Annotated in this window: 60 protein-coding genes (1 of these 60 cut by a window edge); 38 read left to right on the top strand and 22 right to left on the bottom strand. The window is 59.7% G+C overall.

Going from position 1 to position 56,878, the window contains the following annotated elements; translation table 11 throughout:
- From VMA09_08095 to VMA09_08075, 5 genes are all read left to right on the top strand, one after another.
- On the top strand, positions 1-325 hold the 3' portion of the coding sequence (locus VMA09_08095) for a hypothetical protein (protein ID HUA33552.1). It extends 65 nt beyond the left edge of the window; 325 of the gene's 390 nt are visible here — the last part of the coding sequence; its start codon lies off the left edge, out of view; it ends in the stop codon at positions 323-325.
- Positions 326-607: 282 nt separating this feature from the next.
- A complete protein-coding gene (locus VMA09_08090) occupies positions 608-1,120 on the top strand; it encodes an Hsp20/alpha crystallin family protein (protein HUA33551.1) in 513 nt (170 codons plus the stop codon).
- A 67-nt stretch (positions 1,121-1,187) separates the two neighbouring features.
- Positions 1,188-1,571, top strand: a complete 384-nt coding sequence (locus VMA09_08085) for an HPF/RaiA family ribosome-associated protein (GenBank protein HUA33550.1) — start codon at positions 1,188-1,190, stop codon at positions 1,569-1,571.
- A 44-nt stretch (positions 1,572-1,615) separates the two neighbouring features.
- Positions 1,616-1,984 (top strand): c-type cytochrome, encoded by a 369-nt coding sequence (locus tag VMA09_08080; protein ID HUA33549.1) that lies wholly within the window; start codon positions 1,616-1,618, stop codon positions 1,982-1,984.
- 56 nt (positions 1,985-2,040) lie between these two features.
- On the top strand, positions 2,041-2,547 hold the full coding sequence (locus VMA09_08075) for a CBS domain-containing protein (GenBank protein HUA33548.1): 507 nt from the start codon (positions 2,041-2,043) through the stop codon (positions 2,545-2,547).
- A gap of 305 nt (positions 2,548-2,852) precedes the next feature.
- Here VMA09_08075 and VMA09_08070 read toward each other — a convergent pair whose 3' ends face one another.
- From VMA09_08070 to VMA09_08045, 6 genes are read right to left on the bottom strand one after another with little or no spacing between them, the layout of a single operon-like run.
- Positions 2,853-3,098 (bottom strand): acyl carrier protein, encoded by a 246-nt coding sequence (locus tag VMA09_08070; protein HUA33547.1) that lies wholly within the window; start codon positions 3,096-3,098, stop codon positions 2,853-2,855.
- The gene (locus tag VMA09_08065) at positions 3,095-4,357 is read right to left on the bottom strand and encodes a dihydrolipoamide acetyltransferase family protein (protein ID HUA33546.1); all 1,263 of its coding nucleotides are present in this window, start codon (positions 4,355-4,357) and stop codon (positions 3,095-3,097) included. Before VMA09_08065 ends, VMA09_08070 begins: the two co-directional genes overlap by 4 nt.
- Positions 4,350-5,351, bottom strand: coding sequence for an alpha-ketoacid dehydrogenase subunit beta (locus VMA09_08060; protein HUA33545.1), 1,002 nt, complete (start codon positions 5,349-5,351; stop codon positions 4,350-4,352). The genes VMA09_08065 and VMA09_08060 overlap by 8 nt, the downstream gene beginning before the upstream one ends.
- On the bottom strand, positions 5,348-6,349 hold the full coding sequence (pdhA, locus tag VMA09_08055; protein HUA33544.1) for a pyruvate dehydrogenase (acetyl-transferring) E1 component subunit alpha: 1,002 nt from the start codon (positions 6,347-6,349) through the stop codon (positions 5,348-5,350). Before pdhA ends, VMA09_08060 begins: the two co-directional genes overlap by 4 nt.
- Before the next feature lie 39 nt (positions 6,350-6,388).
- Positions 6,389-8,149, bottom strand: a complete 1,761-nt coding sequence (gene acsA / locus VMA09_08050) for an acetate--CoA ligase (GenBank protein ID HUA33543.1) — start codon at positions 8,147-8,149, stop codon at positions 6,389-6,391.
- Positions 8,150-8,153: 4 nt separating this feature from the next.
- Positions 8,154-8,666 carry a hypothetical protein gene (locus VMA09_08045; protein ID HUA33542.1) on the bottom strand — a complete coding sequence of 171 codons (513 nt, stop codon included), beginning with the start codon at positions 8,664-8,666 and terminating at the stop codon, positions 8,154-8,156.
- On the opposite strand from VMA09_08045, the gene VMA09_08040 reads away from it, so the two are divergent.
- The 3 genes from VMA09_08040 (at position 8,665) to VMA09_08030 (ending at position 11,472) form a co-directional block, all read left to right on the top strand.
- Positions 8,665-8,973 carry a hypothetical protein gene (locus VMA09_08040; GenBank protein HUA33541.1) on the top strand — a complete coding sequence of 103 codons (309 nt, stop codon included), beginning with the start codon at positions 8,665-8,667 and terminating at the stop codon, positions 8,971-8,973. The genes VMA09_08045 and VMA09_08040 overlap by 2 nt on opposite strands.
- A gap of 28 nt (positions 8,974-9,001) precedes the next feature.
- Positions 9,002-10,324, top strand: a complete 1,323-nt coding sequence (locus VMA09_08035; protein HUA33540.1) for an MFS transporter — start codon at positions 9,002-9,004, stop codon at positions 10,322-10,324.
- Positions 10,325-10,995: 671 nt separating this feature from the next.
- Positions 10,996-11,472: a nitroreductase family deazaflavin-dependent oxidoreductase gene (locus VMA09_08030; GenBank protein HUA33539.1), complete on the top strand. Its 477-nt coding sequence runs from the start codon at positions 10,996-10,998 to the stop codon at positions 11,470-11,472.
- Positions 11,473-11,577: 105 nt separating this feature from the next.
- On the opposite strand, the gene VMA09_08025 is transcribed toward VMA09_08030, so the two are convergent.
- From VMA09_08025 to VMA09_08015, 3 genes are all read right to left on the bottom strand, one after another.
- Positions 11,578-11,772 (bottom strand): hypothetical protein, encoded by a 195-nt coding sequence (locus VMA09_08025; protein ID HUA33538.1) that lies wholly within the window; start codon positions 11,770-11,772, stop codon positions 11,578-11,580.
- Positions 11,773-12,423: 651 nt separating this feature from the next.
- Positions 12,424-14,412, bottom strand: coding sequence for a mechanosensitive ion channel domain-containing protein (locus VMA09_08020; protein ID HUA33537.1), 1,989 nt, complete (start codon positions 14,410-14,412; stop codon positions 12,424-12,426).
- Between the two features lie 414 nt (positions 14,413-14,826).
- The gene (locus tag VMA09_08015) at positions 14,827-15,534 is read right to left on the bottom strand and encodes a hypothetical protein (protein HUA33536.1); all 708 of its coding nucleotides are present in this window, start codon (positions 15,532-15,534) and stop codon (positions 14,827-14,829) included.
- A gap of 36 nt (positions 15,535-15,570) precedes the next feature.
- Here VMA09_08015 and VMA09_08010 point away from each other — a divergent pair, with 36 nt between their 5' ends.
- Together VMA09_08010 and VMA09_08005 are read left to right on the top strand one after the other, a co-directional pair.
- Positions 15,571-16,434 (top strand): LLM class F420-dependent oxidoreductase, encoded by an 864-nt coding sequence (locus tag VMA09_08010; GenBank protein ID HUA33535.1) that lies wholly within the window; start codon positions 15,571-15,573, stop codon positions 16,432-16,434.
- A 222-nt stretch (positions 16,435-16,656) separates the two neighbouring features.
- Positions 16,657-18,843 carry a glutamine synthetase III gene (locus VMA09_08005; protein HUA33534.1) on the top strand — a complete coding sequence of 729 codons (2,187 nt, stop codon included), beginning with the start codon at positions 16,657-16,659 and terminating at the stop codon, positions 18,841-18,843.
- Positions 18,844-18,957: 114 nt separating this feature from the next.
- Here the strand turns inward: VMA09_08005 and VMA09_08000 are convergent, their stop codons facing one another.
- Complete coding sequence (locus tag VMA09_08000; protein ID HUA33533.1) at positions 18,958-19,803, bottom strand: aldo/keto reductase; 846 nt, start codon at positions 19,801-19,803, stop codon at positions 18,958-18,960.
- A 500-nt stretch (positions 19,804-20,303) separates the two neighbouring features.
- Between VMA09_08000 and VMA09_07995 the strand changes: the two genes are divergently transcribed.
- Positions 20,304-23,576 (top strand): adenylate/guanylate cyclase domain-containing protein, encoded by a 3,273-nt coding sequence (locus tag VMA09_07995; GenBank protein HUA33532.1) that lies wholly within the window; start codon positions 20,304-20,306, stop codon positions 23,574-23,576.
- A gap of 18 nt (positions 23,577-23,594) precedes the next feature.
- Here VMA09_07995 and VMA09_07990 read toward each other — a convergent pair whose 3' ends face one another.
- The 3 genes from VMA09_07990 to VMA09_07980 form a co-directional block, all read right to left on the bottom strand.
- Positions 23,595-24,014, bottom strand: coding sequence for a Zn-ribbon domain-containing OB-fold protein (locus tag VMA09_07990; GenBank protein ID HUA33531.1), 420 nt, complete (start codon positions 24,012-24,014; stop codon positions 23,595-23,597).
- A gap of 5 nt (positions 24,015-24,019) precedes the next feature.
- Complete coding sequence (locus tag VMA09_07985) at positions 24,020-25,195, bottom strand: thiolase family protein (protein ID HUA33530.1); 1,176 nt, start codon at positions 25,193-25,195, stop codon at positions 24,020-24,022.
- A gap of 332 nt (positions 25,196-25,527) precedes the next feature.
- Complete coding sequence (locus VMA09_07980; protein HUA33529.1) at positions 25,528-25,917, bottom strand: hypothetical protein; 390 nt, start codon at positions 25,915-25,917, stop codon at positions 25,528-25,530.
- A 34-nt stretch (positions 25,918-25,951) separates the two neighbouring features.
- On the opposite strand from VMA09_07980, the gene VMA09_07975 reads away from it, so the two are divergent.
- Together VMA09_07975 and VMA09_07970 are read left to right on the top strand one after the other, a co-directional pair.
- On the top strand, positions 25,952-26,296 hold the full coding sequence (locus tag VMA09_07975) for a hypothetical protein (GenBank protein ID HUA33528.1): 345 nt from the start codon (positions 25,952-25,954) through the stop codon (positions 26,294-26,296).
- Positions 26,297-26,369: 73 nt separating this feature from the next.
- A complete protein-coding gene (locus VMA09_07970) occupies positions 26,370-27,452 on the top strand; it encodes a Fic family protein (GenBank protein HUA33527.1) in 1,083 nt (360 codons plus the stop codon).
- Positions 27,453-27,461: 9 nt separating this feature from the next.
- On the opposite strand, the gene VMA09_07965 is transcribed toward VMA09_07970, so the two are convergent.
- Positions 27,462-29,315 carry an ATP-binding protein gene (locus VMA09_07965; GenBank protein HUA33526.1) on the bottom strand — a complete coding sequence of 618 codons (1,854 nt, stop codon included), beginning with the start codon at positions 29,313-29,315 and terminating at the stop codon, positions 27,462-27,464.
- A gap of 184 nt (positions 29,316-29,499) precedes the next feature.
- Positions 29,500-30,117, bottom strand: a complete 618-nt coding sequence (locus VMA09_07960; protein HUA33525.1) for a hypothetical protein — start codon at positions 30,115-30,117, stop codon at positions 29,500-29,502.
- Between the two features lie 159 nt (positions 30,118-30,276).
- Between VMA09_07960 and VMA09_07955 the strand changes: the two genes are divergently transcribed.
- The 10 genes from VMA09_07955 (at position 30,277) to VMA09_07910 (ending at position 38,810) form a co-directional block, all read left to right on the top strand.
- Positions 30,277-30,540, top strand: coding sequence for a hypothetical protein (locus VMA09_07955; GenBank protein ID HUA33524.1), 264 nt, complete (start codon positions 30,277-30,279; stop codon positions 30,538-30,540).
- A gap of 95 nt (positions 30,541-30,635) precedes the next feature.
- Positions 30,636-31,580 carry a transglutaminase family protein gene (locus VMA09_07950; protein HUA33523.1) on the top strand — a complete coding sequence of 315 codons (945 nt, stop codon included), beginning with the start codon at positions 30,636-30,638 and terminating at the stop codon, positions 31,578-31,580.
- Positions 31,581-31,731: 151 nt separating this feature from the next.
- Complete coding sequence (locus tag VMA09_07945; GenBank protein ID HUA33522.1) at positions 31,732-32,130, top strand: nuclear transport factor 2 family protein; 399 nt, start codon at positions 31,732-31,734, stop codon at positions 32,128-32,130.
- A gap of 36 nt (positions 32,131-32,166) precedes the next feature.
- Positions 32,167-33,360: a cytochrome P450 gene (locus tag VMA09_07940; GenBank protein HUA33521.1), complete on the top strand. Its 1,194-nt coding sequence runs from the start codon at positions 32,167-32,169 to the stop codon at positions 33,358-33,360.
- Positions 33,361-33,468: 108 nt separating this feature from the next.
- On the top strand, positions 33,469-34,320 hold the full coding sequence (locus VMA09_07935; GenBank protein HUA33520.1) for an MBL fold metallo-hydrolase: 852 nt from the start codon (positions 33,469-33,471) through the stop codon (positions 34,318-34,320).
- Positions 34,321-34,362: 42 nt separating this feature from the next.
- The gene (locus VMA09_07930) at positions 34,363-36,024 is read left to right on the top strand and encodes an AMP-binding protein (protein ID HUA33519.1); all 1,662 of its coding nucleotides are present in this window, start codon (positions 34,363-34,365) and stop codon (positions 36,022-36,024) included.
- A 49-nt stretch (positions 36,025-36,073) separates the two neighbouring features.
- The gene (locus tag VMA09_07925; GenBank protein HUA33518.1) at positions 36,074-36,613 is read left to right on the top strand and encodes a hypothetical protein; all 540 of its coding nucleotides are present in this window, start codon (positions 36,074-36,076) and stop codon (positions 36,611-36,613) included.
- An 89-nt stretch (positions 36,614-36,702) separates the two neighbouring features.
- Entirely contained in the window at positions 36,703-37,464 is a 762-nt protein-coding gene (locus tag VMA09_07920) for a DUF3313 domain-containing protein (protein HUA33517.1), read from the top strand.
- An 87-nt stretch (positions 37,465-37,551) separates the two neighbouring features.
- On the top strand, positions 37,552-38,310 hold the full coding sequence (locus VMA09_07915; GenBank protein ID HUA33516.1) for an enoyl-CoA hydratase-related protein: 759 nt from the start codon (positions 37,552-37,554) through the stop codon (positions 38,308-38,310).
- A gap of 53 nt (positions 38,311-38,363) precedes the next feature.
- Positions 38,364-38,810 (top strand): universal stress protein, encoded by a 447-nt coding sequence (locus VMA09_07910; GenBank protein HUA33515.1) that lies wholly within the window; start codon positions 38,364-38,366, stop codon positions 38,808-38,810.
- Between the two features lie 12 nt (positions 38,811-38,822).
- On the opposite strand, the gene VMA09_07905 is transcribed toward VMA09_07910, so the two are convergent.
- On the bottom strand, positions 38,823-39,428 hold the full coding sequence (locus tag VMA09_07905; protein ID HUA33514.1) for a 2-hydroxychromene-2-carboxylate isomerase: 606 nt from the start codon (positions 39,426-39,428) through the stop codon (positions 38,823-38,825).
- A 4-nt stretch (positions 39,429-39,432) separates the two neighbouring features.
- On the bottom strand, positions 39,433-40,176 hold the full coding sequence (locus tag VMA09_07900) for an SDR family NAD(P)-dependent oxidoreductase (GenBank protein ID HUA33513.1): 744 nt from the start codon (positions 40,174-40,176) through the stop codon (positions 39,433-39,435).
- Positions 40,177-40,300: 124 nt separating this feature from the next.
- Between VMA09_07900 and VMA09_07895 the strand changes: the two genes are divergently transcribed.
- From VMA09_07895 to VMA09_07875, 5 genes are read left to right on the top strand one after another with little or no spacing between them, the layout of a single operon-like run.
- Positions 40,301-40,945 (top strand): glutathione S-transferase family protein, encoded by a 645-nt coding sequence (locus VMA09_07895; protein HUA33512.1) that lies wholly within the window; start codon positions 40,301-40,303, stop codon positions 40,943-40,945.
- A gap of 21 nt (positions 40,946-40,966) precedes the next feature.
- Positions 40,967-42,163, top strand: coding sequence for a CoA transferase (locus VMA09_07890; protein ID HUA33511.1), 1,197 nt, complete (start codon positions 40,967-40,969; stop codon positions 42,161-42,163).
- Between the two features lie 23 nt (positions 42,164-42,186).
- A complete protein-coding gene (locus VMA09_07885; GenBank protein HUA33510.1) occupies positions 42,187-42,894 on the top strand; it encodes an SDR family NAD(P)-dependent oxidoreductase in 708 nt (235 codons plus the stop codon).
- An 18-nt stretch (positions 42,895-42,912) separates the two neighbouring features.
- Positions 42,913-43,515 carry a DUF1326 domain-containing protein gene (locus VMA09_07880; protein HUA33509.1) on the top strand — a complete coding sequence of 201 codons (603 nt, stop codon included), beginning with the start codon at positions 42,913-42,915 and terminating at the stop codon, positions 43,513-43,515.
- Between the two features lie 18 nt (positions 43,516-43,533).
- Positions 43,534-44,313, top strand: coding sequence for a DUF2182 domain-containing protein (locus VMA09_07875; protein ID HUA33508.1), 780 nt, complete (start codon positions 43,534-43,536; stop codon positions 44,311-44,313).
- Here VMA09_07875 and VMA09_07870 read toward each other — a convergent pair.
- Positions 44,310-45,191, bottom strand: a complete 882-nt coding sequence (locus VMA09_07870; GenBank protein ID HUA33507.1) for a VOC family protein — start codon at positions 45,189-45,191, stop codon at positions 44,310-44,312. The two genes, VMA09_07875 and VMA09_07870, sit on opposite strands and share 4 nt — an antisense overlap.
- 115 nt (positions 45,192-45,306) lie before the next feature.
- On the opposite strand from VMA09_07870, the gene VMA09_07865 reads away from it, so the two are divergent.
- Both VMA09_07865 and VMA09_07860 read left to right on the top strand, forming a co-directional pair.
- Positions 45,307-46,134, top strand: a complete 828-nt coding sequence (locus VMA09_07865; GenBank protein HUA33506.1) for an alpha/beta fold hydrolase — start codon at positions 45,307-45,309, stop codon at positions 46,132-46,134.
- Positions 46,131-47,228, top strand: a complete 1,098-nt coding sequence (locus VMA09_07860) for a hypothetical protein (GenBank protein ID HUA33505.1) — start codon at positions 46,131-46,133, stop codon at positions 47,226-47,228. The genes VMA09_07865 and VMA09_07860 overlap by 4 nt, the downstream gene beginning before the upstream one ends.
- 6 nt (positions 47,229-47,234) lie before the next feature.
- Here the strand turns inward: VMA09_07860 and VMA09_07855 are convergent, their stop codons facing one another.
- From VMA09_07855 to VMA09_07845, 3 genes are all read right to left on the bottom strand, one after another.
- The gene (locus VMA09_07855) at positions 47,235-48,260 is read right to left on the bottom strand and encodes a DUF1646 family protein (GenBank protein ID HUA33504.1); all 1,026 of its coding nucleotides are present in this window, start codon (positions 48,258-48,260) and stop codon (positions 47,235-47,237) included.
- Between the two features lie 106 nt (positions 48,261-48,366).
- The gene (locus VMA09_07850; protein ID HUA33503.1) at positions 48,367-48,951 is read right to left on the bottom strand and encodes a helix-turn-helix transcriptional regulator; all 585 of its coding nucleotides are present in this window, start codon (positions 48,949-48,951) and stop codon (positions 48,367-48,369) included.
- A gap of 102 nt (positions 48,952-49,053) precedes the next feature.
- On the bottom strand, positions 49,054-49,617 hold the full coding sequence (locus VMA09_07845; GenBank protein ID HUA33502.1) for a hypothetical protein: 564 nt from the start codon (positions 49,615-49,617) through the stop codon (positions 49,054-49,056).
- Between the two features lie 344 nt (positions 49,618-49,961).
- Here VMA09_07845 and VMA09_07840 point away from each other — a divergent pair, with 344 nt between their 5' ends.
- The 8 genes from VMA09_07840 (at position 49,962) to VMA09_07805 (ending at position 55,369) form a co-directional block, all read left to right on the top strand.
- The gene (locus VMA09_07840) at positions 49,962-50,684 is read left to right on the top strand and encodes a lysophospholipid acyltransferase family protein (protein HUA33501.1); all 723 of its coding nucleotides are present in this window, start codon (positions 49,962-49,964) and stop codon (positions 50,682-50,684) included.
- A 117-nt stretch (positions 50,685-50,801) separates the two neighbouring features.
- Complete coding sequence (locus VMA09_07835) at positions 50,802-51,986, top strand: acetyl-CoA C-acyltransferase (protein ID HUA33500.1); 1,185 nt, start codon at positions 50,802-50,804, stop codon at positions 51,984-51,986.
- Positions 51,987-52,006: 20 nt separating this feature from the next.
- A complete protein-coding gene (locus tag VMA09_07830) occupies positions 52,007-53,032 on the top strand; it encodes an LLM class F420-dependent oxidoreductase (protein HUA33499.1) in 1,026 nt (341 codons plus the stop codon).
- Between the two features lie 306 nt (positions 53,033-53,338).
- A complete protein-coding gene (locus VMA09_07825; GenBank protein ID HUA33498.1) occupies positions 53,339-53,548 on the top strand; it encodes a type II toxin-antitoxin system VapB family antitoxin in 210 nt (69 codons plus the stop codon).
- Positions 53,549-53,556: 8 nt separating this feature from the next.
- Entirely contained in the window at positions 53,557-54,135 is a 579-nt protein-coding gene (locus VMA09_07820; protein HUA33497.1) for a GrpB family protein, read from the top strand.
- Between the two features lie 89 nt (positions 54,136-54,224).
- Complete coding sequence (locus VMA09_07815) at positions 54,225-54,536, top strand: hypothetical protein (protein ID HUA33496.1); 312 nt, start codon at positions 54,225-54,227, stop codon at positions 54,534-54,536.
- 314 nt (positions 54,537-54,850) lie between these two features.
- Positions 54,851-54,982: a hypothetical protein gene (locus tag VMA09_07810; GenBank protein ID HUA33495.1), complete on the top strand. Its 132-nt coding sequence runs from the start codon at positions 54,851-54,853 to the stop codon at positions 54,980-54,982.
- Positions 54,983-55,000: 18 nt separating this feature from the next.
- Positions 55,001-55,369, top strand: coding sequence for a hypothetical protein (locus VMA09_07805; GenBank protein HUA33494.1), 369 nt, complete (start codon positions 55,001-55,003; stop codon positions 55,367-55,369).
- 736 nt (positions 55,370-56,105) lie between these two features.
- Here the strand turns inward: VMA09_07805 and VMA09_07800 are convergent.
- Positions 56,106-56,878: sigma 54-interacting transcriptional regulator (locus VMA09_07800; protein HUA33493.1), on the bottom strand; the 773-nt coding region annotated here is incomplete at its 5' end.

Below are 56,878 nucleotides of genomic sequence, written 5' to 3'. Positions count from 1 at the left end.
CGATTTGGTCAGGCGCCTCTCACCGATTGCCGAAGGTGAATATCGGCTGCTGTGGGCCATTCTCGAGGACGCGATCAGAACCTATCTCGCGAATCGCAGTTGTTCGAACGCGGCAGAGCGCAGAAAGTTCGAAGACGTGCGCGATTGGTTTGAGCCTGCTCAGGCTGAAGCACGTGCTCTGTTCGATTTCCAGAACGTATGTGACCTGCTGGGAATCGATTCTCGTCGGCTGCTGAAAGGTCTCAAGGCTCTCGATGCTCGTAAACTCTCGTCGAAACCTTACCGGATTCTCCCAATTGCGGGAGCTCAAAAATTGGCCGCTTAAGGCACAGGCCAGGCAACCGAATCCATAAGGACAAAGACTCGATGAACATGCTCTCCACAGTTTGGATTTTTGCAGGTTCCATTCCGCTGCTGCTGGCGTGGGCTCGATATCAGGTTCAGCAAGTAAGGTCCGTTCGAGCGGCGCGCCATCCGATCTCAAGGACCTATGGCTCGCTGCAGCCGAGGAGAACGAGGCCTAAACGGCGCCGATGTGGGGCTCCGGGAACTGAACACCATCACCAATACGGGCGGATAGATAAACGGCAACAGGAGGTAAGTAACAATGGGATTGATTGAAAAATGGAAACCATCAAGGGAGCTGGATCGATTTCGCAACGAGTTTGACGACTTGCTGCAGCGCTTTGGCCTCGACCGCGATTGGTTCGGCCGCTTCCCGGGCCGCGACCTGCTGCCCGAGTGGCAAAGCAGTACGATGCGCCCCGCGATCGAATCCCGAGTCGAGGACGGCAAGCTAATCGTCCGCACAGACCTGCCGGGAGTTGATCCGAAGAACGTCGACATCAAGGTCGTGGGCGACATGCTCACGATCAAAGGCTCGCGCGAGGAAAAGAGCGAGACCAAGAAGGCCGACTACCTGCACAGCGAGATCCGCTACGGTTCCTTCGAACGTTCGATCGTGCTGCCCGACGGGATAAAAGCCGATGATTTGAAGGCCACTTATCACGACGGCGTGCTCGAGCTCACGGCGCCGATGCCCAAGGAAGCGATTCCGAAGGAAGTGAAGATCCAGGTCGAAGCTCCCAAAGTCAACGCGGAGAAGAAAAGCGCCGCTTGAGCGACCTACTCGCGTGGCGGGCGGATGCTTTCATCGAAGCATCGCCCGCCGGGACCAGGATCAAACTATGCAACGAGCTTTGCAAATAACTTCGCGCAACTTCGAGTTGACCGCCGCTATTCGGACAACGATCGAGCAACATGCCAAGGCCCTGGAACAGTACTTCGGTCGACTTACAGGCTGCCACGTGGTGCTCGAAGCGCCGGCCGTGCATCATCATCGCCACGGCGGCCCGTTCAAAGTCAGCATCGACCTCCGCACGCCTCAGGCTGAAATATCGATCAATAAGCAGCAGGCCCAAGATCTCCCGGTCGCGATCAGGGAAGCGTTCGATGCCGCGCGGCGCCGTCTCGAGGATCATCTGCGCGAACTTCGGGGCGACGTGAAGTCGCACACGTCGACAAGGCGGGTTGCCGGCGAGCGGGAAGTCCCTGTCGAAGACGAGGAGTGATGGACCGGCGAAACTATCTCTTGTGCGGGGGGCTTCTGGTGACAATGGTCGTAGCTCCCCTCTCAATTGCGCGAGCACAGACCGGAAAGCAGGACTACGAAAGCTACTGCGCCGACTGTCACGGCGCCGACGGTAGGGGCAATGGTCCTGCGAATCAGGCTATTGGCATGTCCACAAAGCCGGCAGATATAACGCTGCTAGCAGCCCGTCACGGGGGCAAATTTCCGTTCGATGAAGTAGTTGACATCGTGGACGGCCGTAAGGCGATTCCCTCGCACGACCGTCTGGAGATGCCGTTTTTCGCGGTCAAGCTTCAGAACCCCGGCGAGGGATTCAATCCAACGAGCGACGCCGTGGTCAGGAAGAGGATCGACGCAATCGTGACTTACGTCGAAAGCCTGCAACAACAGTAAGTGCACTTGCATAGGCTCAGGGAGAAAGTTCAGGGAATCGCAGCGAGGCAAGTATCATGGACCTACACGATACGAAGCACAAAAACTCAAAGGGCCTAGAACAGCTTGGGAAGAAGCGTATCACTTTCCTGACCTGTGAAGATTGGATGACTTCCAAACTTTATACGGTAGGTCCAGACGACTCGGTCGAACACGCCCGCTCGCTGTTACGCACGCACCGCATTAATCAGCTGCCCGTGATCACCGAAGGTAAGCTAGTCGGCATCATAACCGATCGGGATCTTCGCGGACCGGGATTGCCCGCGGCCGGTGCGCCTATCAGTTCAAAAGATTCTGGAGTTACGGGAGACACGCTGGTCGGAGCGCTAATGACGCATCCGGGGATCTCCCTGGCTCCCCACAGCACCCTGATAAATGCTGCCCAGGTGATGCGTCAGCAGCGAGTGGGATCGCTGCCGATCACTGACCATGGTCGGTTAGTTGGCATCGTCACCCGCAGCGACATCCTGGAAGCACTGGTTGTATTCGGAACCGGGAGACACACGCGGTTGGATCACCCGTAACGTCAACCCGATCGACACTCAAGCGAGAGTTGGCGTTTCTCGCCGACTCTCGTGCCCCGCTAATAGAGCCGCGCACGCGCATGTTCCACTTCAGTTTATTTCAGCAAATGCTCGAAGAAGGTCTTGCGTGAATTGTCCTCGGACTGGGAGACTGTCCCCTTCGGATTCGCCGAAGCGCAGTGAGCTATTGAGTTGAGGGTCGCAGTCGCGCAACTCCGCGTGCTTCCAAAGGAGAGTCTTTAGCCATGGTTGTCCCCCCGCAAGGCCGGTATAAATAAAGCGCCGCCGTCAGAGCGGCATTGACGTCACTTCATACGCTCGGCGAGGTACGCGACGCATTCGTCGATCGTCGCCATCCGCTTGTAGTCAGCTTCCGGAATCTCGATTCCTGTCTTCTTGTGGAGAGCGATCATCCAGTTGAGGACGTCCATGGAATCGAGGTCGACCTGCTCGCGCAGTTCGCTCGCGGGATCGATCTGGCCGAGTTCCACTTCGGGCGCGATACGATGGAGTTCGGCCAGGATCAGCTTCCTGATTTCGTCGTTGCTCACAGCTTGTCTGGCTCCTGCAATAGGCGATCGATTGCGGCGAGGAACAGGCCGCCACGATGACCGTCGCTCGCGCGATGGTCAGCGGCAAGTGTCGCCGTCATGAGCGGATGTGCACCCACCATCCCATTTGACGCCCACGGACGTTCTACCACCTTGCCGAATCCGATCAGCGCCACCTGCGGCGGATAGATAATGCCGAATACCGACTCGACGCCTTGTTCGCCGAGACTCGTCACGGTGATGGTCGCGTCGGCGATCTCCGAGCTGCGCAAGGTTTCGGCGCGCACGCGCTGCACCAGGTCGCGCAGGTTCGCCATGATCTCGTCTATACTCTTTTTGTCAACGTCGTGAATCGCGGGCGCGATTAAGCCGCCCTTACGCAGCGAGATCGCTACGCCAACGTGAATCGCGTCGCTGTGCTTGAAGGCGTTGTCAACCCAATAGCCGTTCATCTCGGGATAATCATGGAGTGCTCGTGCGACAGCCTTGAGCAGCAACACCGAGTAGAGGATTCGCTCGGTCACGGATCGTTTCAGGTTTTCCGCCTGCAGCCATGCGAGCGCGCGGCTCATGTCGACTTGAGTGCCGAGATAGTAGTGGGGGATCTCGCGCTTGGAGCGCGCCATCGCCGCCGCGATCACGCGGCGCATCGCAGTATGATGGTCGATTGGCGCGACGCCAGGTTTGGCGCGCGGTACTGCTGGCGGAGGCGCTTCGACTTTGGGTGCCGCCGGCTCCGCTTCGGCGTGCGGCGCTTCTTTGGCGGCTTTGGCCGCCCGCTCCACATCGGCTTTTGTGATCGCCCCCTCAGGACCCGTGCCCTTGACCTTCGAGAGGTCGACGTTGAGGTCGAGTGCGACCCGCAGCGCGAGCGGAGAAACGCGCAACTTATGCGGCAGCGCCGCGACCTTGGCGGCTTCCGGTCTCGCGGCAGGTTGGGGACTGACAATTGGCGCCGGTTTGAGTGTCACCGGCGGACGCGGCGCAGCCGGCTTGGGTGGCGCGGGCGCTGGCGCAGGCTCGCCGTCGGCGCGAATCATTGCGATCAAGGTTCCGACGGGTACTTCATTTCCTTCGGGTACGAAGATGCTGTCGATGATGCCTGACTGAAATACTTCGATCTCGATGGTGGCCTTTTCCGTGTCGACGACCGCAACGATATCGCCACGCTTCACCGAGTCGCCCGGCTTGACCAGCCATTGCAGGATCGTGCCGACCTCCATATCAGCGCCGAGCGAGGGCATGCGAAACTCAGCCATTGGAGCCCATCAGCGCACGCACGGTCTCCACGATCACAGGAACCTGCGGCAGTGCGGCATCCTCGAGATGCTTGGCGTAGGGAATCGGCACCTCGGCCGTGCACACGCGCCCCACCGGGACGTCGAGTTCGTAAAAGGCGCCTTCCATGATTCGCGCGCTGACCTCGGCCGAGATGCTTCCGCTGCGCCATCCCTCGTCGACGATCAGGGCACGATGCGTTCGCGTGACCGACTCGATAATCGTTGCATTATCCAGCGGGCGCAGCACGCGAAGATCGACGACCTCGGCGTTGATGCCCATCGGTGCAAGCTGTTCAGCCGCCTGCACAACCTTGTGCAGCGAGCCGCCGTACGAAATCAGGCTGACATCGGTGCCTGGGCGCCGCACGATGGCTTTTTCTATATCGACGGGACCGGAGCCGGCTGGAAGCTCGCCCTCCATGTTGTAGAGGGTCTGATGCTCGAAGATCAGCACCGGGTCGGGATCCTCGAGCGCCGTCCAAAGCATCCAGCGCGCGTCTTCGATCACCGCGGGCGCGAGGATCTTGAGTCCGGGAATGTGCGCGTACCAGCCTTCGAGGCTATGCGAATGCTGCGCGCCGACCTGACGTCCGGCGCCAGTCGCCATTCGGATCACGAGCGGGATATTAAACTGGCCGCCCGACATGTGCAGGATGGTCGCGGCGTTGTTCATGATCTGGTCGAGGGCAAGAAGGCTGAAGTTGACGGTCATGATCTCGACGATCGGCCGCATCCCGCCCATAGCCGCACCGATTCCCGCCCCCACGAACGCCGACTCCGAGAGCGGCGTGTCGCGGATTCGTTCGGGACCGAATTCTTCGAGCAGCCCCTTGCTGACGGCGTAGCAGCCGCCGTAGCGGCCGACGTCTTCGCCCATCAGGAAGACACGCGGGTCGCGCTGCAGCGCCTCTCGAATCGCCTGGCGCATCGCCTCGCGATAGGTCATCCGAGCAGTCTTCGCTGAGGCGTTCATGGGTTCGTCTTGTCCGAGTACACGAATCTCGTAAGGTCTTCTATCGGCTCCCAGGTCCCCGCCTCGGCGAACTCGACGGCTTTGGCTACCTCGGCCGCAGATTCATCTTCGATGCCTTTCAAGTCCGCGTCGCTCAATGTGCCCTGTTCGCGCAGCCGATTCTGATACAGCTCGATCGGGTCGCGCTTCTTCCACTCCTCGATTTCCTGTTTCTCGCGATAGAGCTGCGGATCGAACATCGAGTGCGCGCGAAAGCGATAGGTGCGGAATTCGAGGAAGCACGGACCGTCGCCGGCGCGGACCGCCAACGCCGCGCGCTTCGCCGCTTCTTCACAAGCAGTCACGTCCATCCCGTCGACCGGCCATGCCGGAATCTCGTAGCTGCTCGCCTTGAGACACAGATCGGTTTCCGATTCGGAGCGCTTGAGCGCAGTCCCCATTGCATAAAGATTGTTCTCGCAGCAAAACAGCACCGGCAATTTCCAGAGTGCCGCCAGGTTCATGCACTCGTGGAACTCGCCCTCCGCCACGGCGCCCTCGCCGAAGAAGCAGGCGGTCACCTGCGATCGCCCTTGCAGCTTGTCGGCGAGCGCGAGACCGACAGCAATCGGCAGCCCGCCGCCGACGATAGCATTGCCGCCGTAAAAGCGGTGCGCCGCGTCGAAAATATGCATCGAGCCGCCGCGGCCCCGGCTGCATCCCTCCTGCTTGCCGTACATCTCGGCGAGGATCGATGTTGCGGGCACGCCGCGGATCAGTGCGTGGCCGTGCTCGCGATACGTCGCGACCAGGTTGTCGTCGGGCCCGAGCGCACCCATCGCGCCGACTGCCACCGCCTCCTCGCCGATATAAAGATGCAGGAAGCCGCGAATCTTGGAGGCGCTATAGAGCTCGGCGCACTTCTCCTCGAAGCGCCGGATGCGAATCATGTCGCGCAAAAGCCCGAGGTCGTGCTCGGCGCGCGGTTGCGACTTTTGCGACAGGGTTTGCAGTGCCATGAGCTTATACGCGCGAGATGAAGTCGCTGCCGATCGATGTCATAGATTCTCCAGCGTCGAGGTGTCGCCTTCGGGGAGACCGAGTTCGCGAGCTTTCAGCAGACGGCGCATGATCTTACCGCTGCGTGTCTTCGGCACGCTCGCGATAAACTCGATCTCCTTCGGTGCGACCACGGCTCCCAGTTTTTTGCGCCCGAAGCCGAGCAACTCCTCGCGCAATTCTTCACCCGCGGAAAACGAAGGCTTCAGCGAAACGAAAGCCTTCACGACCTCGCCCGCCATCGGATCGGGCTTGCCGATAACTCCGGCTTCGGCCACTGCCGGATGCTCCAGCAACGCGCTTTCTACCTCAAACGGGCCGATGAGGTGACCGGACGACTTGATCACGTCGTCAGCGCGGCCCACGAACCAGAAATAGCCATCCGCGTCGCGGCGGGCGAGATCGCCGGTCAGGTACCATCCGCCCGCGAAGCACTTGCGATAGCGCGCCTCTTCGTTGAGGTAGCCGCGAAACATCGAAGGCCATCCCGGACGCAGCGCCAGCTCACCTTCGACTCCGGGTTCATTCAACATTTCGACAGTCCCGTCGCGCAGACGCCGGACAATACCAGCCTCGATACCGGGCAGCGGCAGCCCCATTGATCCTGGGCGGATGTTGAGTGCGCGATAGTTGGAGATCATGATCCCGCCCGTCTCGGTCTGCCACCAATTGTCGTGAATGGGAAGGCCAAACGCGCTTTGTCCCCACACCACAGCCTCAGGGTTGAGCGGCTCGCCGACGCTCGCGACGAGACGAAGATTGCTCAGGTCAAATTTACTTATCACCTCGGTCCCGACCTTCATCATCATTCGGATCGCGGTCGGCGCCGTGTACCAGATCGTGACACGCTCGTTCTGCACCAAGCCGTACCAGCGCTCGGCGTCGAATTCGGCTTCGTCGATAATGCTGGTGATGCCGTGAGTGAGCGGTGCGATGATTCCATAAGAGGTGCCGGTCACCCATCCCGGGTCGGCAGTGCACCAGAAGATGTCGTCGGGATGAAAGTCCAACGCGAAGTGCCCGGTCATGTGATGCGCGACCACTGCTTCGTGCACATGCATCGCGCCTTTCGGAGTGCCGGTCGTGCCGCTGGTGAAGTGAAGCAGGGCGAGGTCGTCGGGCCGCGTCTCGGCGATCTCAAAATCCTCACTTGCTTCAGCCATCAGGCTGCTGAAGTCGAGCGTATCCGGGATCGAGCGAATCTCTTTGGCGTCGCCGATCAGCAGCACGTAGCGCAGGCCGGGCAGTGACGAGCGCAGACCCGCGACCTTTCGCTTGTAAAGCGTCGCGGTGGTGACGAGTACGCGTCCGTCGCCGATTCCGATTCGTTGGCGGATCGGATCCGGTCCGAACGCGGAAAAGAGCGGGCAGAAAACGTTGCCATTCTTGAGCGTGCCGAGAGCGCTGATGTAGAGCTCCGGAATGCGCCCCGTGAGCAGGAAGACACGCTCGCTCCGGGCGATCCCGAGACGGCGAAGCACATTCGCGAAACGGTTAGTGAGCAGGCGTAGGTCGGCGTAGGTGAAATCGCGCCGCTCGTTGCGCTTGCTGATCCATCGCAGCGCCATATGATCGCGCCGCGCCCCCTTTGCGTGACGATCGACTGCCTCGTGGGCGATGTTGAGGCCTTTGCCTCCGGGTAGGCCATCGAGCGAGCGCCGCGCCGCTTCCCACGAGAATTCGGCGCGCGCCTTGTTATAGTCGACCAGGTTAGGGACGACCTGCCATTCGCGCGGCTTTTGGATCTGCTCCCAGGCCATCGCGTTATTTCGATTTGTTGGCGTCTGGATACAGCAGATGCTGAAGCTGCGGAAGGACCTCTCGATCTTCTCGGAGCGCGAGGTCGTCGAGGGTGACGGCAAACTTCCGCATCGCTTCGCCCGCGGCGGCCAGCTCCTCGGGCGGGCTCTTTTCGAGATCGACACCTGAAACCCGCGTTTCGAGTTGCTTCAACTGCCCGCACACCTTGAGCAGCGCCTGCGCGGTCTGGTCGGGAACGACGCTCAGTTTTTCGGCGCTCTCCAGCAGTTGTTCGTCGACGTTTTTGCTCATGTGAAGCTCGATAACGTCGAGCAACGCCTGCCAAGCCTCGCGGGCCTCATGCCTCGAACCGAAGTTTCCGGTGTTCGCGGCAAGCGCACTTCCCGCGGCGGCCGCTCTGATGAGCGGACGGCGCAGCTGATCGTGTTTGCGGCCAAGCTGGTAGACGAGCGCTCGCAATCTCGCCAGATCCAAAAAGACTTTGGATCGATTCCCGGCTGATTTGGCTTGCTTCATGGCCAAGACCCTCCCGGCTTTTCGGGAACTTCAATGCGCAACGATCATGCCGCGCCGAAATATAGATAACGGCGAGACAATTATGGTTCTCTTCGACAAAGTGGCGCGATCAGAGACACATTTTGGCCGCCACGGTGATCCAATGGCCCTTTGTGGCAAGGAGCGACTGGTCTCAATCGCTGCTTTGATGTTTGTGGCTGCCCTCCACGGAACGCTGCCAATCCCTTTGCGGCGCATAACCAGCGCGGCGCCGCCAAAGGCAATTCTCGATATGCAGCCCATGAACTTTCCAACGATGGCTTGGTAATTGCGCTTGGCAAGGCTCCGTGTCGCCCATGAAACAGGATCGAACATCGCGTCGGCCTTCGCGTAGATCTCCCTATGCGGCGATTTACCTGCTTTTCAGCCGGAGATTCGGTTCGTTCTGGATCGGGAGCCTGCTATCCAATCTGGGCACCTGGATGCAGCAAATTGCCGAACCATGGCTGATCGTCACGCTCGGCGGTTCCGCGATTATGCTGGGATTGGACGGCTTCGCGATGAACGCGCCGGTCTGGGTTCTCACGCTTTTGGGCGGGGTGCTGGCCGATACACGCGATAGAAAAAAGGTCATCGCGACTTTTCAGTCGATCCAGATGTTATGTCCGGCGCTCCTGATTGTTCTGATTCTGACCGGGACGGTGCGTATCTGGATGATTATCGCGCTGTCGCTGATCGTGGGAATCACGGATGCGCTATCGATGCCGGCCTTTCAATCGATCGTTCCTTCGATTGTCGAATCGGGACAGATCGGTACGGCGATTGCGCTGAATTCGACGCAGTTCAATTTGTCGCGAGTGCTGGGACCGGCGATAGCCGGCGTGGTCATGGTGCGCTACGGATCGGTCTGGTGCTTCGGCGCAAACACCCTGTCCTATGTCCCGCTAATCGTGACGGTTTATCTGATAGGCCCCGTGCGCAAGGTGAGCGCCAGTCTCGAAATGAAAACCGGTGCCCCCTGGATAAAACAGATCCTCGCGATCGGCAGCCAGCCAAAGCTCCGCAACGCGCTGCTGAACGTACTTGTCACAGGTCTGTTCTGTGCTCCTCTCATCAACTTCAGTCCCATCCTTGTGAGAAACGTATTTCATTCCGACGCGCTCGATTTCGGAAAGGCGGTCGCCGCCTTCGGCGTCGGAGGATTAATCGGAGCAGTTTCGGTGCTAGCCATCGAAGGGATGGTTGCGCGCTTCAAAATCAGCTCCGTGGCCGCGATCGCATTCGGCGCACTTTTGGTGGCACTAGCAGCCAATCGGTCCCTTCCGGTCGTTAACTTGTTGTTCGTACTTTGCGGCGCGGTAATGACTATCGGCAACACTTCCGCGAATTCCATCCTGCAGTACACGGCGCGGGATCGAGTTCGCGGCCGCACCGCCAGTCTTTACATGCTCGCGGTGCGAGGCGGCCTATCACTGGGAAACTTGATAACCGGCCTTTCCGCGGCTTATTTGGGTATCCGGGCAGCGCTCCTGATAAACGGGCTGCTCGCGATCTTGCTGCAAAGTTTAATCGCCAGAACCTCCACCACCGAAGACCATGTTGAACCCGCATCGCGATCCGTTGAACCCGTGCAGGAATCTACGGAGCGGGAGCCTTGGATCCGCAAAGGACAGCGGTAGCGGTAGGATCAGCAAGCGAAAGAAAAAAGCGCCAGGTTTCGCTTGCTACGCAACGAATTGCGGCGCTTCTAACCCATGAGTTGAGTTCAGCACGAGGAAAAGATACTGTCCTCTCCGTGATAGTCCTACGTCTCTAAAGCGACCCACTCTCCCCGGGTTTTCACACATCGCGAAATAAGGTCCGCGCCTTTTTATCTGGCGCAGCCGGAGTGTTGGCACCGGTTCGCCGTTCAATCGAGCCGTTGCTGACCCGCATGCGCTCGAAACCGAATGCGGTTTCGGCGAGGAGAGACGGGTATTTCAGTAAAGTCGGTCGTTCCCAAACGTCGCACGTCACATTCTAAGAAAAACAAACGTCGAGCTCACGACGCGTTGATTCCGATCAATCCTACGGTTTGTTCCAACTGCGGGGGTGCCTCGATGCCCCATCGTGTCTGCAGGTATTGCGGTTTCTATCGCGGTCGGCAATTCATCGTGGTCAAAGAGTGACTATTCCGCGAGCGGAGCGCGGTTGCCGTAGGTGGCGCTCGTCATGCGCGGCCACCTGCGGCGCAAAACCGCCCAGGGGCTTCGTGGCCAGGCGCGTGGCGTTTGACGGCTATAGCCTGAGACTTTGCAAGCGCTCTTAAATATCGCAGAGTGTAGGATCTTCAATGACGGAGGGAGACACCATGAGCCAGAAAGAAGAGTTCGAGAAACTCCCTGAGGGGATGCCGAGTTGGATCAGGGACCACGTCGAGTTGTATCTCACTGATCCCGACAAGGCGCGGCTGTGGGATTCGACCGTTGGCGGGGGGCCTGGGCCGCTGCCGACTCTGCTCCTTATCGCGCGTGGCGCGAAGAGCGGGAAGCTGCGGCCGCTGCCGCTGCTATATCAGGAGATGGACGGCAAGTACGTCATCATCGGTTCCAAAGGCGGCGCGCCGACGCATCCGGGATGGTATGTGAATCTCAAGGCCAATCCGGAGTGCGAGATCCGCGTCGGTTCCAAGCGCATGCGCGCCCGCGCACGCACCGCCAGCGGTGACGAGCGAACGAGCGGCTGGCAGAAGATGGCTGAGATGTATCCGCCCTTCAACGACTACCAGAAGTTCGCGGGGGCCCGGCAGATCCCGGTGGTGGTTCTCGATCCGATTGGCCCCGCATGAACCGGACGTTCTATCGGCGCGGCTCGCACCGCCGTCGTTCGTCCTGAATTCAAGCGATCAAGCGGAGGAACTGGATCGTCCTCCAGTTCCTCCTTCATTAGTCACTTATTCTTTTCCATCGAGCCGGTGTCCGTCCGTCCGTCGGTTATCCTTCAGCAGGTCCTTTACCTGCTCATCGGAAACCAGCTCGAAATGATGATAGAACCTGACGACTGCATAGAAATCATCGGGTGTTTCCAGGCACACAATTTCGTCCGCATCGCGGCGCAGCGGCGCCGGCGCCAAAATATCCGAGCGCATAATCGCAAGTCTCTCCTGGTTCAGGACGCGTCATGCCAGGAAAACGACGGGATCTCTGCTGTACTCAATTCATTTCGTCGGCAAGGCACGTGGATTGCTCCTGCTATCGATTCGAACGCTCTGTTTCACCACCAGGTACTGACTTGCTGACGCTTGCTATTCAAGCATCAAAAAATTTTGTTGCTCGCACTGATGCGGCGTGATGCGAAACGGAGAAACGATGGCATCGAGTCATCCAACGATTCTTGCTCCGATTCAGCTTAACGACCCGAATTCGGGTGTCGCACTCGAGATGGCAAGGCGACTGCCGTTAGGCACCCATGGCCGTGGCGGGTTGTCGCACTTCTTCATGGGAAGTGTCGCTGAGAAAGTGCTGCGAGAGGCGCCCTGCGCGCGTTAGCCAGCGCGAAGGATCATGTAGATATCGTGGTTCATCGCGCGGCCGCACTGCCCCTGTGCTCAAAGGACGAAATATCTCAACCAACGTCGGGGGAACTCGTGCGGTTCTCGAAAGCGCTCTCCAGAATCGCGTCTCGCGCTTTATTCAAAGGAATATTCGTGTCCTCGCGAGAGTCGAAAGCGGCGGCGCCTGAAATCCCGGAGCGTTGGAAGTAATCGCCAGAGGGCTAAATAGTTCGAAGAGCAAACCTCCTAGCCGCGCTTCACGACGGCGATGCCGTCGGTAGACCGAATGCGAATATCGCGTTGCGGAAATGGTATTTCGATTCCGCATTCTTTGAGGGCTTGAAAGAGCGCGAAGTAAAGGTCGCTGCGCACGCGATCCGGTTGGATTTGCTTGACGTTGATCCAGACCAGGAGTTCGAAGTTGAGGCTTGAATCCCCGAGGTTGGCGAAACGCACTTCGGGCGGCGGGTTGGGCTCGACGTTGGCAGTGTTCGCGGCGACCCGTTCCATAATCTGGCGCACAACCTCGGGTTCGGCCTCGTAGGAGACTCCGATCGGAACGTGCAGCCGCGTGAAGGGATCCGATTTTGTCCAGTTGACCAGCTTGTCATCGACGAATTCGGAGTTCGGCACCAGGTATTCGATCGCATCGGGAGTTTTCATGCGCGTCGCACGCATGCCGACTTCCTGGATTATGCCCATCGTCTCGCCGGTCGTGACGACATCGCCTTTGCGCAGGGCGCGAGTGAAAATCAATGTAAGCCCGCTGGTCAGATTGTTCGCCATCGATTGAAGGCCCATACCGAGGCCGATGCCGAAGGCTCCGGCGAACAGCGTGATGGTTCCGAGACCAAGACCAACAGCCTCGACTGAGGCGAGCACGCCGATCGCAACAATCACATACACGATGAAAGTATTGATGGCGTTGGCAACGCCGGGATCGATGTTGAGCTGAGGATAGATGCGATACTCGCAGTAGTCGCGAATCAGCCGCGCGCTGAAAAAGAACAGCATGACGATCACCACCGCCTTGGCGACCACCATGATCGAGACATTCTGATTGCCGAGTGTCAGGACCGGTTGGGAGAGTGCGCGGTACGCCGGACCGAGGCCGCCAATCAGGTGTGTAAGCGCCCCGATCGTGACGAGCGCGATCGCGTACCGAATTAGCCGCGACAGGGAGAGATAGAGATCGGCGGCATTTTGCCGCTCCGGGTTTTGCTCCACTAGAGAGCGGTAAAGGGCGCGCTGGCATAGGTGATTGATCGAGACTCCCAACAAGAACAGACCGGCGGGCAGCCACGTTCGCGCCCACAAAAAGTTGGCGAGATTCACAAAGCCCGCAAGCTGGGCAAGTGCGATCGCCAGGGTGAACATCCAGATGACCGGATATAAGCGGGCGAAGGCTCTAACAAATCCTCGGTAGAGGATGTTGGGAACGTCAGGCAACAGCGCCAATACCGTCTTTCGGCGCAGAGTAAGAGCCGCGACGAGTACGATTAGAGACAAACTCAAGAAAGCGTCGATCAGTGCGAGGGCGTCGGCAGGCGCGCCGAATATCCCGGCGGTACGCGAGGCGATATGGACAAAAGTCCCGTAAATCAGCGCCACACGGAAGAGTTTGAATAACTCGTTCCCCTGGTCCGCTGGAATTGGCAGTAGGGGCCGCCTGACCAGTTCGGCGAATATGCTGAGAGTCAGCGAGTAAACGGTCCACGCGAGCAGAAGCTCTCCCCCAAATAGAAAAAGAGGCCCCTCAAAGCCCGTGAGTGCTCTGACAAGTTCCCACAGGAGCCACAACGCGAATGGCAAGAGAGACGCCGCGACGATCTCCGAAAGCGACGTGAACCATTTTATTCCGGCTTCGGGCAGTTGCCCGTAGAAGACAGTAAAGGTCGATTTGATTCGTTGCGCGAGTCGGGAACGTAGAAATACGGCGTAGAAGCTCGCCACCAACAGCAACATCATCATCAACGCGCCTGAGCGTCCGAGCATCGCACGCTGTTGTCGGGCGAATCCCGCCAGGCGGGGTATTGCGGTCGGCAATTTTTGAATATCGAACTCGAGATGCTCGATCGTCTGGCGGTCGAAACCGAGCGGCCGACGCTCGAAGATCGTGGACGAAGCTGGTGAAGGCCTGGAGTCAGGTCTTTGCGGCGCCGCAGCGACATTGACGCTGATGACGAACAAGGTGGCGAGCGCGGCGCCGACTGTCAGCAGTATGCGCTGAGTCATACCGCTTGACCGGCGACGCGCGGGTTCCATGGCCATGCGAAAGCGGGTTGCCATCACCATCATCAAGCCTCGTGTGAGCACCAACCACTCATATCAATTCCCCGACCGCCTCGAATACAAGCCCATGTGCGAATCAAACCACTCGCCGCCTGAACTCATCCCGAGCTTGTAACTTTGAGTCTTCGGAGAAGGGGCGAACGGCACCCGATCTGTCTAGATGATGTAACTGAGTAATATCTGCACCAGGGGAGTTACGCTCCAGTGCGATTCCATAGCATCGCACAGACGAATTCCCAGGCCAGGCCCAGCGATGCAATCATTGCGGCAAAGATTCAGCGTGCCGAGTCGCGCGACAATGAGTGGCGCTCTTTACGGAGCGCGAGATCGTACCAACTGAGTATACGATGCGCCCTATCAGTTCGTGATCTTCAGGTGCGAGAATGCGTAAACATCGCGCGTCGCCGGGCCGGATAGCGCCATGAATCCAATCTCGCCTCCGCCCTGCGGTGGCTGCCCACTGATGACGGCGATCTGCTTGTCATTGACGAAGAGTGTTGCCTGATTGCCGCGCGTGACGACACGCAAATGATTGACCTGATTGAGTCCCGCCTTGATCGCGGGATCTCCAGTAAAACCCGCGATATTGATGATGCGGCCATCGACGTAGCGCGCGATCGAGTAGGTGCCGCTCGGCCCCAGCACAAAGTTATACAGATTGTTGATATCAGCCGCCCAAAACGCGATGCCACCGAAAGTGTGTACCATCTGCGGACCGCCCTGTACGATTGCCACGTCAACGCAAGCCGTCATGTCGGTGAACAGGTTGCCCTGGTTCAACACGATGTAGTTCGCGCCCAGGCTTGGACTGACTGTCATCGCACCGTTCTTTAGAGCGACGTTGTCGTTTGCGCCGCCCCAATTCGTGGTCATGATCTGAAAGTTGTCCTGCAGCAGCACCCGACTGCCCGTGCAGGCATCTGCGAGCGGTGCTGCGACAATGGCAGCGACGCCAGCGAGCAAGGCAATCCCTGCAGTGAATCCGCGCATATCTCCTCCAATCAAGCGGAATCTGGAACAACCTAGCTTCACGCTTGCTCGACGAGCAAGAGTCGGATCTTCCAATGTATATTGATAATCGAATCGACACGGAGGACGACGATGAAAACAGGCGTGTTGACCTTTCTGACGAGTAAGTCGGGCAATCCTGGTGCGATCGCGCGGGAGGCGGAGAACCTTGGCTTCGAATCGTTCTTTGTTGCGGAGCATCTGGTGGTGCCGACGGAATATACGACGCGCTATCCGCGATCGCGTGACGGTAAGGTGCCCGACTTCTACGGTCACCTCATCGATCCGTTCGTGGCGCTTGCGATCGCGGCGAGCGCGACCTCGACGATCAAAATTGGCACCGCGATTTGTCTGTTGCCGGAGCGCGATGTGATCGAAACGGCTAAAGTCACCGCTTCGATCGATCACTACTCCAATGGCCGGCTGATCCTGGGCGTTGGTGCGGGATGGTTTCGCGAGGAAGCTGAAATCATGGGTGTGGATTTCGCGCGCCGCTGGCAGCATCTGCGCGAATCGGTCGAAGCCTTGCGCCTGCTCTGGAGCAAAGACGACGTCAGCTACGACGGCGAGATCGTGAAGTTTCCTGCAGTCAAGGTCGGTCCCAAGCCAGCGCAGAATCCTCCGCCGATCTGGCTCGGTGCGCATGATCCTCGCTATGCGCTCAAGCGTGTTGCGCGCTACGCCGACGGATGGTGTCCCGGCGGACTCAGCGCGGAAAAAGCGCGCGAGTGTATTCCGCAGATCAAGGCGATGGCGACCGAGTACGGCCGCGATCCTGAGAAGCTCGAGTTTTCAGTCCTGCTGATGGGCGGCGATGGTCCCAGTGCCGACCAGATGAAGCAATATGAAGACGCAGGCGTCACCCGAATCGTCGTGACTGCATCGGCAGTCGCCGACGACGGAGTGAAGATCGTTCAATCATTGGCCGCCGTGCCCGAGCGCGCGGTGAGCTCATGAGCTGACGCTTACTCTCGGCTTCGTAACTCAAAATCGCTGCGTCCCCGCTGCTCATAATAATTGCACTATGATTGAAATTGAGGCAGTCGAACTGCAATCGATCCGGTCGAGCCTCAACAAAAGCTAGATTTTCGCATCGACCCTTGAGGCGCGAACTTTGCTTTGCAGGTCTGCGCTAACACGAACGCATTATTTCCTCTCCATCGCAAGGAGGACATTGTCTTGAGCGGAAGCAGCGGTCGCTTACAGGCCATCGAGGCCGTGACCAACTATCACCCGATTTCGGAACCACTTTCATTTGCAAAAGTCCCGGCCAGCGAGTTTTTCGGCACTAACGTTTTCAGCAAGGCCGTGATGAAGGAGCGGCTCCCAAAACCGGTTTACAAATCGTTGATGCACACGATCGACACCGGAGCTTCGCTCGATCCGACGATCGCCGACACCGTCGCGGCGTCGATGAAGGATTGGGCGATCGAAAAAGGCGCGACTCATTATGCGCACGTCTTTTACCCGTTGACCGGATTCACCGCCGAAAAGCATGACAGCTTTCTTTCCCCGGATGGCGAAGGCGGCGTGCTCACCGAGTTCGCAGGCAAGACCCTGATCCAGGGCGAGCCCGACGCTTCGAGTTTTCCCAACGGTGGAATTCGCGCGACGTTCGAAGCCCGCGGCTATACGGCGTGGGACGTCACCAGCCCGGCGTACATCCTCGAAAACCCCAACGGTATCACGCTCTGCATCCCGACCGCGTTCGTCTCGTGGACGGGCGAGGCGCTCGATAAGAAGACGCCGCTCCTGCGCTCGATGCAGGCGCTCAACAAGCAGGCGCAGCGGATTCTGAAACTGTTCGGGCATATGAATCCCGCGACCGTGGTGGCGAATGCCGGACCGGAGCAGGAGTATTTTCTGATCGATCGGCACTTCTACTTTTCGCGTCCCGACTTGCTGGCGAGCGGGAGAACGCTCTTCGGCGCGCCGCCGCCCAAGGGACAGGAATTCGAGGATCATTATTTCGGCGCGATTCCGGAGCGCGTGCTCGCCTTCATGCTCGAGACCGAGCGCGAGCTCTTCAAGCTGGGAATCCCGGCCAAGACTCGCCACAACGAAGTGGCGCCGGGCCAGTTCGAACTCGCGCCGCTATTCGAGCAGGCCAACCTCGCAACCGATCATCAGCAATTGACGATGGTCACGCTGAAGAGGGTGGCCGAAAAATACGGGATGGCGTGTCTGCTGCACGAGAAGCCGTTCGCGGGCGTGAACGGCTCGGGCAAGCACGTCAACTACTCGATGGGCAACGCAACGCAGGGCAACCTGCTGGACCCTGGCGATACGCCGCATGCCAATGCGCAGTTCCTGGTGTTCTGCGCCGCGGTGATCCGTGCGGTCCATCGATGGGCCGGGCTGTTGCGCGCGGTTGTCGCAACCGCATCCAACGATCATCGGCTGGGCGCGAACGAGGCGCCGCCGGCGATCATTTCGATCTTCCTGGGCGATCAGCTGGCCGACATTTTCGACCAGGTCGCGAAGGGCGGTGCGAAAAGCTCCAAGCAAAAGGAGACCCTCAAGATCGGCGTCGATTCGCTACCGACGCTGCCCAAGGACGCTGGTGATCGCAATCGCACGAGTCCCTTCGCGTTTACGGGCAATCGTTTCGAGTTCCGCGCTGTCGGCTCCGGCCAATCGATCGCGGGTTCACTCGTCGCGATGAATACGATCGTCGCGGAGTCGCTCGATTACATCGCGACCAAGCTCGAAAAAGCCACGGCCTCCGATCCTTCGCAACTCAACGTTGCGATCCAGAAGATGCTCGAAGAAATCCTGGCCGAGCACGGATCGGTCGTCTTCAATGGCGACGGCTACACTGAGTCATGGCACAAGGAGGCGGAAAAACGCGGCCTGCCGAACCTGCGCAGCTGCGTCGAGGCGCTGCCAATGCTCGGCACCAAGGAAGCGGTCGAGTTGTTTTCCAAGTATGGCGTCCTGACCGAGCGCGAGCTGCTCAGCCGCGAGGAGGTTTACCTCGAGCAGTATTGTCTGTCGGTCTCGCTCGAAGCGCGCACCATGATCGAGATGGCCAAGACGATCATCTTTCCCGCGGCGATTCGCTATCAGGGCGAGCTCGCTACGACCTGCGCGAGTCTCAAGGCCGTAGGATACGTCTTCGATACTGATACGCTCGACAAGATGACTGCGCTGGTGAAGGAATTGCAGGACGGTATCGTGAAGCTCGAGGCCTCGCTCGCCGAGCATGGCGGCGGCAAGACCAAGCTCGATCACGCGAGGCATTTGAATCAGGCCGTGCTGCCTGCAATGGCGGCCGTGCGCAAGACCTCGGACACGCTCGAAGGAATCGTGGCCGACGATTTATGGCCGCTCGCGACCTATCAGGAGATGCTCTTCATCAAGTAACCCATGCCGTCAGCCTCCTGGCGGCTTAACCCAAGCTGCGGACGCGGCGGCGACCCCGTCGCGTCCGCACCCTCCCTCGCATTCGTATCGCGCCATCGGCTCGCTGCATCAGCTTTACAACACCGGAAGATCGGAACGGCTCCGATTTGGAAACGCTTCGTCGATTCGTTTGAGCTCGGCTTCCGTTAACTGAAAGTTGCCAGCGCCGGCATTTTCCTCGACGTGCGCGATGCTCGATGCCTTGGGGATCGTGAACAGCGGCGGGCGCCGCACCAGGAAGTTGAGCGCGACCTGGCGCGGCGTTGCATCATGGGCAGCGGCGATCTCTTCCAGGACGGCGCGATCTTTTGACAACGGCTTCGGCGCTGCAGTGGAGTGTCCGTACGGGCTGTAGCCGACCAGTGCGACGCCGTGTTTTTCGCACCAGGGCAGCACGCGATGCTCGACGGCGCGCTCGCGCAGATGATAGAGCACCTGGTTGCATGCGATGCTCTCCGCGGCGGCAATCGATGCGGCTTCCTCGAGGTCGGCGACGTCGAAGTTGCTGACACCCCACGAAAGGATCTTGCCGTCGCGCTTCAAGGCCTCGAAAGCCGCGATTGTCTCCTCGAGCGGATATCGTCCGCGCCAGTGCAACAAATAGCAGTCGAGGTGATCGGTCTTCAGATAACGCAGTGATTGCTCGCATGCCTTGAGGGTGCCGCTTCTCGACGCGTGTTGCGGCAGCACCTTCGAGACGATGAACACTCCGTCGCGTCGCCCTTCGATCGCGGCGGCCACAATCTTCTCAGCCTCACCCGAGCCGTACATTTCCGCGGTGTCGATATGGGTCATCCCGAGATCGAGCCCGCGCTGCAATGCCGCGATCGCCGCGCGCCGATTCGCGCCCTCAATTTGCCACGTGCCTTGCCCAATCGCGGGAACCTGCCAGACCGTGGCCCCGAATCGATGTTGTCTCATAGCCGCCTCGCCGGATGATTCGCGTGGCCCCTATAGTAACATCCGCGCCGCGAGCCTACTCACGGAAACAGGCAGTTACATTCTGGTGGTGCCTGTTCCGGCTGCCCATGCCCGATTGTTATGCGTCACAGAGTCATGGAGACTGATGCAAAATGAGTAATTCTATGTTTAAACAATAGAAAGCATTTTACAGTTCTAGGCAGTTATAATGAACAAGTGCGGTGCGAGCCCTGCGGCACCGCCGCTAATCGAGGAAATCCGGGCACAAAATACCAGCGCAATATTTCGCTCGAATCCGTCGCCCCGCCTGGGTCTACTTTTTGCTTCATTGGCCGTCAGTTTGGAGAATCGCGGTGCGCTGCCCAGGTTGCGATTTTGTTAATCCGCCGGTTGCCAAGTTCTGCGTTTCGTGCGGACATCCGTTCGCCCGCAGCTGCGCAAAGTGCAACTTTCAAAACCCTGCGGGCGCGAAATTCTGCCAAGATTGTGGCGGGCCGCTGGTGGCGTCTCCGCCAACTCCCGCAAAGCAGCACAAGGCGACTGCTGACGGCGAAGCCGGCGAACGCGTGAGCGTGGCCGCTACTGATGTTACGACGGACGGCGAACGCAAGACCGTCACCGCGCTGTTCGCCGATATCAAGGGCTCGATGGAGCTGATCGAGGATCTCGATCCCGAGCAAGCCCGCGCAATCGTTGATCCCGCGCTCAAGTTAATGATCGACGCGGTCCATCGCTACGAGGGCTACGTCGCTCAATCCACCGGTGACGGCATCTTCGCGCTGTTCGGCGCCCCCATGGCCCACGAGGATCATCCTCAGCGCGCGCTCTACGCTGCACTCAGGATGCAGGAAGAATTGCGGCTCTACGCGGCCAAGTTGCGGCAGTCGGGACAGGCGCCGATCGAGTCACGTATCGGCATAAATACCGGCGAAGTTGTCGTGCGATCGATCAAGACCGCCGATGCTCACACCGAGTACGTGCCGGTCGGTCACTCGACGGGATTGGCGGCGCGGATGCAGGCGCTCGCGCCTACGGGATCGATCGCGATCACCGAAAGCACCCAGAAGCTGTGCGAAGGCTATTTCGCTTTCAAGGCTCTCGGTCCCGCAATGGTAAAGGGCGTCAGCGGGCCGGTGAATGTTTTCGAAGTGACTGGACTCGGCCCGCTGCGCACGCGCCTTCAACTTTCGGTGCGGCGCGGTCTGACGCGGTTCGTCGGGCGCGAGCCGGAGATCCAGGCGATTGCACGCGCCGCAGAGCAGGCGAAATCAGGGCACGGTCAGATCGCCGCAGTAGTCGCGGGCGCGGGCGTCGGCAAGTCGAGATTGTTTTACGAGTTCAAGTTGCGCCATCAGAGCGGATGGATGGTGCTGGAGGCGTACTCGGTCTCGCACGGCAAAGCGTCGGCCTATCTGCCGCTGATGGAACTCCTTCACTCGTATTTCAAGATCGTACCGGAAGATGATCTGCGAACGCGGCGCGAGAAGGTTAACGGCAGGATCGTCACACTGGATCGTTCGCTCGAAGACGCGCTGCCGTACCTCTTCGGATTGCTCGGTCTGGTGGAAGGCATTGATCCGCTGGCCCAGATGGACGCGCAGATTCGGCGCCGGCGTACGCTCGATGCGATCAAACGGATTCTCTTGCGCGAGAGCACCAATCAGCCGTTGATGTTGATCTTCGAAGATCTTCACTGGATCGACGACGAAACGCAGGTGCTGCTGGATCTGGTCAGCGATGCGATTCCATTTTCGCGAATCCTGCTGCTGGTCAACTACCGGCCTGAGTACAACCACGATTGGAGCAATCGCACATCGTACACGCGCCTCAGGCTCGAGCCTCTCGGCAAAGAGAGCGCGGACCAGATGCTGACGGCGCTGCTCGGCGAAAGTGAAGAGGTCGCGCCGCTCAAGCGCCTGATAATCGAAAAGAGCGAAGGCACGCCGTTCTTTATCGAGGAGACGATCCAGGCGCTGTTCGAAGACGGGACGCTGGCGCGGAACGGTCACACCAAGTTGACGCGATCGCTGAACAAGTTGCGCATCCCGGCGACCGTGCAGGCGGTGCTGGCTTCGCGCATCGACCGCCTGCCGCCGGCTCAAAAGCAACTCCTGCAAACTCTGGCCGTGATGGGCACCGAGTTTTCCTTGAAGCTCGCATCACACGTGATCGGGACGACGGAGGAAAAGCTGCTCCCGATGCTTGCGACGCTGCAGGAGCGTGAATTCATCTATGAGCAGATCGCCGGCGGCGATATCGAATACGCATTCAAGCACGCGCTCACTCACGACGTCGCTTACAACTCGATCCTCACTGAGAGGCGCAAAATCCTCCATGAAAGGATCGCGGCCTCGATCGACGAGGTATGGCACGACCATATCGACGATCACCTGTCGGAGCTGGCGCATCATTACGGCAGCAGCGGCAACGCCGAGAGCGCGATCGAATACCTCACGCTGGCTGCGAAGCAGGCCTCCAAACGCGCCGCGTACGACGACGCTCTCACGCTCACGCGGAGCGCTCTCGATAAGCTGTCGGAGCTCCCGGCCGGCGACAAGCGCGACCGTAGCGAGCTGCGGCTTCAGGCTTCGCTCTGCAATTGTATCCAGATGACCAGGGACTATGCGGCACGTGAGCTCGTAGGGCCGCTCGAGCGATGGCGGGAGCTGGCCGCGAAGCTCAATGAGCAGCGGGAACTGCTGGGCGCGACCGCGGTCGCACGCGCTTTTCACTGCAATCGGCGCGAGCTTGCGCGCTCGCGCGAGCTGACCAGCGATTTGCTGCGGATGGCGCAGGAGGCAGGCGGCTTTTCGGCCAATGACAGTCGGTTAGCGCATACCTTCGCTTCAGAGGCCGCGGGTCATGAAGCTGTCGTCGCGGGAGATTTCCCCACCGCGCTCGGGCATTACGAGCGTGCGCTCGAACTGTTCGATCCCGCATTGCGCAACGACATGAACTTTTCGACCACATACTGGTGGAGCCGCTACTGGTGGAGCCGCTATTGGCTGAGTGCACTGCTCTTCAACCTTGGCTATCCAGCCAAGGCGCTGAGCGAATCGGGCGACGCGGTCCGCGATGCGAAAACGCTCGACCAGCCGCTCTGGATCGCGGTTACGAGCATGGGCGACGGATCGATTCATCTGGAGTGCGGCGATTTCCGTCGCGCGCGCGACTTGGCAGAGTTGTCGATCCAGGTCGCGAACGATCATGGGTTGACGCATATCGCGCGGGTCGCGTCGCTCTTGCGCGCGGACGCGCAATGCCGCCTCGGAAAATGCGAGGAAGGCGTGGCGGAGCGAAATCGAATCCTCGCCCAGGTCGAAGCCGAGGGCTTTCCGGCGCCCTCCGAGTTTTTTCCGCAATACCGCGTTGCATCGCTCTATGCCGCGGGCCGCAATCCGCACGAGAGCCTGGGCCGCGTAACCAAGGCCATCGAATCGCTCGCGCAGATCGACGATCACGTAGATGCCGCTCAACTATATCGCGTGAAAGGCGAGTTGCTACTGAAGCTTGGCGCGGATCGGGTCGAGGAAGCAAAGGAATCATTCCGCACTGCGATTGAGATAGCACGAAACCAGTCAGCCAGGATGCACGAGCTGCGCGCGACGATGAGCCTCGCGCGCATACTCGCGGTTCACGAGCGCCGGGAAGAGGCGCGCGCGATTCTCGCCAGGATCTATAACTGGTTCACGGAAGGGTTCGATACCTTTGATCTCAGGGAGGCAAGGAGGCTGCTCGAGGAACTCACACCTTATCACGCCGAGGCGCGATAGAATCCGGCTGGTATCGAATCAGCGGGGTTTGAATCGCGCGAGCGTGACCTCATCCGTAACGTCATCAAATACTATTTCGACAGGAATACCGGTGCGTATTTTGTCGTTCGAGATCCCGACGACGTTGGCGAGGATGCGCGGACCTTCATCAAGCTCGACTTCGACTACATTATACGGAATCTCGGCATCGAAGCTCTTGAAGTACGATTGATGAAATACCACCCAGGAACTTACGCGGCCGCGGCCACTGAGTTTTACCCAGGCGATGCTGCGCGACCAGCAGCACGGGCATAGCGGCGATGGCGGATACCATATCAGTCCGCATCCATCGCATTTTTGCATACTCAGTTCGTGCCGCCGGAGCGCATCCCAGAAAGGTCGATTGATCGAAGTGATCGCCGGAAGCGGTTTGTGATATTGCGCGTCAGGATCTCTCATGGCCATTATCTTCGATAAATCAGCGAATCGCCATACGCGTTTGCCCACTGGATAATCGTGGCATCAGGCACCTGCCGCGGACCGCATTCGCCGCGCAACTGGCGGACGATTTCAACCTGGTGATTCCATCCCATGATGTGAGCTTCTGAGAGTAAGCCGCCGTTGGTATTCATCGGCAGTTCGCCGCCGATTTCGATTCGCCCGTCCTGCGTGAAGGCCGCGGCTTCGCCCGGCTTGCAGAAACCAAACCGCTCCAGAGCGATCCACGCGACGATTGAGAATGCATCGTAGGTGAAGAGAGCGTCGATATCTTTCTGAGTGACGCCTGCCATCTTGTACACCGGTTGTAATCCCGCTTCGTACTCGAATATCGATTGCTGCAAAACCCCGAGCCCGGGATACGCCCAGATGAATTCCTCGCGACCGCCCGGCAGTCCCTGCATCCCGCTGATATATACCGGGCGCTTATTCAGATCGCGCGCGCGTTCCGAAGTCGTCACGATGACGCATGCGGCACCGTCGTTGATCAGGCAATAGTCGAGCAGATGCAAGGGCTCGCAAACGTAGCGCGATCGTTGATGGTCTTCGACGCTGAACGGCTCGCGCATGATCGCCGCGGGATTCATCGATGCGTGCTTGCGGAATGCAACCGGAATCGACGCGAGGGCGCGGCTGTCAGTCCCGTAACGATCGAAGTATTTTCGCGCGACCAGCGCTGCGCCTGAACCGGGCGAAGTCATGCCGTACACCGGATCTTCGCCGTGACCGCCGCCGGCTTCACGCCCGCCTTCGCGATCTCCCGCGCCACCCATCATCGGCCGTCGCATTGCGGAGAAGCTCACCGAGGCGAGACACGCGACCGCATCGGCCATGCCGGCGTTGACCATCATCGCCGCCCAGATGATGGCGCTCGCTGTGAATCGTCCGTGCGCCCACGTCTGATTGTAGGTTCTTAACTTCAATCCGAGCAGTTGCGCGATCGTATCGGCGTCCGCGCCGATTGGAGAGCCGAAACTCACGATCATTCCGTCGAGCTGATCGCGTGGCAGCCCGCAGTCATCGAGTGCGCTCGCGATCGCATCGGCAGCGAGGTCAATTGGACTGCGCATCAGACGCCGGCCGTATTGCGATTGGCCCACACCCGCGATTGCCGCGCGATCTTTGAGAGCGAAATTTGTCATGTCAACAAATCATTGGGTAACAGCGATTTGCCCTGAATTGAGAGCTTCATCTGTCCTTGCGCCGTCGGTGCTTCCCGCGCGCCCGCTATTTCCACGCAGACTCTCGCGCTTAGACCACGCGCCTGCAAGAGCCCAGGCGTTGGACGGAACTGCGCTCCGCTGCGAAATTGGAGAACGCGCCGCACCCGAAGCGGTGCGATCGTTGCCCCTGCGAAGCGGGCGTACGGGCGCGCACTGCCGCTCTCGATCGTTTTCGCTTGCGCAGGTCATAAGCCTTCCTTCCTCTCTCCTAATTGTGTGAATTTTTAACAGATAGTAGATACATCGCCGTTCTAGAACATAAATAAGTTGTAGGAAATAATATCAAACTGGCATATATACGCCGAGAGGAGGACTTGATTCATGTTCAAGCGATTGAGGCTGGCTTTCGCGGTCTGGGGCCTGGTGTCATTCTCGGCGCCGGCCTGGGCCCAACTTCTGCCAATTCCAATTCCCGTTCCGCTGGCTTCTGGACCAGCGGCCTTCTGCTGCAGCGCGCTCACCGCGGGCAACGCGGGGCAGGCGATCGGAACCAACTGCACCACCCCCGTGCTCACCCCGGCGGCCGTCAATTCGTGCAGCGGCGTGGTCTTCGCCTGCGGACCCAATGGTTTCGAGCAGTGCGCGCCGGCCGCGTCGGGTGCCAAAGGGCTGAAGGACTGCTCGTGCAGCACTTTTTCCAACTGAAAATTACTGGCGTTCGGGAGGAAACTTGACATGATTTCGAGACTTAAGATTTCCGCGATCGTCGCGGCGGCGTTGCTCGCCCCTGCGATCGTTCACGCGCAGGCGTTGCTAGGTGCAGCCGGGGCGGGCTCTGCGAGCAACGACCCCGTCGCATTCTGCTGTCAGACGACATCTTCTCAGTCCGGCACTGGATGTTACGCGGTGCCATCGGGCACTGCCGGTATCGCGGCATGCTCCAACATCTATCTTGATTGCGGTGCCGACTTTTTCACCTGTACACCGCCTGCGGCGGCTAAGGCGGCCGTGCTGGGAGGCTCGGCGAATTCACAGTTGAAGAGCTGCACTTGCAGCACGCCTTTTATCAATTCTCTCTGAGCTGAACTCAGGGCCGGGAAGCCGCGCGCTTTCCGGCCCTGGTGATTCACGCGCCACCCAGGCGATTACTTCGGTGATTCTAATTGCTCCGCCACTGGACGCTGATGGGCTTGCGACGGTCGCCGCGATTGACGCAATCAACGCGGACCTTGCCGATCGAATCGTCGTCCCAACCATCTGGCGCGGTGTAACCTACCGCGAAATCTACGTTCAGACTCTCGAAGACGGCGTTGCGCGCAAGGAACGCGCTCCGCGCGTCGATGGCTATCAGCGGGCAATGAATTATGTCCTGCAGCTCATGGGCGATCCGAACTTCAAATTTGATCTGGGATTGATCAGTGCACTGCACTTCATGATCAACGAGCAGGATTCGCTCGCGTGGCCCGGCAAGTGGCGGACACGCGACGCGGGGGTGCGCGATGGCGACGGGGTCGTGGTGTACCGCGCGCCCAAAGCCGAACTGCTCGCCGGTCTCATGAATGAGCTTGTCGATCTGCTCAATCGCGAGGATGACTCCCCGCCCATCGTCCGCGCGATGCTTGCGATGACGACCCTGATCCGGATCCATCCATTCCGCGATGGCAACGGCCGCCTCGCGCGATGTCTCTACTCGCTTGTCATGGCGCGAGCCGGTTACACGACGCCGGAGCTGATGAGTATCGAGGAATACATCGGACATCATCGCAGGGAGTACGACGCGCTCTTCGACGAGTTGGGGCGCGATTGGAATCCGTCCGCCAACACCCTGCGGATGTTGCGATTTTGCCTGGCCGCGCAATACCGACAGGCGCTCGAGCTCCTGCGGGGATTCCAGCGCTTCGCGCGGCTGTGCGTCGAGCTCAATGCGGACATGTCCGAGGCGGGAATCGAGAGCGGCGCCAGCATCGCGGCCAGCGATTTGTTCGCAGCTCCCAATGCCGAACAGCTCGCGTCCTGGCCGCGGATAGTAAATATCGGAATTGAATCGGCAGCCGGAACGCGTGTTCCATTTCGCTATTATAGTGAGTCGTCTCTGCCAGAGCTCAATAGTCACACCTCGACCGGCGCCGTCGCCGCGCTTCTTGACCGGTCTCTGCTCGAAGAGGACGCGGGCAGCATCGATCCCTATGAACTCCTGCGACAGTGGCGTAGCGCAAGTCTCCCGGGAGCGAGTTAGTACTGGCGTTCAGCCGCCTAGCAGCGCGCGCAGGCGTGCGATATTCACGGGCTTGGTGAGATGGTGATCGAAACCCGCGACGCGCGCTTGCCGCTTGTCGGACTCCTGTCCATAGCCAGTCAGCGCCACCAGCGTCAGATTCCGACCGTTGGGCAGCGCTCGAATGCGGCGCGCCAATTCATATCCGTCGATTCCAGGTAGTCCGATATCTACGAGCGCGAAATCGAATTCCCCCTTTGTCACTGCCGCGATAGCGTCAACTCCGTTTTCGACCGCCGTGGGATGATGGCCGAAATTCTCCAGCAACATACTCAGTGCTTCCGAGGCGTCGGTATTGTCCTCTACAATCAGGATTCGAGCAGGTTGAAAGGTCACTTGCATATCCTCGACGGGTGAGGCGTCGATACAGGCGTCGGGAAGAACCGGTAGTCGAATCTCGAACTCGCTGCCTTTACCCAGTCCAGAGCTTCTGGCCTGTACGCGTCCGCCGTGCATTTCTACGAGTTGTTTCACCAGCGTAAGCCCGATTCCGAGCCCGCCGTTTTTGCGATCGAGCGATATCTCGGCCTGCGTGAATAGGTCGAACACGCGTGGCAGCATTTCGGGTGCGATACCGATGCCCGAGTCGCAGACGCGCAGGGTGACCTCGTCACCTTCCACGTTTACTGAAATTTCGATCCTGCCCTCGGCCGGGGTGAACTTTGCGGCGTTGTGCAGGAGGTTCGAAATCACCTGGCGCAGGCGCGTCGGATCCGCGTCGATCAACGCCCCTTCGGCCTGCGGCGATATTAAGATTGAAAGTCGATGCGGCCAGCGTCCGAGTTGACTCTGCGTCTCCTCGACCGCAAGTCTTACGATATTTGCCAGCCTGATGACTTCGCGCTTGAGGGCGATCCGGCCCTTGTCGATCCTCTCGAAATCGAGCAAGTCGTCAACCAGTCCTGAAAGCTGGTTGACCTGGCGATGCGCAATGCTCAGCGCGCGTTCACGGCGGGAGTTGTCGATCTCAGCTGTCGCGACCGCGTTCGATACTCCGGATAGAGGATTGCGCAACTCGTGCCCGAGCATCGCGACAAACTCGTTCTTCTGGCGATCAGCTTGCGCGAGTTCCGCATTCTTTGCCCTGAGCTGCGCCTCGAGTTGAGAAACTTTTTCCTGATGCTGATGAAGGAGGCGCTCGGCTGCTTCGCGACGCGCAGCCTCAGCCTCGAGCATGCGGGCTTTTTGTTGCAGAACGGCAATCGAGCGCAACCGTTCCGCGGGTGAATTCAGGGCAGTATAGCTTTCGGCCGGAATTACAATCGAATGCATCGCGCCTAGTTGTTGCAGCGCAGTTTCCGTTGCGGCCGCGCTCAAATCATTGATTGGATAGGCAGAGCACAACGCGATCGGGTGAGTCTGGATGAAATCGTTCCAGATTTCCTCAAGTCGTACCGCCTCGCGCCACTTACCGTCGCGCCACAGAAGCGCCACCATCTCGCCAAATACTCGAACGTTTCCGTGGCACGAGGCTGCTCTTACGCGCTCCTCGATTTCCTGAATAAAATGCGACCGCTCCGGCCATCCGTTGACCAGCAGTCGCGAAAGTATAGTCGCTGCGTCAAGACATAGGAGACGACCGGTTTCCCGCATCGAGTCGAGCGCTACTCCTTTCGCGCCCATACGTTGTTCGAGGCTCTGCCTGTGCGGGGCCGTCCCGATATATATACAAGCTCCACCCCCTTTCAGCCCTGTATCAAACCAACTCGAGAGAGTATCGATCAGAAACGAATCGTCCTCGTAAAATTGAACCAGATGGGCTGCATTCCCCTGGCTGCTCCATCCGGGAATAGAGGTGCAGGCACCGTCGAGTGTGAATCCCATGTCTAACATATTCGTGTCAGGACTATTTGCAGTCTCGTTCTTCAAAATCAGCAAAAAGAAGGCCATCTGATCGTGGCCGCAGAGCCATTTGAAATTTGGACTCCTGAGGAACCGCGCGCGATCTCGGAACTTCCATTTATTACAAGGACGGAAAGGTTTTACGCACTTCATGGAGCAATTTTCCTCAGCTCTTTCTTCGTCCCGTCATCACCATCCGACGCGACGATGGGCCCAAGGGACGGCCGCGGTAATTCCCTATTATCGATTCGATTTCGAAGCCAGTGTGAACAAAAAGGAGTTGCAACTCGCGCGGAAAATAAATGTAGTTGGCAGAGTCGTCGAAGTATCGATCGACGCTCACGTCGCGTTCGAAGCGTTCGTACAGAAAGCGGATTAAAGCCTTCTGTTCATTACTTTCGTACGAGGTCGTTTTGTGACGGAGCAGCCGCGAATCCTGATCCGCATCGGTAATGTGCCGATCCATCTCGGTCAGAGATCGAGCTGGCCGGGTTTGCGATTCAGCCCGCACAGCGAGATTCGGCATCTGCTTTCCGACTACGAAGCGCCCACCAGAATGTAGGTTTTCATAACTGACGCGCCACAGCTGTAATTGGTCGTCGAGAGTTAATAGATGGCTGATCGAAGCGCATGGTACATAGTCGTCGGGTCTTTCGTAAATCGGGCTCAAGCCATTCCTCGTCTTCTTGTTGCAATGATCAGTAAGCAAGCACTCTGCCGGAGCCGGGTGGGGATGATCGGGGTGCTCAATTTCCAACCCAGCCTGGACTAGTACGATCTTCACGCAGTAAAAAGTTACCCTGCTTCAGAATTGCTTAGATCCTGACCCGCAGAAATCCTGAATGATTCGGCAGGTTTCGGCTCATGATCGCTTTGGCGCGCATGTTGCTGAACTTAAAGGCAGGCGCCTTAACTCTAAAACGTCCGCAGGAGATTGCTTTTTATGGACGATAAAAAAACTTCTCAAGGCATGAAGCACGACAATAAGCACGATAACCGGTCCAATATGGGTGCAGAGCACAAGGATGATCGCTCGCAGATGAACCGCACCGACGATCGCAATCGCAGTAACGACCCTCAGCATCAACAGGGTCACCAGCAGCACCAGCAGGGCAACGAGAATCCGCGCGATCGTGACAAGGAAAACAAGGGCGGCTGGCGTCAGGATGACCAGCAGAAGAACGATCGGATGAATCGGAACTCGTAATATTAAGGGTCCTGAGTCGTTCGATTGAGGAATGGCTCCGCAAAACAAGCGGAGCTATTCCGCCATCATACCGAATTTGACTTCCGGGGGAGCACGTGCGCCGACTTCGAGTCAGACACACTACTCGTTATAAGTATTCAAAGCCGGTCACCATCGGCGATCACCGTTTGATGCTGCGGCCGCGCGACAGTCACGATATGCGATTGATCGCGACCACGCTCACGATTCAGCCGAATCCATCCGCGCTGCGATGGCTGCATGACGTTTTCGGCAACTCCGTCGCGATTGCATCTTTTACCGATTCCGCGCGTGAACTGTTATTCGAAAGCAATCTCGATCTTGAGCATTTCGAAAGCACTGAACCTGATTACCCAATTGAGACCTACGCCGCGACCTATCCGTTTTCCTATTCGGCCGAGGAAGCGCCTGATCTACAGCGTTCGATAGAACGTCACTATCCGGATCCCGAGCATCAGGTGGATCTGTGGGCGAAGCGGTTTATGTCGAACAATGGTCAGACTGACACCCTCGCAATGCTTAAGGCGATCACCGAGTCGATCAAGGCTGAAGGTTTCAAATACGCGGCTCGAGTTGCAGAAGGATGCCAACTTCCGGCAGATACGCTCAGGCTCAAGAGCGGAAGTTGCCGCGACTTCGCTTTGCTGATGATCGAGGCAGTGCGATCGCTCGGCCTCGCCGCGCGTTTTATCTCGGGCTACATCTACGTGCCGGCTGCGGCTGGCAGTGGCAATCTCGGCGGCGCATCAACCCACGCCTGGCTCGAGGTCTATCTGCCCGGCTCCGGTTGGATGGAGTTCGATCCGACCAACGGCATCGTCGGCAATCGCGATCTGATCCGCGTTGCTGTTGTTCGCGATCCGTCGCAAGCTCCGCCGATCGCCGGGCAATGGACGGGCGCCCCGTCCGATTTCATCGGCATGGAAGTCGATGTCAGCGTGAGCCAGGTCGAACCCAAGGTCGAGCCGGTGTCGAAGTCCGCGCCGGCGGCGAACGTTCCGGCAAATTGGAATGCATCTTAAACATTCCATCGAATAGTCAGTTTTCTACTCTTATCGTCGTCGGATCCGGCTTCGCGCGATCTTCTTTTCGGGGCGCTCGTGTGCAAAGAGTAAGCATCCGATCGCGAGCAACTCCGCGAGCATGGAAGGACGCATCCCGGAGGAGAGCAACATGACGAACGAGCAGAAAAAAGAACTGGTCACGCAAACCTGGACCGCTTTCGGACAGGGCGACGTAAAGACCGCCTTCGCCAACATGTCCGACAACGTCAGTTGGTTGATTCCGGGCTCGATACCCGGCGTCTCGGGACTGAAACGTGGGAAAGATGAGATTCTGAAGTTCATGGCAGGCGTCGGCGCCTCATTTCCCGAGGGCCTTAAGAGCGAAATTCGCCGCACGTATTGCGACGGTGACGCGGTGATCCTTGAGCTGACCAATCGCGGCAAAGTTTCCAACGGCAAAAACTACGAAAACGAGTACTGCTTCATTTTCGAGCTGGAAGACGGCAAGATTCGCCGCATCCGCGAATACGTCGACACGCAGAAGGCCAAGGATATTCTCTTCGGCTAACTAAATGATTTTGTAGAGCTCTACTATCAGTCAACGATGGCGGGCGAAGTCGAATACAATCCTTTCGATCCTTCGTTTCAGGCGGACCCGTATCCTCATTACGCGGCGCTGCTCGGCGGGCCGCCGCGCTATCTCGCGATCGGTTTGCCGATCGTGATGGTGGCGCGATACCGGGACGTCGTCACGGTCGCGCGCGACCAGGCGACCTTTTCCAGTGCCGTGCCGCGCAACATGATTCCGCCGGGCGCCGATCCGTTTGGCGGTGCGCCCACCATGCCTTTTTCCGATCCGCCGATTCATTCGCGATTGCGCCGCCTGGTCGCGCGCGATTTCAGTCCGCGCCGCATCGCGGCCATGCAAACGCACATCGCTGACCTGACGCGCCAGCTCCTCGACGGATATGCGCGCGGCAGCAGCTTCGACGCAATGAGCGCATTTGCCGATCAGCTTCCGGTCGTGATTATCGCGGAGATGCTGGGTGTGCCGGTCGCCGATCGCGAGCGCTTCCGCACCTGGTCCGACGTGATTGCCTCCAATAGCCTCACGACCCCGGGGATTCCGCCACCGCCGATCGTCGCCGAGGCTGTTACCGCTCTGCGCGCGTATTTCACCGATGCGATCGAGCGCCGCCGCGTCGAGCGCGGCGACGATCTGATAAGTGCGTTGGTTGCCGCGCACGACGATGCAGAAGCGTTGAGCACCGACGAGTTGCTCGCTTTCGTCGTGCTGCTGTTGATTGCTGGCAACGAGACGACGACCAACCTGATTGGCAACGGGCTGCTCGCGCTCGCACGCAATCCGGGCGAGTACCAGCGGCTCCGCAACGATCGCACTCTCATTCCAACCGCGGTCGAAGAGATGTTGCGATACGACAGTCCCGTGCAGACCCTGATGCGATTTGCGACGCGCGACATCGAGGTTGGCGGCACGGCGATCGCGGCGGGCTCGGTGGTGGCCACGATGTTCGGGGCGGCCAATCGCGATCCGGCGCAGTTCCCCGAGCCCGCGCGCTTCGATATCGGCCGCACTCCCAACGACCACGTCGCGTTCGGCGAAGGAATTCACTTCTGTCTTGGCGCTCCGCTCGCTCGTCTTGAAGCGCGGCTCGCGTTCGAGGCGATCGTCGAGCGATACGCGACGATCGATCTTGCCGAGCCTGACGCGCCGCTTCAGTATCGCGGATCGTTCATCACGCGTGGCCTGAAGTATCTGCCGCTCGCGGTCGCGTAGAATCACGCGCACACAATCTCGTTCTCGCCCTTGCCGAAAGCACCCCGACAAGGTTATGCCCAAGGTGCGCGGCGCAAGCCCAAACAACTACGAAGTGAGGAGCGGAACATGCCCACCTTTCAAATCGGCGACGTCAAGATCACGCGCATTATCGAATCCGAAGCTATCTGGGACGGCACCATGCTGCTGCCCAATGCGACCGCGGAGAACATCAAGAAAGAGCGCGATTGGCTCGCGCCGTTCTCCAATGCGGAAGGCAAAATCGCGCTGACGATCCAGGCACTCATCATCGAGTCCAAGGGCAAGCGCATCATCGTCGATACCTGCATCGGCAACGACAAGGTTCGCTCGAACCCCGAATGGAACAAGCTGAAGCTCCCGTTCCTTCAAGACCTCGAAAAAGCCGGTAGCCCGCGCGAGAAGATCGACAACGTTATCTGCACGCATATGCATATCGACCACGTCGGCTGGAACACGATGCTCAAGAATGACAAGTGGGTGCCGACTTTTCCCAACGCCAAGTATCTGCTGGGCGGCACCGAATGGGATTTCTTTTCACGCGCCGAAGATCCGTTTCTCAAAGATCCAGTCGATGACTCGCTGCGGCCCGTGATGGCCGAAGGGATGACCGAACTCGTCGATGACAAGCACAAGGTCACCGATGAGGTGTGGCTCGAATCGACGCCCGGACATACGCCCGGCCATTTCGCGGTGCGGATTTCATCGAAGGGTCAGGACGCCGTCATCACCGGCGACTTGATGCATCACCCGATTCAGTGCCGTTATCCGGAATGGGATGACGTTTTCGACGTTGACGGCCCGCAGGCGAAGAAGACCCGCCGTCAGTTCTGCGAGCGCTATGCCGACGGCAAGACGCTCGTTATCGGAACGCATTTCGCGACGCCGTCAGCCGGCAAGATCATAAAGAAGGACGATTCCTTCCGCTTCGTATTGGCGTAGCGCTAAGGTGAAGGCGGTCCACATCAGCGAGGAGTCGATGTCATGAAGTTGGGACTCAAGGAACAAACTGTCAGCGGCGCGAAGTCGATCGCGGATGCACGCGCGAAGCATCGCTGGCAGATTCCCACGGACTACCACGTTGCGGCGGACTGCCTCGACCGGCCGTTTCAGCAAAGCGATCGCGTCGCGCTCTACTATGAGGACGACGAGGGTCACGCTGAGAAATACACGTGGGGCCAGCTTCGGGTCGCGAGCAACAAGCTCGCCAACGCGATGCGCGCGCTCGGAGTCGGCCGCGGCGACGTCGTCGCGGTGCATACGCCGCAGCGGCCCGAGACGGCGATCATGCACATGGCGCTGTATCGCATCGGCGCGATCGCGCTCCCGATCTCCAAGCTCTTCGGCCCCGACGCGATCAAGTACCGGCTCACGAACAGCTCGACCAAGGCGATCCTGATGGAGCCCGAGACGGTCGGGAAACTCGACGGCATCCGTGGCGATATCGAGTCGCTTAAGGCGGTGATCGTCGCGGGCGGCAAGGGCGGCGATCATTCGTTCGACCAACTGCTCGCGAAGGGCGCCGACTCGTTCACGCCCGACCGCGCCGCATTGGCAGAAGATCCCGTGCTGCTGATGTACACCTCGGGTACGACGGGAAATCCCAAGGGCGTGCTGCACGCGGCTCGCTACGTGCTCGGGCACAATGGGATTGACTACTCGTATAATTTTCTGCGCGATGGTGATCTCTACTACAGCCCGGCGGATTGGGCCTGGGCGGGCGGACTGCTCGACGGATTGCTCGCGGTGTGGCCTTACGGAATCCCGGTGCTCGCCTATCGCAGCAAGGCGCGCTTCGATCCTCACGTCACCTTCCGGCTGCTCGAAAAATACGGCGCGAGTGTCGGCCTATATCCGCCGACCGCGCTCAAGACGCTGCGCGAAGTGAAAAATCCGCGCGAGAAGTATCACGATCTGAAACTGCGATGCATCGTCAGTGGCGCCGAGCCGGTCTCGCCCGAACTCGCGCGCTGGGTCGATGAACAGCTCAAAGTCGAATTCAACCAGGGCTTCGGCCAGACCGAGGCCAACTACTTCATTGGTACTTGCGGCGCACTCGAACCCTACAAACTCGAGCCGCTCGGCAAAGCGTTTCCCGGTCACGACGTGACGATCATCGGCGCCGATCGCCAGCCGGTGAAAACTGGACAAAACGGCGAGATCGCGATTCGCCGCGACTCGCCCGTCGTCATGAAGGAGTACTGGAAAAATCCCGAGGCGATGGCCGAGAAGTTCGCCGGCCAATGGTGCCTGACGGGCGACCTCGGCTATGCCGACGACGAAGGCTACATCTACTTCCAGGGTCGCGCCGACGACGTGATCAAAACGTCGGGATATCGTGTCGGCCCCGCCGAGGTCGAAGCCTCGATCATGGAAGTGAAGGGCGTCGCTTCCTGCGCCGTTATCGGCGTGCCCGACGCGCAGCGCGGCCAGGCGATCAAGGCCTTCGTCAAGGTGATGCCATCGGCCGAAAAATCCAGTCAGCTGATCGCCGACATCCAGGCGCACGTCAAGAAAAAGCTCGCGGCCCACGAGTATCCGCGCTCGATCGAATTCATCGACGAATTTCCAATGACGGTGACCGGCAAGATTCGCCGCCGCGACTTGCGCGAAGAGGAAATCCGGAAGATGGAGAAGAATAAGTGAGCCTTGCGCGGATCGCACCCGCGTCCGTGCCCGAGGGGGGATTGGTCATTTGAATCAGCGACTGATCAGTGAGACGAAAAAATACGTCGGCGTTGCGCTCTTCCTCTTTCTATTCTTCGAAGGCTTCGCGACCTATCGTCGGCTGATTCTGGCGCAATATCAGATTGACTATTTCGAATTCGGCTACAGTTTGATTGAAGCGATGATCCTCGCCAAAGTCATCCTGCTCGGTGACATGCTTCATATCGGTGAGAGATTTCGCGAGCGGCCGCTGATCGTCCCGACGCTGTACAAGACTTTCACCTTCAGCCTGTTCGTATTGGCCTTCAACCTGGCCGAGCACTTCGTCTCGGGATTCGTGCACGGAATGAACGTCGAGCAGATCATCCACGAGATCGAGCAGACCGGCGCGGCCGTATTTCTCGCGCGGGTAGTGGTGATGTTCATCGCATTCATCCCGATGTTTTCGATCTGGGAGCTGGGAGAGGTGACCGCCGACGGCCGCCTCTTCGAGCTGTTCTTTCTCCATCGCGCGCCGCGCCATCTCTCTGCCCAGCCGACGGAAAATGCTACAGTCCTGACCCACTGAGCTATTGGCCCAAAGCCTCATTTACTTGGGACGCGGTTTGCAAGACACTCGCGGTGCATGGTACTTGCCGTGCGCAAGGAGGAGAAGCAATGGATTACGGGTTGTTTCGACAAAGGGTGGCAGCAGCGCTGTGCGTGGGAGCGCTGGCGACGATGGCGTTGATGGCAGGTTGTTCGACTACGGTTGAGAGCAAGCCGGCCGCTGTTCAGGCCGTCGAGTCCGGTGGGACACTGCCTCCCGACATAACTGGTTTCCTGGGGGCCGACGCGTCGAAGCTCCAGCCTGGGCCCAAAGGCGGCGCCGCGCTCGCGTACGTGGATCGCAATGCTGCCTGGTCGAGTTACAACAAGATTCTGCTCGAGCCCGTGCAGTTCTGGGCCTCGGCCGACTCCAAGGTGTCGACGGCCGATCAGCAGGTGCTGACGACGTATTTCTACAACTCGCTCAAAACGAATCTTTCGAAGAACTTTACTATTGTCGATCAGCCGGGACCGGGAGTGGTCAGGCTGCAAGTGGCACTGATGGATGCGACCACGGCGGTCCCCGGTTTGCGAACGATTTCGGTGATTGTCCCGCAAGCGCGGGTGCTCAACATGGCGCAGTCGCTTGCGACCGACAGCTATGCGTTCGTCGGCTCCGCTGAAGCCGAGCTGAAGGCCACCGATTCGCAGACCGGTGCGCTGCTGGCTGAGGCGGTCGACAAGCGCGCCGGTGGCATGGGCATCAAGAGTGCGGCGTCATTCCAGTGGGGCGACGCGCAAAACGCCATGGACTTCTGGTCTGAAGCGATCGCGACGCGCTTCCAGCAGTTTCAGCAGGGCAACTTCCCGACAGCAACCGCATCGAACTGATTCGAGTGAGCAGGTCGCTTCGGCGATCTGTTCAAGCATCGGAGTGATATAGTACCTCCTTGCGGCCGTCCGCGAGGAGGTGCTGTTTTGAAAGTAATCTTCGAAAAGAAAGCTGAGATCGCCTACGTCACGATCAATCGGCCCGAGCGCCTGAACGCGTGCGACTTCGAAACCTACGGCCTCCTGACTGACATCTGGAGCGAGTTCCGTGACGATCGCGCGCTGCGGGTCGCGATCTTCACCGGCACGGGCGAACGCGCTTTCTGCGCCGGCAGTGATATCAAGTCTAACTATGTCGATCGCACGGGGCGCGAGGGCGCACGAACGCCCTATGCGGTGATGCTCGAACTGAGAAAGCCGATCATCGCGGCGATCAACGGCCACGCCAATGGCGGCGGCCTCGAGCAGGTGCTCGCTTGCGATATTCGTGTCGCGGCGGAGCATGCGCAATTCGGCCTCGGCGAAGCGCGGCTCGGATGGCTCCCGGGCGGCGGCGGCACGCAGCGCCTGCCAAGGCTTATCCCGCTCGGCCGCGCGCTCGAAATGCTCTACACCGGCAACAGAATCGACGCGCAGGAAGCGCATCGCCTCGGTCTGGTCGATTACGTAGTGCCGATGCCGCAACTGATGTCGCGATGCGAGGAAATCGCGATGGAGATTTGCAAGAGCGCGCCGCTCGCCGTGCAGAAAATCAAGGAAGTAGTATTTCGCGGCCTCGATCTGCCGCTCGCAGACGGGCTGCGTCTCGAGCACGAATCCTACAAGTGGCTAGTGGATACCGAAGACGCCGGCGAAGGCGCCAAGGCCTTCGCCGAAAAGCGCCCCCCTGACTGGAAGTCGAAATAGAAGGATTTTGTCGAAGTCCGGAACGCAAACAAGCGGCGCGGAGCAAATCGCTTATGTCATTCCCGTACAAACGAATCTTGTGTCCGATAGATTTCGATGAATTCTCGGCTCAAGCGCTGAAAGAGGCCGCCGCTCTTGCCCTGAGCAGCGGCGCGACGTTGTACGTTTTCCACGCTGTGCAAATCAATCCGCTCACAAGCGAGGGCGCGATCGGCGGCTTGGGCGCCGGCGAGCTCTACGATTCTCAACTCCAACTGGCACGAACGCAGATCCACCAGATGATGAGCGAGCTCCCCAAGCAGTTGACCTGCCAGGTGATCGTTCAGATGGGCGAGGCCGGACCTTCGATCATCAAACAGGAGAGCGCCGTAGGAGCTGATATCGTCGTGATGGCCACGCATGGAAGACGGGGGCTCAAGCACCTCGTGCTCGGAAGCGTCGCGGAAAAGATCGTCCGAGAATCGCACGTCCCGGTCCTCACCGTGCGGCCAACCGCTTGAAGCGCCTGTGGTCTAACGCCTCGCGATGATTTCCTCTTCCACGTCGCGGAGGCGGTCTTTGCCGAAGTAGATTTCGTTGCCGACGAAGAAGGTTGGGGCGCCGAAGGTGCCGCGTTCTACTGAGCGGTTGGTGTTTTCGAGGAGTTCGTTTTTCACTTCTGGCGTTTCAATCAGCTTCTGGAATTGAGTGACGTCGAAGCCGGATTCTTCGAACGCTGCGCGCATGACTGCAGGATCGTCCATTTTCTTCGGGTCGGCCCACATGTGCCGGTAAATCTCATCGACGTAACGTTCGAAGATTGCCAGCTTGCGCGCCGCGATTGCGCCGCGCATCAGCACGAGAGTGTTGACCGGGAAAAACGGATTGGGCGTATAGCGCTTGATTCCGTGGCGGCGGATGAAACGCTGGGTCTCGAGGCGCTCGTACTCGGGCTTGTTCTTGATTCCGCGCAGCGTCTCCGCCGGCGAGCGGTTGTTCGTCAGCTTGAATACGCCGCCAAGCAGGATCGGAACATACTCGAATTTGACGGCGACTCGTTTTTCTATTTCTGGAATTACGAGATGACTGAGGTACGCATTCGGACTGCCGAAGTCGAAATGAAATTCTACTTTTGCCATGTGACTACCATTTCTCGCCGAAGGGGCGAATCTCCATTTCAAATGTCCACGCATCGCGCGGCTGCTGATAAAGCTGCCAGTATGAGTCCGCGACGGCGGCCGGCCTCATCAGGCGCGAAGTGTCGAAGTTCTTCATGGCGTCGTCGCCTTCGCGCTCCCGAATGCGATCGCGCACCCATGCAGTATCGACGCCGGCGTCGATGATCAAATGCGCTACGTGGATGTTTTTCGGACCGAGCTCGCGCGCAGTGCTCTGGGCGACGGCGCGTAGTCCGAACTTCGCTGCAGAGAATGCAGAATAACCCACGCCGCCGCGCATACTCGCCGTCGCACCGGTGAAGAAGATGCATCCGCGCTCGCGTGGAAGCATCACGCGCGCAGCCTCGCGCGCGCTCAGAAAGCCGCCGTAACAGGCCATCTCCCATACCTTGCGGAATACACGCTCCGTTGTTTCGAGCAGCGGGTAGTTGACGTTGGCCCCGACGTTGAAGATGCATACCTCGAGCGGAGCACGTGCTTCCGCTTCCTGGATGAATGCAGTGATCGCTTCTTCTTTGCGCGCGTCGAGGGCGCGCCCTTCGAGGATTCCGCCTTGCCTGGCGACTTCCTCGGCAAGCGGCGCGAGCTTGTCGCCCTGGCGCCGGCCGGCATAGACGATGAATCCTTCGAGCGCGAACTTCCTGGCGATCGCGCCGCCGATGTAATCTCCGGCGCCGATAACTACCGCGGTTGCCTTCCTGCGTTCCAAGCGAGTACCTCCGTCAGGCGGGAGTCTTTATAAAGTTCCATTTTAGAACTGAGCACTGGATTCGATAGTTTCAAACTGCAACTATCGAAGCAAGCGCGATTCTGTTGAGGAGGCCCGGACCACGATGGCGCATGATCTGACACTGTGGGGCGTTGGCACCAGCCGCACGATGCGGGCGCATTGGATGCTCCTCGAGCTCGACCTCGAATATGAGACGCAGCCGATCCAGCCGCGCACCGGAGAGACCCTGCGCGACGACTATCAGCGCATCAATCCGCGCCACAAGATTCCCGCTCTGCGCCATGGCGATTTCATCGTCACCGAAAGCGCGGCGATAGTCCAATACCTGGTCGAGACCTTCGGCGACCCCCGTAAGTTTTATATTCCGTGCGACGCGAAGAGCCGCGCCGCGCTAAATGAATGGTGCTTCTTCATCATGACGGAACTCGATGCGGGATCGCTGTACGTGGTGCGGCGTCATTCTGATTTGAAGCAGACCTACGGCGATGCGCCAGTCGCAATCGAGTCCGCGAAGCAGTACTTCGCGCACAATCTCGATGCGATGGCCGAGCGAATCTGTATCGGGGGGCCGTATCTGTTTGGTGATCTGCCCAGCGCGGCCGATATCCTGCTGATGACCTGTCTCGACTGGGCCGTCTATTGTGGAATCGTGCTGCCGAAACCGATCGCCGGCTATCAACATCGAATGGCGCAGCGTTCCGCGTACCAGGCGGCGCTCAAACGCAACTTCATGCAAATCAGCCGCTGACGCGGCGCATAGGAATGAATTATGGCGGGTGCGATGAGCGGCGTGCGCATTCTCGATCTGACCAGTATGGTCGCAGGTCCGGTTGCGACGATGATGCTCGCAGACCAGGGCGCCGAGGTTATCAAGATCGAACCGCTGCACGGCGAGCTGATGCGTCACTTCGGCGGCGGCCCGCGCGGGATGACGGCGACGTTCCTGTGCTGCAATCGGAACAAGCGCTCGCTCGCGATCGATCTGAAAACTCCCGACGGGCTCGCGATCCTGCGCAAGCTGATCGCGACCGCCGACGCGTTCATTCACAACTTCCGGCCCGGCACCGCCGAGCGTATCGGGCTCGGCGAGAGTGATGTGCGCAAGGCGCGGCCCGATATCGTTTATGTATCGATCAGCGGATTTGGCGAGACCGGCCCGTATGTCGAGCAGCGCGCGTACGATCCGGTTATCCAGGCGCTGTCGGGCCTCGCGGATATTCAGCGCGAGCGCGACACGGGACGGCCGCGGATGGTGCGCACGATTATCGCCGACTACACGACCGCGCTCACTGCGGCGCAGGCGATCACGGCGGCGCTCTTCGCGCGGCAGCGTAGCGGTGAAGGCCAGCACGTGCGGCTCGCAATGCTTGACGCAATGATCGCGTACCTCTGGCCGGAGGCGATGCCGAGTCTCACTTATGTCGGCGAGGAGACCGATCCGTCCGACGGCGAGATGGGTCCCGATCTCGTCTTCGCGACGCAGGATCGCTATGTCACTGCCGGCGCGCTTTCCGACGATGAATGGGCCGGGATGTGCCGCGCGCTGCGCCGCGAGGATCTCATTACTGATCCACGTTTCAGGACTGCACGCGATCGCACCGTCAACGCGGTTGCGCGTCGCGAGATCGTATCGGCGGAGCTGGAAAAATGGACCGCGGCCGAGATTCTGCCGCGCCTGCTGGAAAACGACGTTCCCTCTGCGGCCGTGTTGCGGCGGATCGAAATCCTGGACGATCCGCAGGTACGCGAGAACGGCACGCTGGTTGAGATCGAAAGCGAGGCGCTGGGCCGCGTGCGGATGCCGCGCCCGGCGGCGCGTTTCGATCGCACGCCTTCGACGATTCGCGAGATGGCGCCAGCGCTCGGCGCAGATTCGGCCGCGATACTTTCAGAACTCGGATACGACGCCCAGGCGATCGTGCAGTTCGCGCGCGCCGGTGTGACGCGAGATCGATCAACGAAGTGACGCTCGCATAAGAGGTTCATCCGATGAGCAATACTCGACCAGTAGCAGTTGTGACCGGCGTTGGGCCTGGCACAGGCACGTCGATTGTTCGCCGCTTCGCCGAGGGCGGATATTCCGTTGCGATGATCGCGCGCGATCGCGCGCGGCTCGAACATCTGGAGCGCGAGATCGATGGCGCGCGAGCGTTTCCGTGCGACGTCAGGGACGTTGCTCGCCTTGGCGCGACCCTCGACGCAATCCAAGCCGACCTCGCCGCGCCGAAGGTGCTGATTCACAATGCGGTCGGCGGTGCTTTCGGCAATTTCCTGGAGATCGAGCCCGACGTGCTGAATCGCAACTTCCAGGTCAACACCATGGCGCTGCTTCATCTCGCGCGGCGCCTTGCTCCGGCGATGATCGCGGCGGGCGAGGGCGCGATTATCGCGACCGGCAACACCTCGGCGCTGCGCGGCAAGGCCGGCTTCGCCGGATTCGCGCCGACCAAAGCGGCGCAGCGGATTCTCGCCGAATCGATGGCGCGCCATCTCGGGCCCAAGGGCGTTCACGTCGCGTACGTCATTATCGACGCCGTTATCGATCTCGAATGGACGCGCAAACGATTTGCCGACGCGCGCGACGAGTTCTTCATCAAGCCGGCGGCGATCGCCAACGAGATTTGGCACCTGGCGCACCAGGATCGATCTGCGTGGTCATTCAATGTAGAGATAAGACCATTCGGCGAGACCTGGTGAAACTCACAGGAGGATCACATGGCCAACGAGAAATGGCGCATCGAGGGTGAGTACTTCGAGTCGTGCAACTGCGAGGTCCTGTGCCCGTGCCTGCTATCGGCGGCGCAGGCGCGGCCGACCGAAGGCCATTGCGACGTGGTGCTGGCGTTTCACATCAAGCAGGGCAACTACGGCAAGGTTGATATTTCGGGACTGAACGCCGTGCATGCGCTTACGACTCCGGGGGCGATGGCGAAAGGCGGCGGCACTCTGGCCGTCTATGTTGACGCGAGTGCGAGTGAAGAGCAGCGCGCGGCGCTCGAGACGATTTTCACAGGAGCCGCGGGTGGTCCGCCGTCGCTATTTGGACCAATGATCGCCAATGTTCTTCCGACGAAGGCGGTCCAGATTTCCTACAGCGGCGACGGCAAGCAGTTCCACGTGGCGATCCCCAACGTCGCCGACGTAACGATCGAGGGCATTCGCGGCGCGGGACAGATCTGGTTTGAGAACATCGTCCATCCCGCTTCAACGAAAATAGCAGCGGCGAAAGGGACGTCGAGTCACTACAAGGATCATTCGCTTGAGTTCGAAAACTCAGGCCGCAACGGTCACTTCGCGCCGATCTCATGGTCTAACTGAGCGGGTCACTCGCGCGCGATGGAATCGAGTGAACGACTCGGCGCGATTTCGGCTCTGCCCGCGCGCGATCGCACGCTGATCCTCGTCGAGCTCGGCGCGCTGACCGCACTGTCTTGGCTCTACCTGGTGCGGATGCCGATGTCGGCGTCAGACTTCGGCGAGGTCGCCGCTCGAATCGCCGCACCGATGCCGTCCGGCGTCGTCGAGCTCTGGATCGTCTTCATGATGTGGGCGGTGATGATGGTGGCGATGATGCTGCCGAGTGCCGCACCGATGATCCTGACCTACGCGAAAATCGCGCGCGGCCACGGCACCGGTGCGATCGCGAAAGCGTGGCTGTTTGCGGCTGGATATTTCGCGGTATGGACAATATTCAGCGCCGTCGCGACGATCGCGCAGGCTGTGCTGCAGCGTGCATCGATTCTTTCCAACGCGATGTCAACGTCGAGCCTTGTTGGCGCCGCGATTCTGGTCATTGCCGGAATATATCAGCTCACGCCGATGAAGCAGGCGTGTCTCTTTCATTGCCAGTCGCCCGTCTCATTTTTCATGACGCATTGGCGCGACGGCGCGGGCGGCGCGTTTCGGATGGGACTCGAGCACGGCTCGTTCTGCGTCGGCTGCTGCTGGATGCTGATGCTCTTGCTGTTCGCCGCAGGCGTGATGAATCTCACCTGGGTCGCAGCGCTCACGGCTTTTGTGCTGATCGAAAAGCTCGTGCCGTATCCGCGCGCGATCGCGAATATCGCCGGCGCATCGCTAATCGCCGGCGGTGTCCTGCTTGCCCTGCGTGCCTAGTGCGCGCCGTTCGCGCGCGGCATCGTTGAGATCCAAGCGTCGCGGCCCGGCGAATAGTTCATGATGTTCTGCTCGGGATCGCGATTGACGAGCGGGCGCATGAACAGCGGATGGCGCATGCTGCGGACCTCGTGCTCGAGCTGATACAGGCACTTGCCGGTCTCGAGATCGACGATGTCCTTGAAGCGGTACTGATGCTGATCGCTTTCCTCGCTGATCAGGCTTCTGCGCTGAAGGGCCTGATACGGTCCGGAAAAATTCGCCACGTAAATCTGGATGTGATGGCCGTCGTAGGGGCCGAGCGGCGCGTCGGTTTCGCTGAACAGCAGCGATTGATTGGCGCCGACGGAGACTGCCGTGGAGCGACCGTCGCGGCCGAGTTGCACGGGTGCTCCCATGTAAGCCGAGTAGAAGCCCGCGATACCGCGCGCGCTGTTGGGCGGCACATCGAACTGAACATACGCCAGGCCGAGCGTGGTCCGCCCGAACTGCTCGCGCGGCTCGTAGCATCGGAAGTGATTGCCCCACGGGCATACGGCTTCGACGTAACCTTCCATCTCGCAGAAATCGAAGCGCGTCTCACCGAGGCGTTTGCGCAGTCGCGTCAGGCGCTCGAGCAGCGCGGCCCGGCTCTGGATGACGATGCCAACATGGCCGCGAATCAACTGCGGCTTGCTGGTCGGCAGATGAAACTGGCTGCGCCCGATGTTTACCCACATGTTACTGACGCTGACCATCATGTAGGGGTCGCGGGTCAGGCCGAGACCGGTGACATAGAACAAGGTCGCGAGATCCTGATCGGGCACCGTGATGTTGACGTGCTCGAGCGCGACGATATTGCCAAGGTCTTCTACAGTGCGGTCATATGTGGCGGCCATATGAGCCTCCGTACTGGCTAATGGTTGATGTCCTAGCGGCAGCATAGGCCAGAATCGTGGCGATTCAAAACTGAATTTTTGCCCGCGCGCTTTCCCGAAGATGCGAGGCTGGTGTATGTCGGCATCAGAGGAAATGCCGATGGAACGCGCGCGTATCAATGGTGTTGAGCTGGCTTATGAGCTTCGCGGATCGGGCACGCCGATCGTGATGATTCACGGGGCGCAGGGCGATCAATCGATGTTCACGGGAATCGCAGCGTCGTTCGCAGGCGAGTATCGCGTGCTGACGTTCGATCAGCGCGGCTCGGGTCTCAGCGAAAAGCCGGACATGCCGTACAGCATGGCGATGTTCGCCGACGATACCGCGGCGTTGATGGATCACGTCGGTATCGCCAAGGCGCATATCATCGGCGTTTCGATGGGTGGAATGATCGCGCAGGAGTTCGCGATTCGGCATCCGCAGAAAGTCATCTCGCTGGTGCTCGGATGCACGACGCCTGGAGGTCCGAACGCGGTCGCGCTCACAGGCGGGCCGCTCGCGAGCGCGTATTCGACGCAGCCCATGAGCGCGGAAGAGCGGGGCAAGGCGCTGGCCGAGGCGGCATTCAGCAAGGGGTACCTTGCGACGCATCCCGAAATCATCACGAACATGATCGAGTCGCGGCGTCAGCGGCCGATCGATAACACCGGCTTCACGCATCGCATGAAGGCTGCGCGCGAGCACGATACCTACGACCGCCTCGGACAGATTCGGTGTCCGACGCTTGTCATCACCGGCAAGGACGACGCGCTAATCTCCTGGGAGAACTCGCGCATCCTGAAGGAGAAGATCGCAGGCTCCGAGTTCGTGCTGCTCGAACCCGCGGGGCACTGCTTCTGGATGGAGAAGCCGCAAGACTCGCACGACGCGATCGCGAAGTTTATCGCCGGGCATCGACCGTGAACGCGCTGGTAATCGGCGGGACCGGACCGAGCGGTCACTTTATCGTCAATGGCCTGCTGCGCCGCGGCTATCGCGTCGCGATGATGCATAGCGGGCGTCACGAGCTTGCCGAAATCCCCGATACCGTCGAGCACATTCACACCGATCCATTTTCCGATGAGGCGGTGCGCGGCGCACTCGGGAATCGCACCTTCGATCTGACCGTCGCGACCTACGGCCGGCTGCGGCGGATCGCGGAAGTGATGGCAGGGCGCACCGGCAAGTTCATCTCGATCGGCGGCGTGCCCGCCTATCGCGGCTACATGAATCCGGGAGTGCTGTATCCGCAGGGGCTGCCGGTGCCGACGCGCGAAGATGCGCCGATCGTTCCCGTCGAAAGCGAGGATGCGAAGGGCTGGCGCGTCGCACGGAGCGAGATCGCGGTCTTCGATCGGCATCGCGATGCCAGCCATTTTCGCTACCCGTTTCTCTACGGCCCGTACCAGGTCGCGCCGCGCGAATGGTGTATCGTGCGGCGAATCCTCGACGGCCGCCGCGCGATTATCGTTCCCGAGGACGGACTGTCACTGAGTCATTCACAGTATGTCGAGAACGCGGGGCACGCGGTGTTGCTCGCGGTCGACAATCCGAAAGCCTCAGCGGGGCAAATCTACAACTGCGGCGACGAGCACGTTCTGACGCTGCGCCAGGTGATCGAGATTATTGTGCACACGCTCGGCGTCGATATCGACATCGTGTCGATGCCGTGGCGATTTGCGATTTCGGCGCGCCCGATGATCGCGCAGGCCGCGACCACCCATCGGGTGTTCGATCTCAGCAAGATCCGCCAGCAGCTTGGATACGCCGACGTTGTCGCGCCCGAAGAAGGCATGGCGATTACCGCGCGATGGCTCAAGGATAATCCGCTTGCACCGCGCGGGCCTGAGGAGAAGATCCTGCAAGACCCGTTCGACTATCGCGCTGAGGATCAAACGATCGCGGCGTGGCAGGATCTCTGCGCAAAGATGCCGGCGGCCGAATTCGTGCATGAGCCCGGGTACACCGCGACCTACAGCGGCCCCGGCGGCAAGGCTCGCTCGTCACCTTTCTCATGATTCAGCTCACAATCCGAACGACATAACGACAAGAATTACAAAGCAAAGGAGCAAGAGGAGCGCACCGGTGCGGAGGCCGTGCGCGGCCCATTCGCCGCTCGAGATTCCGAGACGGCCGGCCGCAACGATGTTCGGGATGTTGCCGGGAATGAGCATCCCTCCGCTGATCAGCAGCCCCATCATCGCGAACCGCTGCTGACTGACGCTCAGCGCAGGACCGATTTCGACTGCGGCGAGCGTCGCGTTATCGACAACGGCCGAAATCGTGTTGAGCCAGAACAGAATCACGGCCGGAAGATGCCGCAGGTAAATATCGACAACTGGCCTGATCGCGGCAGCGAGGCCAACCAATCCGACGATGAAGAAATAGACCTTCGCGGCACGGATCAGCACGACGCTCCAGCCATCCTCGGCGGCCAAATGAAGCCGGGCCTTGTGATGGTTGCTCTCAAGGAACAGAACGGGGATGGCGACGAGCGCGGTTCCACCCACGATGAACGGCCACAAAAGGCGCGCCAGGTACCAGAAGTCGGCGTGAAGCGCGGCGAGGACCAGGGTACTGGCCGGCATTCCAAGCGGCGTGATGGCAGCGCCGAGACCGATCGCGAAGCAACCGTACACGGTCGCGGCAATTTCAGAAGGTCGGTCCATCTTGAGTAGCGAGATCGCTTCGGCAAAAACCAACGCCGCGACCACCGCCGTGATGAAGCCGGACAGCAGACCCAGAGCGATCGTGAGTCCGAAGCATAGCCATTGCTGGCCGAGCGATCGGATCGCATGGGCGAAGATCCGATCGAGCTTGACCCTCAACAGGCGAAACACGATGCCAAAGACGAGCACCGCGCAAGTCAGTTCCAATGGTTCGAACAGCGCGCTCCGAACGAGGCCAAAACTCATCCGTCCTGAAATAACGGCGGCAACAGTTCCGGCCGCCAGGAAGAAGAGCTCGACGTTCCGTTCGATTGGCTTGACGAGAATCGGACCGAGCAGAACTACGATCACGGTCACCAAGGCAGCGAGGGCCGCAAACATGCTTCAGCACTAATGCAGCAATGTCCGGCTCTCGCAACTCGGCAAACGCGCGGGCCAACCGTCGCCTGACCAACGGCAACCGGCTCCCGGCCGGCCGCGCAGGCTGCTAATCGTTCGCGAGTGCCTGGCGAATCGAATTCAAAATAAACAGAAGGTTACGCGGCTTCTTTACTTTGACGAGACGGTTAACCTCTTTAAGCACGCCCAATTCTTCTTCGGTAATGTGGTGGCGCTTGATGAGCGCGGCCTCGGTGATGAAGCGCTTCCAGGTATCGTTCTGGTTGGAAGGCGGTTTGGGCTCGTTGCTCAAGATTTCTTCGAGCTCAGGATGGGCGGCGACACAAATCTTGACCGGGTCGGCCTTCATGAGATCGGCCAACCTCAGCGCGAGCGCCAGCGAGGGTTGCCTTTCCCCGGCTTCGAGGTAGGCGACATAGCTTGGCTTGACGCCGATCTCCTGGGCGACCTGACGCTGGGTCAGTCCCGTGGCATTGCGCCAGGTCTTCAAAGTATCGCTGAGATTGGAGAAATCGTGCTTGCTAGCGGATTGTTTCATCGCAACTTTGCCACCGTTGGTTGAGTTCAGCCCGTTTTCCGAAAACTTCAAGGCCAGGTGGAATGTTGACGATTCGAACAGCCAGCCCCCCGGAACAGAGTCAAACTGCTCTCTCGTCGCGATTCGGCGGCGCAAGCGCCGACGTTCCAGGCCAAATCGCAATCTGGCCCGGAAGTTAATCTATGTGCCAGCCAGCGTCAAGAAGCGTGCACTGCCGGTGCACAAATCGCCCAAGGCTCATTTGGACTTGAGGGCGTCGCAGAGGATCGCAGAGGCGGCCCGAGTCATGATTCGCCGCGCCGCGGGGACGGGCAGACCGTGATGCGAGCGAAGCGCCTCCCACGAAGGCCAGGCGCATAAGGTGTGCAAAATCATCAGCAATTCGCGCCTCTGCGCGCCCCGCAGCCCTTTTAGCTCCGGGCCGATCGCGTTGGCGATATCTGTCACGGCGGCCTCGCGCACCTGCCGCATCACCGCCGCTACGAACGGATCGTTATATTCAACCATTGAGGCGGCCCGCCGAAACGGGGCGACTACCTCGAACATCGCGGTCTGGCGGCCGATAAAGTTGCGCAAGCCTTCGTCGGCGGACATGTTGGCCCGCGGGCCATCCGAGAAGAAGGTGCGCGACAGAGCGGGGATTCGCTCGATTGCCACTTGGCGCAGCAATGTCAGATCGGTGAAGTGCTTGAAGATAACCCGCACCGAAAGCTTCGCCCGTTTGGCGATCTCTCTCGCGGTCGGCGTCGGCACGCCCTGCTGCATCAGGCTCATGTAGGCGGCGAGGATGCGCTCGCGCATCTCGGCCCTGATCCGCAGGCCCTTGGCGGTTCTCCCATCAACGGAATTTGCTTGCGGCTGACGATTCGCCTTGGGAGGAAGAGGTTTCGGTCGAGTTGACAAATCGTTAATTCTCAGACTCAGCTTGTGACTATGTTTAGCACGATAGGCGTCGGCGTACAGCCTTTGCTGCATAAGAGAGCCCATCGATGTTTGTCAAAGCTATTTTATAGCCATCGAATGTCGCTAAAATGCTCACTTTTGACGGCTGCCCTCGCAAAATTTGCCCGCCGCTCCCGTGTGACAGCGCTCGGAGTTGCATCTCAAAGCTGGATTAACGATGTAGTTTCATTAAGGATGAAATCGTGACGGACGAGAGCGTCAACCCAATCCGGCTCGCGTGGGGCGCCGTCGCGACACTTTTGTCGATCCTCTATACGGCACTGATTGCGCCGTTTGCGATTGCCGCTGTCTCCGCGCAGCAGCATCGTATCGTCGCGCGGCTGGTACGTTTCTGGTCGTGGCTCATCGTGCGGACCTGCGCGATCACGGTCCGCTTCGAGGGTCTTGAGAACCTCGCCGGATTCAAATCCTGTGTTCTGGTCGCAAATCATCAGAGCTTCTTCGACGTGTTCGCGATGCTCGCGTATTTCCCGGTCGAAGTGCTTTTTGTGGCGAAGAAGGAACTGCTCAAGATTCCCGCGGTCGGATACACGCTGGCGCGCTCGGAACATATCGTGATCGATCGTGACAACGGCGGCCGCTCGATTCGCCGCGCCGTCGAGGCGTTGCGCGAGGGTTGGATCGTCACGATTTTTCCAGAGGGCGAACGCTTCAACGACGGCGCCGTACATACCTTCGATGACGGCGCGGCGTGGTTGGCGATCCTCGGCAAACGGCCGGTGGTGCCGATGGCGATCACGGGCTCGGGCCAAGTGTTCCCCAGGAAGGCGCTGACGGTCACTCCCGGCGGCGAAATTTGCTACCGCATCGGCCGGCCGATTCCGACCGAGGGTCTTCACAGCGCCGATCGCGCCGAGCTGACCCGCCGCCTTGAAGACGAAATCCGCGCCTCCGCCCAGGCCTAGCCGCAACTTCCCTGAACTCGCCCATCTACTTGCCAACGTGGCTTAAGCGCGGGACTATGCAGTCCATCAAGGGCTCGCCGCATCCCGCATGCCGCCGGCCTGACTAGAGGTAACATCATGCGAGAAGCGGTTATCGTTTCCACGGCCCGCACGCCGATCGGCAAGGCCTATCGCGGCGCCTTCAATGACACCGAGTCGCCGTCGATGGCGGCGCCGGTTATCCGCGCGGCGATCGAGCGCGCCAAGATCGAACCCGGCGAGGTCGACGATCTGATCATGGGTGCGGCACTCCAACAAGGCACGCAGGGTTTCAATGTCGGGCGCCAGTGCGTTGCGGCGGCAGGATTGCCTGTCAGCGTTGCCGGGCAGAGCGTCGATCGGCAATGCTCCTCCGGCTTGATGAGCATCTCGATGGCGGCCAAGCAGATCATGGTCGATGGGATGCAGACCGTCGTCGCGGGCGGTGTCGAATCGATAAGCCTGGTGCAGAACGCGCACATGAACCCCTTCCGCGCGGCCGATCCGATCGTGCTCGAGCGCGCGCCCGCAATTTACATGTCGATGATCGACACGGCCGAAGTCGTATCCAAGCGCTACAAGATCTCGCGCGAGGCGCAGGACGAATATTCGTTTCACAGCCAGGAGCGAACCTACGCGGCGCAGCAGAAGGGCCTCTTCAACGACGAGATCATCGCGACCACAGTGACCAAGCGCTTCGATGACAAGAAGACCGGCGAGACGACCAAGCAGCAGGTCACGCTCGAACGCGACGAATGCAACCGCCCCGGTACTACGCTCGATGGCCTGGCCTCGCTGCCGCCCGTCAAGGGACCGGGCGGATTTATCACGGCCGGCAACGCGAGCCAGCTTTCCGACGGTGTGTCGGCGTGCGTGCTGATGGAGCGCAAGCAGGCCGAGCAGCGCGGACTTCATCCGCTTGGAATCTACCGCGGAATGGCAGTCGCGGGATGCGAGCCCGACGAAATGGGTATCGGACCGATCTTCGCGGTGCCGAAGCTGCTCGAGCGCAACGGTCTCAAGATGGATGACATCGGATTGTGGGAGCTCAACGAGGCGTTCGCCTGCCAGGTGATCTATTGCCGCGATAAGCTCGGCATCCCCGATGAGCTCCTCAACGTCAACGGCGGCGCTATTTCGATCGGCCATCCTTACGGTATGAGTGGTTCGCGGATGGTCGGGCACGCTCTCATCGAGGGCAAGCGGCGCGGCGTCAAATACGTGGTAATCACGATGTGCGTGGGTGGCGGCATGGGCGCCGCCGGCCTTTTCGAAGTGGCTTGAGCTAACAGGGAGATAACAAGATGAAACTTGGAGTAATGGCAGCGGGATTCGGACCGCAGATCAAAATCGATATCGAGCGGATTAAACGTGCGGAGGACCTCGGCTACGACTCGGTGTGGACGGCCGAGGCCTGGGGCAGCGACGCAATCACCCCGCTTGCCTGGATCGCGGCGCATACCAGGAAAATCAAGCTGGGCACCGCGATCATGCAGATGCAGGCGCGCACGCCCGCGATGTGCGCGATGCAGGTGATGACCGTCGACCAGATGTCGGGCGGACGCATGATCGTGGGGCTCGGACCCTCGGGCCCGCAGGTCATCGAGGGATGGTACGGGCAGCCCTACGGCAAGCCGCTCAAGCGTACCCGCGAGTACATCGCGATCATGAGGCAGATCTTCAGCCGCGAGAAGCCGGTCGAATTTCAGGGCGAGTACTATCAGCTCCCGTACAAGGGCGCGGGCGCGTCGGGCCTCGGCAAGCCGCTGCGCAGCATCCTGCACGGCCGCGCCGATATTCCGATCTACACCGCGACGATCTCGCCCAAGGGTATCGAGACCGCGGCGGAAGTCGCTGATGGATTTATCCCGGTGTGGACGACGCCCGACGGCGTCGAATCGTTCGTCGGCAATATCGAGGCAGGCTTCAAGAAGGCCGGCAACGGCAAGAGCTGGAGCAATTTCGAGGTAGTTCCGTCGATCAACGTCGTCCTGAACAACGACGTGCAGGCGGCGCGCGATTCGTTGAAGCCGGGCATCGCGCTTTACGTCGGCGGCATGGGCGCGCGCAGCAAGAATTTCTACAACGATCACGTGACGCGCCAGGGATGGGGCGACGCGGCCAAGAAGATCCAGGATCTCTTCCTCGACGGCAAGAAGCAGGAAGCAACCGCCGCCGTTCCCGATGCGCTGGTTGATGCGCTATCGCTGGTCGGCCCGAAAGAAAGAATCCGCGACCAGGTGCAAAAGTGGAAAGCCAGCAAAGCCTCGACGCTGCTGATCGGCGGCGCCCCCAACGCAATCGATCTGATGGCGGAGCTGTGTCTGTAAACTGACAGTCAAATCAAAGTCCGAAAGAAAGGGCCGTTCTCGAGCGGCCCTTTCTTATTTCGTACCAAAAGTTTGGAAGCGTTGAGTCATCGCCACACCACGGGCCGTCAATCAAGGATGCAGCCCGGGGCTTCTGTAAACAAACTGAGTCGTATTCTGTGTCACCCCGAGCGAAGTGCAGGGATCTTGGAGGCCCCGAGGTAGCAGGTGCCAGACATCGCGCGAAGCGCCTTCCTTTTTTAGCTGCTGAGGTCTTTGCTTGCGGAGTGTCGGCGGTCAATGCTCTTTACGAGGCTCATTAAATCGATGCGCATCACTATCGCAATCGATGAGGCATTGATGAAAAGGGTGATGCTTGCGTCCGGTGCGAAGACCAAGCGCGAAGCAGTCGAGCGAGGTTTGCGACTGATCGTCCAGCTGAAGCGTCAGGAAAAGATGGCGGACTTGCGCGGCAAGCTTCCTTGGGACGGCGATCTCAAGGCGAAGCGACGTGACGGACTCAGCGCCGATCGGTAACCACCCCAATGGCGTGGAAAGAGGATCCCGCGCGCGAGGCTGAGATGCGTGCCGCTCATGTCGGCGAGTTGAAGCCGCTCGATCGGAATATTCGGCTCGTCGAATATGATCCGCAGTGGCCGCTGATGTTTCAGCACGAGGCCGAGCGTATCAGGGCGGCGCTCGGTGCCCGCGCGCTTCGCATCGAGCATGCGGGATCGACTTCGGTGCCGGGGCTCGCGGCGAAACCGATCATCGACATCATCTTGGAAGTTGCGGATTCATCGAAAGAGAATTCGTACGTGCCGGCGCTCGAAGCCGCCGGTTACGTTTTGCGGATTCGCGAGCCCGACTGGAATCAGCATCGGATGTTCAAAGGTCCCGACATCGAGTTGAACCTCCATGTCTATACTTCCGGATGCGAGGAGATCAGCCGGATGCTCGCGTTTCGTGATTGGCTGCGTGTCGACGATGCCGATCGCGAGCTTTATGAGCGGACCAAGCGCGAGCTGGCCGAGGAAAAATGGAAGTACACGCAGGATTACGCCGACGCGAAGACCGCAGTTGTCGCCGAGATCTTGACGCGAGCGCAGGCGAAGATTCGCTGAAAACTCGGAATTTCGCCTGAATCCGCCCAATTTGCCTCGCGACGGCGGAATGGTAATGTCGCCACGCGCACCTTGAGGGAGGCACGCACATGACTACCGAAGAGGGAGTAGCTCTCCAGGCAGGTGACCCGATCTGGGTTTGGCATGGATACGAATGGCTGGCGGGCAGTGTCAGAGGACTGCGTTTCGGCCGCATCCTCCATGTAGACATCCTGATTGAAACCGAGGTGCCGCTCAGCGGGAAGTTTCGCAAGAAGACTCCCAGTCAAATCGAGCGTCGAAATCTTGGGCTGAACGGGGCCGACCGTCCGCGTCATGCCGGAAGGGTGCGCCGCGTCGCGAATCTTGCCCTATCGCGCCGCCGCGACGATTCCGCCGGCTCCGCTACGCTCGACAATTAGCTAATCCGTCATAACTGCCTGATGTAGCGGCGCCAGGCCGCCGTCGCATCAGGCGTTCTATTGCGCTCGCGCTCACGCGCGCCCTGCGCCGGGCGACGTGTTCCCATTCATCGGCATCGCCACCAGTGAATATCGCTACTCTCCGAATTACTATGAGCGTCTTAGCTTGCTCTACGCCCTCAAAAATAAGCAATTTTATAAATTGTCATGAAAATCTCTCAAAGCTAGAAATAAATGGTCATTTGCAAAATTTGGATGGCCAAAAGGGGCAAAAGCCGACTCACCTTGAAGTGAGCAAACAAGCGGGAGGGATTATGAAAAAGCTACTGTTAGCGGCCGCGTTACTGATTATGCCGGCGATACAGGTGCAGGCCGCGCCGCCGCCGCCGCCGGGACCGACCACGGGGACGATCTACATGTGCGTGAATATCTTCGCGTTCCCCTGATTCCCCAACGTTCGCGTCGTGCAGAACGCCAACTCCTGCATCCCCAAGCTCGAGTATCTGCAGACGATCAGCCAGACGCCGCCGCCGGCCTCGCTTACGATCGGCGTCACTTGCAGCACCAACAATGTCTCGCAGGGCGATGGGGGCTTCAATATCAACGTCGAGTGCCCCGCTGGTGATATCGCGTTGACGGGCGGCTGGTCGTGCGTCGATGGCACCAACAACGTTAACGATGCCACCGTCTCGGTGAACAGCTTCCTATACAGCAACGTCACGCCCGTGGGCTGGCAGACGATCGGCCACGTTAAAACCTTCAGCGGCTCATGCACCGTCTGCGCATCGTGCGCGCCGGGCGCCTGCAAAGACACCAACGACTGCCTGCCGTAACATTCTCGATGGCTGGTACAAAACGGGTGGCGCGAAATCGCCGCCCGTTTTTTCTTTTGAAATCAGAAATAACGCCTGAGGATCGATTTCCGACGCGATCAGCGAATCTGATATTCCTTCATCCTACGTCATTTAGACCGCACTTGACTGTGGCATATCTCAAAGAGTCAGAGAGGAAAGTGAGCAGCGGTTGAAGGAACGAGCAGGAGCTCCAAGTGTGAAGGCCCCCAGCAGGAGTGACGTAGCGCGCGACACCCGCCGAGCGATCCGTTTGTTCAAAACGCGCTCCCTCGGGTTCAAAATATTCGCGGTAGTGATAGCGCCGCTGATCTACGGCTTGATCACAGGCATTGCGCTTGGGTCCTCGGCTGCGGCCTACTGGGTACTAATCGCAATTGGCGTGATTGGCGCGATCTCATCAGGCTATGAACATGAAGAGCCACTGTCGGCCGTGTGGCGCGGCTGCCTAAGCGGGGCTTTCTTTACAGGTGGGCTCCTCGGGATCCTTTGGATTTCAGGCTGGACGCCGCGGGTCGTGCTACTCGCTCCAAGTGTATTCTTTCCGCTGAACTGTATTGCAGGTGCAGTAATCTGCTCTGGCGTTGCCTGGTGGCGCCACCGCGCCGAAGGTGACGCAGCGGTTCAGGTATGAAGCCGGAACGTCAATAGTGCGGCTCGTCGCCCGTTTTGTTCTTTTGGAGTCAGATTAACGGCTGAGGTTCGATAGCCGACGCGATCAGCGAATCTGGTATTCCTTCATCTTTCGCTGAAGCGAGATTCGCGAGATGCCGAGCGCTTTGGCTGAGTGAGTGACGTTGCCGTCGTTGCGTGCGAGCACGTCCGAGATGTAGCGGGCTTCGAATTCCGCGCGCGCATCATTGAGATTGCCGTTCTGGAGGGGCTTCTGCGCTGAGCCCGTGGGTGCCTTCTCGGTCACTACGACCGGTGCTTCTTTCACCGATTCAGACAGTACGCTGGCCTTGATATTTTCGCCATCACGCGTGAGCGCAACTGCGCGTTCGATCTCGTTTTGCAGCTCACGCACGTTCCCCGGCCATCCGTATGTTTCGAGCATCGTCATCGCCGCCGGATCGATACCAGGAACGCGTCGGTGCTGGCGTTCGGCGGCAACTGATACGAAGCGCGTCGCCAGCAGGGCCACATCACCCGAGCGCGTGCGCAAGGGCGGCAGCTTTATCGGAAAAGCCGCGAGCCGATAGTAAAGGTCGGCGCGGAACGTCCCTGCCGCGACTGCTTCTTTCAAGCCGCGATTGCTGGCCGATAATACTCGCACGTCGACCTGCTCGGGACGTGTGCTGCCGACCGGGATGATCTCGCCGTCCTGCAAAACGCGCAGCAGCTTGGGTTGCATCCCGAGCGGCATCTCCCCGACTTCGTCGAGGAAGATGACGCCGCCCGATGCGGCCCGAAAGAGTCCTGGCTGATCCTTGATCGCGCCGGTGAATGCGCCGCGGCGATGTCCGAACAGCTCGCTCTCGAGCAGATGCT

Source organism: Candidatus Binataceae bacterium, assembly GCA_035508495.1.
GTDB lineage: Bacteria > Desulfobacterota > Binatia > Binatales > Binataceae > JASHPB01.
This window is presented reverse-complemented; position numbering and strand designations above follow the sequence as displayed.

Bases quoted from the DNA above. Each gene is read 5' to 3' on its own strand.
- VMA09_08045 (HUA33542.1), bottom strand. From the start codon at position 8,666: ATGAAGCAAGCCAAATCAGCCGGGAATCGATCCAAAGTCTTTTTGGAT.
- VMA09_08025 (HUA33538.1), bottom strand. From the start codon at position 11,772: ATGCGCTCGGATATTTTGGCGCCGGCGCCGCTGCGCCGCGATGCGGAC.
- VMA09_08065 (HUA33546.1), bottom strand. From the start codon at position 4,357: ATGGCTGAGTTTCGCATGCCCTCGCTCGGCGCTGATATGGAGGTCGGC.
- VMA09_07910 (HUA33515.1), top strand. From the start codon at position 38,364: ATGTCATTCCCGTACAAACGAATCTTGTGTCCGATAGATTTCGATGAA.
- VMA09_08080 (HUA33549.1), top strand. From the start codon at position 1,616: ATGGTCGTAGCTCCCCTCTCAATTGCGCGAGCACAGACCGGAAAGCAG.
- VMA09_08010 (HUA33535.1), top strand. From the start codon at position 15,571: ATGAAAACAGGCGTGTTGACCTTTCTGACGAGTAAGTCGGGCAATCCT.
- VMA09_07985 (HUA33530.1), bottom strand. From the start codon at position 25,195: ATGACAAATTTCGCTCTCAAAGATCGCGCGGCAATCGCGGGTGTGGGC.
- VMA09_07930 (HUA33519.1), top strand. From the start codon at position 34,363: ATGAAGTTGGGACTCAAGGAACAAACTGTCAGCGGCGCGAAGTCGATC.
- VMA09_07870 (HUA33507.1), bottom strand. From the start codon at position 45,191: ATGGCCGCCACATATGACCGCACTGTAGAAGACCTTGGCAATATCGTC.
- VMA09_07875 (HUA33508.1), top strand. From the start codon at position 43,534: ATGGAATCGAGTGAACGACTCGGCGCGATTTCGGCTCTGCCCGCGCGC.
- VMA09_07865 (HUA33506.1), top strand. From the start codon at position 45,307: ATGTCGGCATCAGAGGAAATGCCGATGGAACGCGCGCGTATCAATGGT.
- VMA09_07920 (HUA33517.1), top strand. From the start codon at position 36,703: ATGGATTACGGGTTGTTTCGACAAAGGGTGGCAGCAGCGCTGTGCGTG.
- VMA09_07935 (HUA33520.1), top strand. From the start codon at position 33,469: ATGCCCACCTTTCAAATCGGCGACGTCAAGATCACGCGCATTATCGAA.
- VMA09_07855 (HUA33504.1), bottom strand. From the start codon at position 48,260: ATGTTTGCGGCCCTCGCTGCCTTGGTGACCGTGATCGTAGTTCTGCTC.
- VMA09_07955 (HUA33524.1), top strand. From the start codon at position 30,277: ATGGACGATAAAAAAACTTCTCAAGGCATGAAGCACGACAATAAGCAC.
- VMA09_08090 (HUA33551.1), top strand. From the start codon at position 608: ATGGGATTGATTGAAAAATGGAAACCATCAAGGGAGCTGGATCGATTT.
- VMA09_07835 (HUA33500.1), top strand. From the start codon at position 50,802: ATGCGAGAAGCGGTTATCGTTTCCACGGCCCGCACGCCGATCGGCAAG.
- VMA09_08030 (HUA33539.1), top strand. From the start codon at position 10,996: ATGAGCCAGAAAGAAGAGTTCGAGAAACTCCCTGAGGGGATGCCGAGT.
- VMA09_07945 (HUA33522.1), top strand. From the start codon at position 31,732: ATGACGAACGAGCAGAAAAAAGAACTGGTCACGCAAACCTGGACCGCT.
- VMA09_07895 (HUA33512.1), top strand. From the start codon at position 40,301: ATGGCGCATGATCTGACACTGTGGGGCGTTGGCACCAGCCGCACGATG.
- VMA09_07815 (HUA33496.1), top strand. From the start codon at position 54,225: ATGACTACCGAAGAGGGAGTAGCTCTCCAGGCAGGTGACCCGATCTGG.
- VMA09_08040 (HUA33541.1), top strand. From the start codon at position 8,665: ATGGCCAAGACCCTCCCGGCTTTTCGGGAACTTCAATGCGCAACGATC.
- VMA09_07965 (HUA33526.1), bottom strand. From the start codon at position 29,315: ATGGGATTCACACTCGACGGTGCCTGCACCTCTATTCCCGGATGGAGC.
- VMA09_07845 (HUA33502.1), bottom strand. From the start codon at position 49,617: ATGCGCGAGCGCATCCTCGCCGCCTACATGAGCCTGATGCAGCAGGGC.
- VMA09_07940 (HUA33521.1), top strand. From the start codon at position 32,167: ATGGCGGGCGAAGTCGAATACAATCCTTTCGATCCTTCGTTTCAGGCG.
- VMA09_08085 (HUA33550.1), top strand. From the start codon at position 1,188: ATGCAACGAGCTTTGCAAATAACTTCGCGCAACTTCGAGTTGACCGCC.
- VMA09_07820 (HUA33497.1), top strand. From the start codon at position 53,557: ATGGCGTGGAAAGAGGATCCCGCGCGCGAGGCTGAGATGCGTGCCGCT.
- acsA (HUA33543.1), bottom strand. From the start codon at position 8,149: ATGGCCTGGGAGCAGATCCAAAAGCCGCGCGAATGGCAGGTCGTCCCT.
- VMA09_07885 (HUA33510.1), top strand. From the start codon at position 42,187: ATGAGCAATACTCGACCAGTAGCAGTTGTGACCGGCGTTGGGCCTGGC.
- VMA09_08075 (HUA33548.1), top strand. From the start codon at position 2,041: ATGGACCTACACGATACGAAGCACAAAAACTCAAAGGGCCTAGAACAG.
- VMA09_08035 (HUA33540.1), top strand. From the start codon at position 9,002: ATGAAACAGGATCGAACATCGCGTCGGCCTTCGCGTAGATCTCCCTAT.
- VMA09_07975 (HUA33528.1), top strand. From the start codon at position 25,952: ATGATTTCGAGACTTAAGATTTCCGCGATCGTCGCGGCGGCGTTGCTC.
- VMA09_07905 (HUA33514.1), bottom strand. From the start codon at position 39,428: ATGGCAAAAGTAGAATTTCATTTCGACTTCGGCAGTCCGAATGCGTAC.
- VMA09_07830 (HUA33499.1), top strand. From the start codon at position 52,007: ATGAAACTTGGAGTAATGGCAGCGGGATTCGGACCGCAGATCAAAATC.
- pdhA (HUA33544.1), bottom strand. From the start codon at position 6,349: ATGGCACTGCAAACCCTGTCGCAAAAGTCGCAACCGCGCGCCGAGCAC.
- VMA09_07810 (HUA33495.1), top strand. From the start codon at position 54,851: ATGAAAAAGCTACTGTTAGCGGCCGCGTTACTGATTATGCCGGCGATA.
- VMA09_08060 (HUA33545.1), bottom strand. From the start codon at position 5,351: ATGAACGCCTCAGCGAAGACTGCTCGGATGACCTATCGCGAGGCGATG.
- VMA09_07990 (HUA33531.1), bottom strand. From the start codon at position 24,014: ATGAGAGATCCTGACGCGCAATATCACAAACCGCTTCCGGCGATCACT.
- VMA09_08000 (HUA33533.1), bottom strand. From the start codon at position 19,803: ATGAGACAACATCGATTCGGGGCCACGGTCTGGCAGGTTCCCGCGATT.
- VMA09_07825 (HUA33498.1), top strand. From the start codon at position 53,339: ATGCGCATCACTATCGCAATCGATGAGGCATTGATGAAAAGGGTGATG.
- VMA09_07880 (HUA33509.1), top strand. From the start codon at position 42,913: ATGGCCAACGAGAAATGGCGCATCGAGGGTGAGTACTTCGAGTCGTGC.
- VMA09_07890 (HUA33511.1), top strand. From the start codon at position 40,967: ATGGCGGGTGCGATGAGCGGCGTGCGCATTCTCGATCTGACCAGTATG.
- VMA09_08020 (HUA33537.1), bottom strand. From the start codon at position 14,412: ATGACTCAGCGCATACTGCTGACAGTCGGCGCCGCGCTCGCCACCTTG.